Source organism: Bradyrhizobium sp. SZCCT0148 (assembly GCF_018129985.1).
Taxonomy (GTDB): Bacteria; Pseudomonadota; Alphaproteobacteria; order Rhizobiales; family Xanthobacteraceae; genus Bradyrhizobium; species Bradyrhizobium japonicum_H.
Window position 1 is genome coordinate 338,776 of the sequence record NZ_JAFCKT010000002.1, and the last position, 56,589, is coordinate 395,364.

50 protein-coding genes and 1 tRNA gene (1 of these 51 only partly in view) are annotated in these 56,589 nt (G+C 65.3%); 22 read left to right on the forward strand and 29 right to left on the reverse strand.

Annotated elements, in window-relative coordinates; genetic code table 11:
- Positions 1-73: 73 nt before the first annotated feature.
- Entirely contained in the window at positions 74-1,291 is a 1,218-nt protein-coding gene (locus JQ580_RS10065) for a CaiB/BaiF CoA transferase family protein (RefSeq protein ID WP_212279785.1), read from the reverse strand.
- Between the two features lie 172 nt (positions 1,292-1,463).
- A complete protein-coding gene (locus tag JQ580_RS10070; protein ID WP_018323436.1) occupies positions 1,464-1,889 on the reverse strand; it encodes an organic hydroperoxide resistance protein in 426 nt (141 codons plus the stop codon).
- A gap of 154 nt (positions 1,890-2,043) precedes the next feature.
- On the opposite strand from JQ580_RS10070, the gene JQ580_RS10075 reads away from it, so the two are divergent.
- Positions 2,044-2,505 carry a MarR family winged helix-turn-helix transcriptional regulator gene (locus JQ580_RS10075; protein ID WP_212279787.1) on the forward strand — a complete coding sequence of 154 codons (462 nt, stop codon included), beginning with the start codon at positions 2,044-2,046 and terminating at the stop codon, positions 2,503-2,505.
- A gap of 6 nt (positions 2,506-2,511) precedes the next feature.
- Here the strand turns inward: JQ580_RS10075 and JQ580_RS10080 are convergent, their stop codons facing one another.
- The 3 genes from JQ580_RS10080 to JQ580_RS10090 all read right to left on the reverse strand — a co-directional run bounded on the left by JQ580_RS10080 (position 2,512) and on the right by JQ580_RS10090 (position 3,463).
- Entirely contained in the window at positions 2,512-2,754 is a 243-nt protein-coding gene (locus JQ580_RS10080) for a GIY-YIG nuclease family protein (RefSeq protein WP_212279789.1), read from the reverse strand.
- 134 nt (positions 2,755-2,888) lie between these two features.
- Positions 2,889-2,964, reverse strand: a tRNA-Ala gene (locus JQ580_RS10085).
- Between the two features lie 91 nt (positions 2,965-3,055).
- The gene (locus JQ580_RS10090) at positions 3,056-3,463 is read right to left on the reverse strand and encodes a TIGR02300 family protein (protein ID WP_094976064.1); all 408 of its coding nucleotides are present in this window, start codon (positions 3,461-3,463) and stop codon (positions 3,056-3,058) included.
- Positions 3,464-3,624: 161 nt separating this feature from the next.
- Between JQ580_RS10090 and aroA the strand changes: the two genes are divergently transcribed.
- The 12 genes from aroA (at position 3,625) to JQ580_RS10150 (ending at position 15,857) form a co-directional block, all read left to right on the forward strand.
- Positions 3,625-4,962 carry a 3-phosphoshikimate 1-carboxyvinyltransferase gene (gene aroA, locus JQ580_RS10095; RefSeq protein WP_212279791.1) on the forward strand — a complete coding sequence of 446 codons (1,338 nt, stop codon included), beginning with the start codon at positions 3,625-3,627 and terminating at the stop codon, positions 4,960-4,962.
- On the forward strand, positions 4,959-5,597 hold the full coding sequence (gene cmk, locus JQ580_RS10100) for a (d)CMP kinase (RefSeq protein ID WP_212279793.1): 639 nt from the start codon (positions 4,959-4,961) through the stop codon (positions 5,595-5,597). Before aroA ends, cmk begins: the two co-directional genes overlap by 4 nt.
- Positions 5,598-5,863: 266 nt before the next feature.
- A complete protein-coding gene (gene rpsA, locus JQ580_RS10105; RefSeq protein ID WP_199580596.1) occupies positions 5,864-7,570 on the forward strand; it encodes a 30S ribosomal protein S1 in 1,707 nt (568 codons plus the stop codon).
- A gap of 284 nt (positions 7,571-7,854) precedes the next feature.
- Entirely contained in the window at positions 7,855-8,835 is a 981-nt protein-coding gene (sppA, locus tag JQ580_RS10110; protein WP_212279795.1) for a signal peptide peptidase SppA, read from the forward strand.
- 171 nt (positions 8,836-9,006) lie between these two features.
- Complete coding sequence (locus JQ580_RS10115) at positions 9,007-9,312, forward strand: integration host factor subunit beta (protein ID WP_007598410.1); 306 nt, start codon at positions 9,007-9,009, stop codon at positions 9,310-9,312.
- 73 nt (positions 9,313-9,385) lie between these two features.
- Positions 9,386-9,778: a DUF1049 domain-containing protein gene (locus JQ580_RS10120; RefSeq protein WP_212279796.1), complete on the forward strand. Its 393-nt coding sequence runs from the start codon at positions 9,386-9,388 to the stop codon at positions 9,776-9,778.
- A gap of 64 nt (positions 9,779-9,842) precedes the next feature.
- Positions 9,843-10,502, forward strand: coding sequence for a phosphoribosylanthranilate isomerase (locus JQ580_RS10125; protein WP_212279798.1), 660 nt, complete (start codon positions 9,843-9,845; stop codon positions 10,500-10,502).
- A complete protein-coding gene (gene trpB / locus JQ580_RS10130; RefSeq protein ID WP_212279800.1) occupies positions 10,499-11,716 on the forward strand; it encodes a tryptophan synthase subunit beta in 1,218 nt (405 codons plus the stop codon). The genes JQ580_RS10125 and trpB overlap by 4 nt, the downstream gene beginning before the upstream one ends.
- On the forward strand, positions 11,713-12,549 hold the full coding sequence (trpA, locus tag JQ580_RS10135; protein ID WP_212279802.1) for a tryptophan synthase subunit alpha: 837 nt from the start codon (positions 11,713-11,715) through the stop codon (positions 12,547-12,549). The genes trpB and trpA overlap by 4 nt, the downstream gene beginning before the upstream one ends.
- Positions 12,550-12,723: 174 nt before the next feature.
- The gene (gene accD, locus JQ580_RS10140; RefSeq protein WP_212279804.1) at positions 12,724-13,665 is read left to right on the forward strand and encodes an acetyl-CoA carboxylase, carboxyltransferase subunit beta; all 942 of its coding nucleotides are present in this window, start codon (positions 12,724-12,726) and stop codon (positions 13,663-13,665) included.
- A complete protein-coding gene (locus JQ580_RS10145) occupies positions 13,662-15,005 on the forward strand; it encodes a bifunctional folylpolyglutamate synthase/dihydrofolate synthase (RefSeq protein WP_212279806.1) in 1,344 nt (447 codons plus the stop codon). Before accD ends, JQ580_RS10145 begins: the two co-directional genes overlap by 4 nt.
- A 111-nt stretch (positions 15,006-15,116) precedes the next feature.
- Positions 15,117-15,857 (forward strand): metallophosphoesterase family protein, encoded by a 741-nt coding sequence (locus JQ580_RS10150; protein WP_212279808.1) that lies wholly within the window; start codon positions 15,117-15,119, stop codon positions 15,855-15,857.
- A 69-nt stretch (positions 15,858-15,926) separates the two neighbouring features.
- Here the strand turns inward: JQ580_RS10150 and JQ580_RS10155 are convergent, their stop codons facing one another.
- The 12 genes from JQ580_RS10155 to ubiE all read right to left on the reverse strand — a co-directional run bounded on the left by JQ580_RS10155 (position 15,927) and on the right by ubiE (position 34,241).
- Entirely contained in the window at positions 15,927-16,934 is a 1,008-nt protein-coding gene (locus JQ580_RS10155) for an ATP-dependent DNA ligase (RefSeq protein WP_212280229.1), read from the reverse strand.
- Between the two features lie 144 nt (positions 16,935-17,078).
- On the reverse strand, positions 17,079-17,399 hold the full coding sequence (trxA, locus tag JQ580_RS10160) for a thioredoxin (RefSeq protein WP_007598398.1): 321 nt from the start codon (positions 17,397-17,399) through the stop codon (positions 17,079-17,081).
- Between the two features lie 70 nt (positions 17,400-17,469).
- On the reverse strand, positions 17,470-20,979 hold the full coding sequence (gene addA, locus JQ580_RS10165) for a double-strand break repair helicase AddA (protein ID WP_212279810.1): 3,510 nt from the start codon (positions 20,977-20,979) through the stop codon (positions 17,470-17,472).
- The gene (addB, locus tag JQ580_RS10170; RefSeq protein WP_212279813.1) at positions 20,973-24,119 is read right to left on the reverse strand and encodes a double-strand break repair protein AddB; all 3,147 of its coding nucleotides are present in this window, start codon (positions 24,117-24,119) and stop codon (positions 20,973-20,975) included. Before addB ends, addA begins: the two co-directional genes overlap by 7 nt.
- A 351-nt stretch (positions 24,120-24,470) precedes the next feature.
- Complete coding sequence (locus JQ580_RS10175; protein WP_212279815.1) at positions 24,471-25,193, reverse strand: nucleotidyltransferase family protein; 723 nt, start codon at positions 25,191-25,193, stop codon at positions 24,471-24,473.
- Between the two features lie 117 nt (positions 25,194-25,310).
- Positions 25,311-25,628, reverse strand: a complete 318-nt coding sequence (locus JQ580_RS10180; protein WP_212279823.1) for a PilZ domain-containing protein — start codon at positions 25,626-25,628, stop codon at positions 25,311-25,313.
- An 87-nt stretch (positions 25,629-25,715) separates the two neighbouring features.
- Positions 25,716-27,248: a tRNA (adenosine(37)-N6)-threonylcarbamoyltransferase complex ATPase subunit type 1 TsaE gene (gene tsaE / locus JQ580_RS10185; protein ID WP_212279832.1), complete on the reverse strand. Its 1,533-nt coding sequence runs from the start codon at positions 27,246-27,248 to the stop codon at positions 25,716-25,718.
- A complete protein-coding gene (locus tag JQ580_RS10190; protein ID WP_212279834.1) occupies positions 27,245-29,749 on the reverse strand; it encodes a sensor histidine kinase in 2,505 nt (834 codons plus the stop codon). Before JQ580_RS10190 ends, tsaE begins: the two co-directional genes overlap by 4 nt.
- A gap of 189 nt (positions 29,750-29,938) precedes the next feature.
- Positions 29,939-30,397 carry a dUTP diphosphatase gene (gene dut, locus JQ580_RS10195; protein WP_212279836.1) on the reverse strand — a complete coding sequence of 153 codons (459 nt, stop codon included), beginning with the start codon at positions 30,395-30,397 and terminating at the stop codon, positions 29,939-29,941.
- The gene (gene coaBC, locus JQ580_RS10200) at positions 30,387-31,841 is read right to left on the reverse strand and encodes a bifunctional phosphopantothenoylcysteine decarboxylase/phosphopantothenate--cysteine ligase CoaBC (RefSeq protein ID WP_212279839.1); all 1,455 of its coding nucleotides are present in this window, start codon (positions 31,839-31,841) and stop codon (positions 30,387-30,389) included. Before coaBC ends, dut begins: the two co-directional genes overlap by 11 nt.
- A 67-nt stretch (positions 31,842-31,908) precedes the next feature.
- Positions 31,909-33,483 carry a 2-polyprenylphenol 6-hydroxylase gene (gene ubiB, locus JQ580_RS10205; RefSeq protein ID WP_212279841.1) on the reverse strand — a complete coding sequence of 525 codons (1,575 nt, stop codon included), beginning with the start codon at positions 33,481-33,483 and terminating at the stop codon, positions 31,909-31,911.
- Entirely contained in the window at positions 33,480-34,241 is a 762-nt protein-coding gene (gene ubiE, locus JQ580_RS10210; protein ID WP_212279843.1) for a bifunctional demethylmenaquinone methyltransferase/2-methoxy-6-polyprenyl-1,4-benzoquinol methylase UbiE, read from the reverse strand. Before ubiE ends, ubiB begins: the two co-directional genes overlap by 4 nt.
- A gap of 81 nt (positions 34,242-34,322) precedes the next feature.
- On the opposite strand from ubiE, the gene mutM reads away from it, so the two are divergent.
- Entirely contained in the window at positions 34,323-35,222 is a 900-nt protein-coding gene (gene mutM / locus JQ580_RS10215; RefSeq protein WP_212279845.1) for a bifunctional DNA-formamidopyrimidine glycosylase/DNA-(apurinic or apyrimidinic site) lyase, read from the forward strand.
- Positions 35,223-35,612: 390 nt separating this feature from the next.
- Here mutM and JQ580_RS10220 read toward each other — a convergent pair whose 3' ends face one another.
- A complete protein-coding gene (locus tag JQ580_RS10220; protein ID WP_212279847.1) occupies positions 35,613-36,353 on the reverse strand; it encodes a ParA family protein in 741 nt (246 codons plus the stop codon).
- Between the two features lie 240 nt (positions 36,354-36,593).
- Between JQ580_RS10220 and ggt the strand changes: the two genes are divergently transcribed.
- Positions 36,594-38,273: a gamma-glutamyltransferase gene (gene ggt / locus JQ580_RS10225; protein WP_212279856.1), complete on the forward strand. Its 1,680-nt coding sequence runs from the start codon at positions 36,594-36,596 to the stop codon at positions 38,271-38,273.
- Positions 38,274-38,279: 6 nt separating this feature from the next.
- On the opposite strand, the gene JQ580_RS10230 is transcribed toward ggt, so the two are convergent.
- Together JQ580_RS10230 and JQ580_RS10235 are read right to left on the reverse strand one after the other, a co-directional pair.
- On the reverse strand, positions 38,280-38,789 hold the full coding sequence (locus JQ580_RS10230) for a hypothetical protein (protein ID WP_212279858.1): 510 nt from the start codon (positions 38,787-38,789) through the stop codon (positions 38,280-38,282).
- A gap of 1 nt (position 38,790) precedes the next feature.
- Positions 38,791-40,152, reverse strand: a complete 1,362-nt coding sequence (locus JQ580_RS10235) for a peptidoglycan-binding protein (protein WP_212279860.1) — start codon at positions 40,150-40,152, stop codon at positions 38,791-38,793.
- A gap of 234 nt (positions 40,153-40,386) precedes the next feature.
- On the opposite strand from JQ580_RS10235, the gene JQ580_RS10240 reads away from it, so the two are divergent.
- Entirely contained in the window at positions 40,387-41,190 is an 804-nt protein-coding gene (locus tag JQ580_RS10240; protein WP_212279862.1) for a HesA/MoeB/ThiF family protein, read from the forward strand.
- A 9-nt stretch (positions 41,191-41,199) separates the two neighbouring features.
- Here the strand turns inward: JQ580_RS10240 and JQ580_RS10245 are convergent, their stop codons facing one another.
- Entirely contained in the window at positions 41,200-42,219 is a 1,020-nt protein-coding gene (locus tag JQ580_RS10245) for an aldo/keto reductase (protein ID WP_212279864.1), read from the reverse strand.
- A gap of 119 nt (positions 42,220-42,338) precedes the next feature.
- Here JQ580_RS10245 and JQ580_RS10250 point away from each other — a divergent pair, with 119 nt between their 5' ends.
- Complete coding sequence (locus tag JQ580_RS10250) at positions 42,339-43,250, forward strand: LysR family transcriptional regulator (RefSeq protein WP_212279866.1); 912 nt, start codon at positions 42,339-42,341, stop codon at positions 43,248-43,250.
- 3 nt (positions 43,251-43,253) lie between these two features.
- On the opposite strand, the gene JQ580_RS10255 is transcribed toward JQ580_RS10250, so the two are convergent.
- Complete coding sequence (locus JQ580_RS10255) at positions 43,254-44,255, reverse strand: 2-hydroxyacid dehydrogenase (RefSeq protein WP_212279868.1); 1,002 nt, start codon at positions 44,253-44,255, stop codon at positions 43,254-43,256.
- A gap of 340 nt (positions 44,256-44,595) precedes the next feature.
- On the opposite strand from JQ580_RS10255, the gene JQ580_RS10260 reads away from it, so the two are divergent.
- The gene (locus tag JQ580_RS10260; protein WP_212279870.1) at positions 44,596-45,126 is read left to right on the forward strand and encodes an SH3 domain-containing protein; all 531 of its coding nucleotides are present in this window, start codon (positions 44,596-44,598) and stop codon (positions 45,124-45,126) included.
- Positions 45,127-45,190: 64 nt separating this feature from the next.
- Here the strand turns inward: JQ580_RS10260 and irrA are convergent, their stop codons facing one another.
- A complete protein-coding gene (gene irrA, locus JQ580_RS10265) occupies positions 45,191-45,682 on the reverse strand; it encodes an iron response transcriptional regulator IrrA (RefSeq protein ID WP_094894280.1) in 492 nt (163 codons plus the stop codon).
- A 353-nt stretch (positions 45,683-46,035) separates the two neighbouring features.
- Between irrA and fabA the strand changes: the two genes are divergently transcribed.
- The 3 genes from fabA (at position 46,036) to fabI (ending at position 48,759) form a co-directional block, all read left to right on the forward strand.
- Positions 46,036-46,557, forward strand: coding sequence for a 3-hydroxyacyl-[acyl-carrier-protein] dehydratase FabA (gene fabA / locus JQ580_RS10270; RefSeq protein WP_212280230.1), 522 nt, complete (start codon positions 46,036-46,038; stop codon positions 46,555-46,557).
- Positions 46,558-46,596: 39 nt separating this feature from the next.
- Complete coding sequence (fabB, locus tag JQ580_RS10275; RefSeq protein WP_212279872.1) at positions 46,597-47,820, forward strand: beta-ketoacyl-ACP synthase I; 1,224 nt, start codon at positions 46,597-46,599, stop codon at positions 47,818-47,820.
- A gap of 138 nt (positions 47,821-47,958) precedes the next feature.
- The gene (fabI, locus tag JQ580_RS10280) at positions 47,959-48,759 is read left to right on the forward strand and encodes an enoyl-ACP reductase FabI (protein WP_212279874.1); all 801 of its coding nucleotides are present in this window, start codon (positions 47,959-47,961) and stop codon (positions 48,757-48,759) included.
- 104 nt (positions 48,760-48,863) lie between these two features.
- Here fabI and JQ580_RS10285 read toward each other — a convergent pair whose 3' ends face one another.
- From JQ580_RS10285 to JQ580_RS10300, 4 genes are all read right to left on the reverse strand, one after another.
- Complete coding sequence (locus JQ580_RS10285; RefSeq protein ID WP_212280231.1) at positions 48,864-49,460, reverse strand: glutathione S-transferase family protein; 597 nt, start codon at positions 49,458-49,460, stop codon at positions 48,864-48,866.
- 136 nt (positions 49,461-49,596) lie between these two features.
- Positions 49,597-50,550 carry a hypothetical protein gene (locus tag JQ580_RS10290; RefSeq protein WP_311982443.1) on the reverse strand — a complete coding sequence of 318 codons (954 nt, stop codon included), beginning with the start codon at positions 50,548-50,550 and terminating at the stop codon, positions 49,597-49,599.
- Positions 50,508-50,987, reverse strand: a complete 480-nt coding sequence (locus JQ580_RS10295; RefSeq protein WP_212279876.1) for a GNAT family N-acetyltransferase — start codon at positions 50,985-50,987, stop codon at positions 50,508-50,510. The genes JQ580_RS10290 and JQ580_RS10295 overlap by 43 nt, the downstream gene beginning before the upstream one ends.
- A 7-nt stretch (positions 50,988-50,994) precedes the next feature.
- Positions 50,995-51,921, reverse strand: a complete 927-nt coding sequence (locus JQ580_RS10300; protein WP_212279878.1) for a hydrogen peroxide-inducible genes activator — start codon at positions 51,919-51,921, stop codon at positions 50,995-50,997.
- A 114-nt stretch (positions 51,922-52,035) separates the two neighbouring features.
- Between JQ580_RS10300 and katG the strand changes: the two genes are divergently transcribed.
- Entirely contained in the window at positions 52,036-54,204 is a 2,169-nt protein-coding gene (katG, locus tag JQ580_RS10305) for a catalase/peroxidase HPI (protein ID WP_212279880.1), read from the forward strand.
- Positions 54,205-54,317: 113 nt separating this feature from the next.
- Here the strand turns inward: katG and JQ580_RS10310 are convergent, their stop codons facing one another.
- The gene (locus tag JQ580_RS10310; RefSeq protein WP_249134079.1) at positions 54,318-55,049 is read right to left on the reverse strand and encodes a superoxide dismutase; all 732 of its coding nucleotides are present in this window, start codon (positions 55,047-55,049) and stop codon (positions 54,318-54,320) included.
- A 199-nt stretch (positions 55,050-55,248) separates the two neighbouring features.
- Positions 55,249-56,589, reverse strand: partial view of a polyribonucleotide nucleotidyltransferase gene (pnp, locus tag JQ580_RS10315; RefSeq protein WP_212279882.1) — the 3' portion only. 816 nt of this gene lie beyond the right edge of the window; the window shows 1,341 of its 2,157 coding nt (coding positions 817-2,157); its start codon lies off the right edge, out of view; it ends in the stop codon at positions 55,249-55,251.

Consider the following 56,589-nt stretch of genomic DNA (forward strand, 5'->3'; position numbering starts at 1 on the left):
CGCCTGCGTTCGCGGTGCACTATCGTGCCCGCGCCGCAGTGCGGCATCATTCGCTGGACGGAGGTGTTGGCCTCTAGCGCTTGCGCTCGGGGCCGCAGACGGTGCCCTTCTCGACCATGGCGTCGATCTCGGCCTTGGAGTAGCCGAACTCGCTCAGCACTTCCGCCGAGTGCTGGCTGAATTTCGGCGGCAGGCGGCGCAGGCTCGGCTTGCTGCGGTCGAGCCGGATCGGCGATGCCACGCCCTTGTACCAGTCCTTCTCGAGAATATCGCCGCGCGCGATGGTGTGCGGGTTCTGCAAGGCCTGGTCGATCTTCTGCACGGGCCCTGCAGGCAGGCCTGCGGCAAGCAGGCGATTGCACAGCGGCTCGGCCTCGTGCTGGCTGAACACGGCGGCAAGCTCGGCGCGCAGCGCCTCGCGGTTGGCGATGCGGTCCTTGTTGCGGGCGAAACGTGGATCGGTGCCGAGCTCGGGCTTGCCGATCTCCTTGGCCAGCTTGCGGAAGGTGCCGTCATTGCCGACGCCGATGAAGATGTTGTCGGTCTTGGTCGGGAAGATCGCATACGGCACGAGGTTGGGATGCTCGTTGCCGGTGAGCGACGGCGGCTTGCCGTGCATGAAGTAATTCGCGGTGTGGGGATGCATGATGGCGAGGCCGGTCTCGTACAGCGTCGTCTCCAGGAACTGGCCCTTGCCGGAGCGCTGCCGCTCCGACAGCGCCATCAGGATGCCGATCGCCGCGTAGAGGCCGGTGCCGATGTCGACCAGGGGCACGCCGATCCGCATCGGTCCGCTCTCGGGCGAGCCGGTCGCGGCGATCATGCCGGTCATGGCCTGGATGATGGCGTCATAGCCGGGATTGCCGCCGCGCGGGCCGTCGGCGCCGAAGCCGCAGATCCGGCAATGCACGAGGCGCGGGAATTTCTTGCTGAGGACGTCGTTGCCGATCCCCCATTTCTCCAGCGTGCCCGGCTTGAAATTCTCGATCAGGACGTCGGCCGTCTCCAGCATCTTGAGCAGCACGATGCGGCCGCCCTCGGAGGCGAGGTCGAGGCCGATCGAACGCTTGTTGCGGTTGATGCCGATGAAATAGGCCGCGTCCTCGTCGTGGAACGGAGGACCCCAGTCGCGCACCTCGTCGCCCGCGGGCGGCTCGACCTTGATCACGTCGGCGCCGTGGTCGGCGAGAATCTGGGTGCAGTAGGGACCGCCGAGCACGCGCGTGAGATCGATGACGCGCAATCCGCTCATTGCGCCCGATGCGGCTTCAGAACTGGCGGCTTCAGTCATGCCTTCGCTTTCCCTGTGTCGGTCATTTGATCACAGGCCTAGCGAGGTTTCCCGATGCCAGCAATGGCGCCGAGCGTAGGGGGTCATGCAGGCCCATACCGCATGCCGCGACATGGCAAATGGCAGCGGCCGGCCCGAGGGGGATCCCAGGCCAGCCAATCCGCCTCTTCGATCAGACGACCGTCAGGCGAACGTCGACATTGCCGCGCGTGGCATTGGAGTACGGGCACACCTGGTGCGCCTTCTCGACCAGCGCCTCGGCCTCCGCGCGGGCGAGGCCCGGCAGCGAGACGGCGAGATCGATATCGAGGCCGAAGCCGCCCTCGGAACGCGGGCCGATGCCGACGGTCGAGGTCACGGAGGCATCAGCAGGCACCTTCGGCCCGCCCTGCGACGATACGAACTTCATCGCGCCGATGAAGCAGGCGGCATAGCCGGCCGCGAACAGCTGCTCGGGATTGTTGCCGGCGCCACCGCCGCCGCCGAGCTCCTTCGGCGTGGTGAGCTTGACGTCGAGCGCGCCGTCGAGGGTCGCGGCATGGCCGTCGCGGCCGCCGGTGGCCTTGGCGCTGGTCTTGTAGAGGACATTCACGGACATTGTCGTCTCCTCGGTCGTCCGGTTGGGGTGCAATCTCTATCGCAGACAATTAGATTGCGCGCAATCGAAATTGGAGTGTCTCACATTTAATTGTTCGCAATTGAATGTGCCGCCCGCCGGGCCCAAAATGAGAGGACATCCCGCGAGATTCGCCATGCCTCGAAAACATTCGGCAGCGGACGCCCCGCTGCGGCTCGACAACCAGATCTGCTTCGCGGTCTATTCGGCCGCGCACGCCTTCAACCGCGTCTACAAGCCGCTGTTGGACCGGCTCGGCCTGACCTATCCGCAATATCTGGTCATGCTGGTGCTGTGGGAGCGCGACGACGTGCCGGTCAAGGACATCGGCGAGAAGCTGTTCCTGGATTCGGGCACGCTGACGCCCCTGCTCAAGCGCCTGGAGGCCGCGCATCTCGTGAGGCGCACGCGCAGCAGCGAGGACGAACGCCAGGTCCTGATCGCGCTGACCCCGCAAGGGCATGCGCTGAAGGACAAGGCGCGCGCCGTGCCGCAATCGATCCTGGCAGCGTCGGATTGCTCGGTGTCGGAGCTGGTGGCGATGAAGGACGAGATCGTCGCGCTGCGGGATCGGCTGAATGCGGTGATCGGGGAGTAGGGGGGCTTAGGCCAACCGCTTTTTCGTGAAGGCGCGGCCTGAGTGTGACTTCAGGTACGCCTCGAACGCGAGCGCTTTATGCTTGTCTGGGAAGGCGCAGTACCAGATCAGCTTCCACGGCTTGTATTTGGCGGTGTGACTGGATTTGCCGGCATTATGTTCCGGAATGCGCCGCTTCAAATTCTCGGTGGCGCCGACGTATTCCTGATCGGGAAATTCGATGCTGCGAAGGATGTAGGCGTACCACATTGATGGTGTCGCCCGGGTCGTCGTTAGGCGGGATACTCACCAGTCCGTCTTCGCCCTTCGGGCTTCGCCGGACACCACGCTTCACCCTTCAGGCTCCGCGCAGCTGCGCCACGCGTAGCCCGAAGGGCGAAGCGTGGTGGAGCCAGGCGGGATCGAACCGCCGACCTCTTGCATGCCATGCAAGCGCTCTCCCAGCTGAGCTATGGCCCCTTAGTCCTTGTGGGGATCCTGGTGGATCACCCGCACCGGCGAGCCCTGGTGACTCGCGCGGTGCACCCTTTTTCACAGATCAGGGCCGATCTCAAGTCTCTTCATCACCTCCGACATCACCAATGATGTCGGTCACGTCCTCATCGCCCTCTTCTTCGTCGGCAATGAAGGTCGAATCATCGTCATCGTCGTCATCGAGGGTCTCGTCGACCTCGATATCGTCCTCGGATTCGGGCACCACGGCCTTGACCTTGCCGCTGTTCTCCTCGGCGTCGGCCTCCTCGAGCGAGACCTCTTCGACCTCTGCCGGCTCCGGCGTGGCGTCCGCCGTTGCCGCGTGCCGGGCTTCGGCGCCGCGAGGCACGCGTGCGGGCGCGACGGGGGCGATCGGCACGACTTCGCCGGTATAGGGCGAGATCACCGGATTCTTGTTGAGGTCGTAGAACTTCTTGCCCGTGGTCGGGCAAATACGTTTGGTTCCGAGTTCTGACTTGGCCACGGCAGGAATCCTGGGAATGTCTGAAAAAGCGGTGTTTCACTTGGCTAGTTGGCGGGCCGCTGTCAATAGCGCATTACGGGAGAACGACATGCCCGTGACGAGGTGCTGACCATGTGGTACCTGCGCCGGGCCCCCTCGAGGGCACATCCAAGGACACGATCGTGACCCATTCCGACCAAACGAGGCCGCTCCAGGCTCGCGCCAGCGGGTCCCTGACCGGGAAAGTACGGGTGCCCGGGGACAAGTCGATCTCCCATCGCGCCCTCATCCTGGGCGCGCTCGCGGTGGGCGAGACCAGGATTTCGGGCCTGCTGGAGGGCGAGGACGTCCTCAACACCGCCAAATCGATGCAGGCGCTGGGCGCCACCGTGGAGCGAAACGGCGATTTTGCCTGGAAGGTGCAGGGCGTGGGCGTCGCGGGCTTCGCCCAGCCCAAGGCTCCCTTGGATTTCGGGAACTCCGGGACCGGCTGCCGGCTGGTGATGGGCGCCGTCGCCGGCTGCCCGATCTCTGCGGTGTTCGACGGCGACGCCTCGCTGCGCAGCCGCCCGATGCGCCGGATTCTCGATCCCCTGGAAAAGATGGGCGCCAGGGTCATCGCCGGTGGCGAGGGCGGCCGTTTGCCCCTGACACTTCAAGGCGCGCGCGATCCGCTGCCGATCACCTACCAGACCCCCGTCGCCTCGGCCCAGATCAAATCGGCGGTGCTGCTGGCGGGTCTCGCCGCGCCCGGCACCACGACCGTGATCGAGAGCGAGGCCAGCCGCGACCACACCGAGCTGATGCTCAAGCATTTCGGCGCGGATATCACCTCCACGCGCGAGGGCACGCATGGCCGCAAGATCACACTGGTCGGCCAGCCCGAGCTGCATGGCGCCACCGTCGTTGTGCCCGCCGATCCCTCCTCCGCGGCGTTCCCGATCGTCGCCGCGTTGATCGTCGAGGGCTCCGATATCGTGCTGACCGACGTCATGACCAATCCGCTGCGCACCGGCCTGTTTACAACGCTGCGCGAAATGGGCGGCTTCATCGAGGAGAGCGAGGTTCGCGGCGATGCCGGCGAGCCGATGGCGCGTTTGCGTGTACGCGCCTCGAAGCTGCGCGGCGTCGACGTACCGCCGGAGCGCGCGCCTTCGATGATCGATGAATATCTGGTGCTGGCGGTGGCAGCCGCTTTCGCCGAGGGCACGACGATCATGCGCGGCCTGCAGGAGCTGCGCGTCAAGGAATCGGATCGCCTTGAGGCCACCGCCGCCATGCTGCGCGTCAACGGCGTGAAGGTCGAGGTCTCCGGCGACGACCTGATCGTCGAAGGCCGCGGTCACGTCCCCGGCGGCGGCACTGTCGCCACCCATATGGACCATCGCATCGCGATGTCCGCCCTGGTGATGGGCTGCGCCTCCGATCAGCCGGTGACCGTCGATGACACCGCCTTCATCGCCACCAGTTTCCCGGACTTCATTCCGATGATGCGTTCGCTAGGGGCCGAGTTTTCATGATCATCGCCATCGACGGGCCCGCGGCCTCAGGCAAGGGGACGCTCGGCAAGCGTCTCGCGCACCATTACGGCTATCGTCATCTCGATACCGGCGTGATCTACCGCGCGGTGGCTTATGCCCTGATGCAGTCCGGCCGCGATCTCCGGGACGAGGAGGCCGCGGTCGCGGCGGCGCTGGAACTCGATCCCGAGAAATTCGGCAATCCGGCCCTGAAGACCCAGAAGGCCGGCGAGGGCGCCTCGATCGTCTCGGCGTTCCCACGGGTCCGCGAGGCCCTGGTGAATTTTCAACGGCAATTCGCCGCCGATCCGCCCGGCGCCGTGCTGGACGGCCGCGACATTGGAACGGTGATCTGCCCGCATGCCGACGTGAAGATCTTCGTCGTTGCCGATCCCAAGGTCCGTGCCCGCCGCCGGACCATGGAAGCACTGGCACGGGGCGAGGAGGCGGACGAAGCGGCCGTGCTCGCCGACATCATGCAGCGCGACGAGCGTGACCAGAACCGGCCGATTGCCCCCCTGAAGCCGGCCGCGGATGCTTACTTGCTAGATAACTCCCAACTGGATATAGAAGGCGGCGTCCGGGCCGCCATCGACATTATCGAGGCCGTCCGAGCGGGCCGGTCGCGGGGTTAAGCCGCCGCCGTCATTGGAGGAAGTGCCCGCTCCCGCTCTTTGAGGTCGATACCTCGGTCCCCTGTTCGGGCCCGACGCGATCCAGGCTCCGGACATAAGATTTCCACGTATCGAACGCGCGGGCCCAGCCGGCCCGCTTCCGCTGTTTCGCCTCTCAGGCCGGAGCAGCGAGCGGTCGCTCGAAGGTTTTGCGGACCTTCCGACACTGCGTGTGCGATGCGCCCATGAACCCAACGGCCGGCACGACATCCGCAAATGGAGAACAAATGGCTTCGACTTCTGCTGATACCTATAGCCCGTCGCGCGACGATTTCGCCGCGATGCTCGACGAGTCTTTCGCAGGCGGCAACCTGCAGGAAAGCTCCGTCATCAAGGGCAAGGTGGTTGCAATTGAAAAGGACATGGCCGTCATCGACGTCGGCCTGAAGACCGAGGGCCGCGTCGCCCTGCGTGAATTTTCCGGCCCCGGCCGTGAGTCCGACCTGAAGGTCGGCGACGAGGTCGAAGTGTTCCTCGATCGGATCGAGAACGCGCTCGGCGAAGCCGTGCTGTCGCGCGACAAGGCGCGCCGCGAAGAGAGCTGGGGCAAGCTCGAGAAGGCCTTCCAGAACAACGAGAAGGTCAACGGCGTCATCTTCAACCAGGTCAAGGGCGGCTTCACCGTCGACCTCGACGGTGCCGTGGCCTTCCTGCCGCGCTCGCAGGTCGACATCCGTCCGATCCGCGACGTTGCGCCGCTGATGAACAACTCGCAGCCGTTCCAGATCCTCAAGATGGACCGCCGCCGCGGCAACATCGTGGTGTCCCGCCGCACGGTTCTCGAAGAGACCCGCGCCGAGCAGCGTCAGGAGCTGGTGCAGAACCTCGAAGAGGGTCAGGTCATCGACGGCGTGGTCAAGAACATCACCGATTACGGTGCGTTCGTTGATCTCGGCGGCATCGACGGCCTGCTGCACGTCACCGACATCGCGTGGCGCCGCGTCAACCACCCGACCGAGGTGCTCTCGATCGGCCAGACCGTGAAGGTCAAGATCATCAAGATCAACCACGAGACGCACCGCATCTCGCTGGGCATGAAGCAGCTGCTGGACGATCCGTGGCAGGGCATCGAAGCCAAGTACCCGCTGGGTGCCCGCTTCACCGGTCGCGTCACCAACATCACCGACTACGGTGCGTTCGTCGAGCTCGAGCCGGGCATCGAAGGCCTGATCCACGTCTCCGAGATGTCGTGGACCAAGAAGAACATGCACCCCGGCAAGATCGTTTCGACCTCGCAGGAAGTCGAAGTGCAGGTGCTGGAAGTCGATTCCGTCAAGCGCCGCATTTCGCTCGGCCTCAAGCAGACCATGCGCAACCCTTGGGAGGTCTTCGTCGAAGGTCACCCGACCGGTTCGACGGTCGAGGGCGAGGTCAAGAACAAGACCGAGTTCGGTCTGTTCCTGGGTCTCGAAGGCGACGTCGACGGCATGGTCCATCTCTCCGACCTCGACTGGAAGCTTCCGGGCGAGCAGGTGATCGACAACTACAAGAAGGGCGACATGGTGAAGGCCGTGGTGCTCGATGTGGACGTCGAGAAGGAGCGCATCTCGCTCGGCATCAAGCAGCTCGAAGGCGACCCCTTCGCCGAGCCGGGCGATGTCAAGAAGGGCGCAGTCGTGACCTGCGAAGTGCTCGAAGTGAAGGAGAGCGGTATCGAGGTGAAGATCGCCGGTACCGACTTCACCACCTTCGTCAAGCGCTCGGAGCTCGCCCGTGACCGCAACGACCAGCGCGCCGAACGCTTTGCCGTCGGTGAGAAGGTCGATGCCCGCGTGATCCAGTTCGACAAGAAGGCCCGCAAGGTCCAGGTGTCGATCAAGGCGCTCGAAGTTGCCGAAGAGAAGGAAGCCATCGCGCAGTACGGCTCCTCCGATTCGGGAGCAACGCTCGGCGACATCCTGGGCACCGCGCTCAAGAACCGCGACAGCAAGTAAGCGAAACGCATTTCGCTGCATCGAAGCCCCGGCGCGAGCCGGGGCTTTTTTGTTGTGCCATGCTCCGCTGTCGTCCCGAAGCGCGAGCCCGGGACCCATAGACACAGGATCGAGATTGGCGAGCCTGCGTGGTTGCCAACGCGCGCGGGATTTGGCGACGTACTTGGCCGAGTGGCCGCAGGCCTTGTTTTCTTCAAATTACGCCGCAATTGATGTATCCAGATAAGCCGTTGGTCACGCTGTGAGGGCACAACGCGTCCGGCCTTTCATTTGGAGATATCTCGATGTCGCTCGATTCGGACATCATCGTCGATCGCCGCAGGATCCGCCGCAAGCTGACGTTCTGGCGCGTGATGGCTGCGCTGATCGCGATCGCGGCGATTGCGAGCTTTGCGCTGATCGCGACACCCGGCGCGCGCGGCACCTTCGCCTCCGCCGGCTCGATCGCGCGGGTCCAGATCGAGGGCCTGATCCGCAGCGATTCCGATCGTACGCAGGCGCTGGAGCGGCTGGAGAATTCGCAGGCCGCGGCCGTCATCGTTCACATCAACTCGCCGGGTGGCACCACCGCCGGCTCCGAGCAGCTCTACGATTCGCTCGTCCGGCTCAAGGCGAAGAAGCCGCTGGTCGTGGTGGTCGAGGGCCTGGCTGCCTCGGGGGGCTACATCACGGCGATTGCCAGCGACCACATCATCGCCCAGCAGAGCTCGCTGGTCGGGTCAATCGGCGTGCTGTTCCAATATCCCAACGTCAGCGAGCTGCTGAAGACCATCGGCGTCAAGGTCGAGGAGGTGAAATCGTCGCCGCTGAAGGCCGCGCCCAACGGTTTCGAGCCGACCAGCCCCGAAGCGCGGGCTGCCCTCGATGCGCTGGTGAAGGATTCCTACGCCTGGTTCAAGGGGCTGGTGAAGGAACGGCGTGGCATGGATGACACGCAGCTCGAGAAAGTGGCTGATGGCCGCGTCTTCACCGGACGCCAGGCGATCGATCTCAAGCTGATCGATCAGATCGGCGACGAGAAGACGGCGGTGACCTGGCTGGTCGAGCAGAAGAGCGTCAAGAAGGGTCTTTCGGTGCGCGACTACAAGCTCCAGCCGCGCTTTGGCGATCTGCCGTTCCTCAAGACGGCGGCTGCCGTTACGCTGGAAGCGCTTGGTTTGGGCTCGATTGCGCATCAAATCGGCCAAACCGGCGTCGCGCAGGCGGTCGATCGGTTCGGAATGGATGGAATGCTCGCCCTGTGGCAACCGGCCGCCTCGAATTGACGGGGCTGGGCGAGCGCCTGATGGTTTTCCCGTCTGACGGGCATCGGGTCAGCCCGCTTTTTCGGCATTTGTCACGCATTTTCACGATACTCAATCTTGATTTAGCGTCTTGACAGATCAAGGTATTTTCACGGAAATGGTCATCCGCACGCTCCCGGGTCCTATCTCTCGATGATCAAATCCGAACTTGTTCAGCGTATCGCCGAGCACAACCCGCATCTGTACCAGCGGGATGTCGAGAACATTGTGAATGCGATTCTCGAAGAGATCGTAGCGGCGCTCGCGCGCGGTGACCGCGTCGAGCTGCGCGGCTTCGGTGCTTTCTCGGTCAAGCATCGCCCTGCACGTGCCGGGCGCAATCCACGCACCGGCGCTCATGTGCCTGTCGATCAGAAGAGCGTTCCGTTCTTCAAGACCGGCAAGGAAATGCGCGAGCGGCTGAACCGCGACCATCCGGATCCCGGCGCGCCCGACTGAGGATGTCGACGTCGGAGTTTAACCGATAGCCGCATGATGCGGCCGCAAGCTTGATTCAAGACGAGCGATCGCGATGAGAAAGTTCCTGACCGCGCTGATCGTGATTCCGCTGGGCCTGATCCTGGTGGCCTTCGCCGTTGCCAACCGCCACTTCGTCACGGTTTCGTTCGATCCCTTCATCGCGAACGATCCGTCCATGTCGGCGACGCTGCCGCTGTTCATGCTCCTGATCCTGGTCGCCGCCCTCGGCGTCTTCGCCGGCGGCTGTGCCGTCTGGCTCGGGCAGCGGCACTGGCGCCGCGCTGCGCGCCGCCACGAGGCGGATTCACGGGCTGCCAGGGTCGAACTGGCCGATTTGCGGGCCCAGGCGGCCGCAGCAAAGCCGGCTTCGCAGCGGCTTCCCGTTCCCTTTGGGGGCGGGCTTTACGGGCCCATCGGGCGAGACAAGCAGCGCGCGACGTTGTAGAAGCGGCCCGACCGAAAACCCCGTTTTCCGGCCGCACCTTGCGGCCTCCCTTTGCTTTGAGCCCATGTCCCTGCTCGTCAAAATCTGCGGTCTGACCACGCGCGAGACGCTTCAAACGGCGCTCGAGGCGGGTGCGGATATGGTGGGGTTCGTGTTCTTTCCGCCTTCGCCGCGGCATGTGTCGCTGGAGCTCGGCCGGGAGCTCGGACGCCAGGCGAAGGGGCGCGCGCTCAAGGTGGCGCTCACCGTCGATGCCGACGACGCGTCACTCGACAACATCATGGACGCGCTGTCGCCGGACATTTTCCAGCTGCACGGCAAGGAGAGCGTGGCGCGGCTGCGCGACATCAAGCAGCGCTTTGGCCGCCCGGTGATGAAGGCGGTCCCGGTCGAGGTCGCTGCGGATCTTGCCGTGCTGCCCGGCTACACGGCGGTCGCCGACCGCATCCTGTTCGACGCGCGACCACCGAAAGACGCGACGCGGCCCGGCGGCCTCGGTACGCCCTTTGATTGGCGCCTGCTCGGAAACCTCGAGCTCAAGCTACCGTATATGGTTTCAGGCGGCCTTCATGCGCAGAACGTCGCCGAGGCTCTTCGCGTCACCGGCGCGGGTGGCGTCGACGTGTCCTCCGGTGTCGAGAGCGCCCCCGGCGTGAAGGATCCCGAGATGATCAAGGCCTTCATTCGCGCCGCGCGCGCCAGCCAAGAGTTGAGTGTTCGATGAACATCGCCAAACCCAATTCCTATCGCAGCGGCCCCGACGATCGCGGCCATTTCGGCATCTTCGGCGGCCGCTTCGTCGCCGAAACCCTGATGCCGCTGATCCTCGATCTGGAGAAGGCCTACACCGAGGCCAAGGCCGATCCGGCGTTCCAGGCCGAGATGAACGGCTATCTCAAGAACTATGTCGGCCGGCCCTCGCCGCTGTATTTCGCCGAGCGCCTGACCGAGCATCTCGGCGGCGCCAGGATCTATCTGAAGCGCGAAGAGCTCAACCACACCGGCTCGCACAAGGTGAACAACGTGCTCGGCCAGATCATGCTGGCGCGGCGCATGGGCAAGAAGCGCATCATCGCCGAAACCGGTGCCGGCCAGCACGGTGTCGCCACCGCGACGCTGTGCGCGCGCTTCGGGCTCGAATGCATCGTCTACATGGGCGCCGTCGACGTCGAGCGTCAGCAGCCCAACGTGATCCGCATGGAGATGCTGGGCGCCACGGTGATGCCGGTGCAGTCGGGCACGCGCACGCTGAAGGACGCCATGAACGAGGCGCTGCGCGACTGGGTCACCAACGTGCACAACACCTTCTACTGCATCGGCACGGTCGCAGGCCCGCATCCCTATCCGACACTGGTGCGCGACTTCCAGTCGATCATCGGCAACGAGACCAAGGCGCAGATGCAGGAGATCGAGGGCCGCCTGCCGGATTCGCTGGTCGCCTGCATCGGCGGCGGCTCGAATGCGATGGGCCTGTTCCACCCGTTCCTCGACGATCCCTCAGTCGAGATCTTCGGCGTCGAAGCCGCGGGTCATGGACTGACGCAACTCCACGCGGCCTCGATCGCGGGCGGCCGTCCCGGCGTGCTGCACGGCAACCGCACCTATCTGCTGATGGATGCCGACGGCCAGATCCAGGACGCGCATTCGATCTCCGCCGGCCTCGACTATCCCGGCATCGGCCCCGAGCATTCCTGGCTGCACGAGGTCGGCCGCGTGAACTATCTTTCCGCGACCGATGATGAAGCGCTCGCCGCGTTCCAGCTGCTGTCGAAGCTGGAAGGCATCATCCCCGCGCTCGAACCCGCGCACGCCATCGCCAAGGTGTTGGAGCTCGCGCCGAAGCGGCCGAGAGATCACCTGATGGTCGTCAACCTCTCCGGCCGCGGCGACAAGGACGTCCCGCAGGTCGGCGACATCCTGAGGGGCAAGAGCAAGTGACCACGCGTATCGACACCCGTTTTGCCGAGCTCGCGAAACAAGGCCGCTCGGCCTTCGTCACCTTCCTGATGGCCGGCGATCCCGATCCCGCGACCTCGCTCGAGATCATCAAGGCGCTGCCGAAATCGGGCGCCGACGTGATCGAGATCGGCATGCCCTTCACCGATCCGATGGCCGATGGTCCCTCGATCCAGGCTGCGGGCCTGCGCGCGCTCAAGGCCGGCATGACGCTGAAGAAGACGCTGGAGCTGGTGCGCGGCTTCCGCAAGGACGACAATGCGACGCCGATCGTGCTGATGGGCTATTACAATCCGATCTACATCTACGGCGTCGACAAATTCCTGGTCGATGCCAAGAGCGCGGGCGTCGACGGCCTCATCATCGTCGACCTGCCGCCCGAGGAAGACAACGAGCTCTGCCTGCCCGCGATGAAGGCCGGCCTCAACTTCATCCGCCTGGCCACGCCCACGACCGACGACAAGCGCCTGCCGGCCGTGCTCGCCAACACCTCTGGCTTCGTCTACTACGTCTCCATCACCGGCATCACCGGCGCTGCGACCGCGGATTCCTCGGCCGTGAGCGAGGCGGTTGCCCGCATCAAGCGGCACACCAAGCTGCCGGTGTGCGTCGGCTTCGGCATCCGCACGCCGGAGACCGCGCGCGACATCGCCTCCCATGCCAACGGCGCCGTGGTCGGCACCGCGCTGGTCGATGCGCTCAGGAACAGCCTCGACGCCGAGGGACGGGCGACCGGCAAAACTGTCAACGCCGTGGCCGAGCTGACGGCGGCCCTGGCCCAAGGCGTCAGGGGCGCGCAACAGGCGGCGGAATAGGCCATAATTCCGCTCTGGCCCTTTAGTTTGAGCATGATCTTGTCGGAAAACCGCGTCACACTTTTCCGGATCATGCTCTAAGGCGGGCGACACGGCGGCTTGCCGGGCAGCGGCCCGGTCGCCATATATCCCTTCAGGCGATCCGCGAGGCGGGTTCGCACATCGGAGCAAACCATGAACTGGCTTACCAACGTGGTCCGGCCGAAGATCCGCAACATGCTGCGGCGGGAGACGCCGGAGAACCTGTGGATCAAGTGCCCGGATTCCGGACAGCTCGTGTTCTACAAGGACGTCGAGGCCAACCAGTTCGTCATCCCCGGCTCGAACTACCACATGCGCATGGGCGCGGTGGCGCGTCTGAAGTCGATCTTCGACAACGAGACCTGGTACGACGTCGCGCTGCCCGAGGTTACGCCCGATCCGCTCAAGTTCCGTGATGAGAAGAAATACGTCGACCGCATCAAGGATGCGCGCGCCCGAACCAACCTGAACGACGCGGTCAAGGTCGGCTACGGCAAGCTCGAAGGCTCCGCCGTCGTCGTCGCCGTGCAGGATTTCGACTTCATGGGCGGCTCGCTCGGCATGGCCGCGGGCGAAGCCCTCGTGCGCGGGCTCGAGCTCGCGGTCGAGAAGAAGTCGCCGTTCATCGTGTTTGCGGCGTCAGGTGGCGCGCGCATGCAGGAAGGCATCCTGTCGCTGATGCAGATGCCGCGCACGACCGTTGCGGTGCAGATGCTGCGCGAAGCCAAGCTGCCCTATATCGTCGTGCTGACCAATCCGACCACCGGCGGCGTCACCGCCTCCTACGCGATGCTCGGAGACGTGCAGATCGCCGAGCCCGGCGCGCTGATCGGTTTTGCCGGCGCGCGCGTGATCGAGCAGACCATTCGCGAGAAGCTTCCGGAGGGCTTCCAGCGCGCCGAGTATCTCAAGGATCACGGCATGGTCGACATGGTCGTGCATCGCCACGAGCTGCGCCCGACCTTGGCGCGGCTCTGTCGCCTGCTGACCAGGGCTCCGGCGCAGGAGGGCGCGTCGAAGCCGATACAGGCCGTCACGAGCCCGGCTCAGATCGTATCGGCGGCTGAAACGGCGCCGGCTGCGCCGCACGCGTGAACGCGTCCCCCGACAGCACGCAGACGCCGCTCGGTGAATTGATCGGGCGGCTGTCGGTCCTGCATCAGAAGCGTATCGACCTCGGGCTGGAGCGGATGCACCGCCTGCTCGAGCGGCTCGGCCATCCCGAACGCAAGCTGCCGCCGGTAATCCACATCGCCGGCACCAACGGCAAGGGATCGACGCTGGCCTACCTGCGCGCGACGCTGGAGGCCGCGGGCCTGCGTGTCCACGCCTATACTTCGCCCTATCTCGTCCGTATCAATGAATGTTTCCGGCTCGGCCGCGCCGGCGGCGGCGTGCTGGTCGGTGACGACGAGTTGCGCGCCGCGCTGGAAGAGGTCGAGCGCGTCAATGCCGGTGAAGCCGCGACATTGTTCGAGCTGAAGACCGCCGCGGCGTTTCATCTGTTCGCGCAGAACCCGGCCGATGTCGTGCTGCTCGAAGTCGGCCTCGGCGGCCGGCTCGATTCGACCAACGTGGTCGACGCCCCTGCGGCCTGCGTGATCACGCCTGTCAGCATGGATCACATGGATTTTCTCGGGGACACCCTGACGTCGATCGCCGGCGAGAAGGCCGCGATCATCAAGCGCGGCGTGCCCGTGATCTGCGCCGAGCAGGCGGGCGAGGCCATGGCGGTCATCGAGGCAGAGGCCAAGCGCATGCGCGCGCCATTGTTTGCGGCGAACGAGAGTTGGCACGTCAATGTCGAGCACGGTCGGCTGGTCTATTCCGACGACCGCGGCCTGATGGATCTCACGGCGCCGCGGCTGTTCGGCCGCCACCAGTTCGACAATGCCGGACTTGCCATCGCAACGCTGCGCGTGCTTCCGAACTTCAAGGTCAACCACGCCGCATTCGAAGCCGGCATCGTCGGTGCCGAATGGCCGGCGCGGATGCAGCGCATCGCCTCGGGCGAGCTGCAGTCCTGGGGGCCGCAGGGCTCGGAGATCTGGCTCGACGGGGGACATAATGCCGAAGGCGGCCGCGTCGCAGCAGCCGCGCTCGGCGACCTCGAAGAGCGGGTGTCGCGGCCACTGGTCGTCATCGCCGGCATGATGGCCAACAAGGATGCGCCGGGCTTTCTCGCCAATTTTGCCGGACTCACCCGTCACATCATCGCGGTGCCGATCCCCGACGTCGAGAACGCAATGCCGGTCGATCGCCTCGCGGATGCCGCGCGTAGCCTCGGCATGCGCGTCGAGACTGTTGCAGGCGTCGAGGCCGCGCTGCGGGCGCTGTCGAAACTCGCCTATGAAGTCCCGCCGCGCATTTTGATTACCGGATCGCTCTATCTCGCCGGTCACGTGCTCGCCATCAACGGCACGCCGCCTGCATGAGCTTGCGTGTCCCGGACGCGCGAAGCGCGAGCCGGGACCCGGAATGCCGCAACATGGGCCTCGGCTCTGCAGCGCATCACTGCGTCGGGCACGAGAGGAGAGACAACAACAATGCGCTTTGCTGCCATTGCCGACGTCCACGGAAATTACCTTGCGCTGGAAGCTGTCCTCGCCGACATCCGCGCGCTTGACATCGCCGACATCGTCAATCTCGGCGATATGCTGAGCGGGCCGCTCGACGCACGCCGCACCATCGAGATCCTGATGCGGCTCGACGCCGCGCACGTGCTCGGCAACCACGACCGCTATCTGCTCGACCGCCCGCCGGAAAAGATGGGCTCGTGGGACCGTCCCGCCTATGATGCGCTGGACGCCGCCCAGCTCGACTGGCTGCGCGCACATCCGAAGGCGCGTGTCTTCCGCGAGCAGGTCTTTCTTTGCCACGCGACGCCCGACAATGACGAGGTTTACTGGCTCGACACCGTGAATCCCGACGGCGTGGTGGCGCTGTCGCCGCTCGATCGTATCGAGCGGCTCGCAGGAGACATCACGCAGTCGTTGATCCTTTGCGCTCATACCCATCTCGCGCGCGCCGTGCGCCTGCGTGATGGCCGGCTGATCGTCAATCCCGGCAGCGTCGGCAGTCCCGGCTTTCGTGACAAGCATCCCTATCCGCATGTCGTCGAAGCCGGCACGCCGCATGCGCGCTATGCGATCCTCGAGCGCACAAATGATGCTTGGCAGGTGACGTTCCGCCACGTCGCGTATGATCACGAGGCGATGGCCGCGCTGGCCCGTCGCAACAATCAGCAGGAACTGGCGAACGCGCTGGCGACGGGGTGGATCAAGTAGATCTCTCGTGTCGCGGACAAGGCGCATCGCCGAAGAAGCGATGCGGTGCGTCCGGAGCACGAGCGCGGATTACTTCAAGAGCTTCATCGGATCCGCCACCTTCTGCTTCAGCTGATCGAAGCTGCATTGCCGCGGCGCCTTGTCGGGGCGCCAGCGCAGGATCGAGGTGCCGTGGCGAAACCGCTCGCCGCTGAAATGATCGTAGCAGACCTCGATCACCAGCTTCGGCCTGAGCGGGCACCATTTGGCCGAACGCTCGGTCGACCACCGGCTCGGTCCGCCCGGCGCGTTGCCGGTGAAGCCGGGCTCGCCGATCAGCGGCTCCAGCCGATCGGTCAGCGCCGGCTTCTCGTTCGCCTTGATCGCCGAGGTGAATCCGACATGGTGCAGCAGTCCAGCATCGTCGTAGAGCCCAAGCAGCAGGGAGCCGACCACGTTGCGGCCGGCGATCTTGTTGGAGGCATAACGGAAGCCGCCGATCACGCAGTCGGCGCTGCGAAATTTCTTGATCTTCTGCATGCCGTCGCGATTTCCGGCCTGGTAGGGCAGGTCGATTTGCTTGGCGATGACGCCGTCCGAGCCGCCGCCGGACTGAGCCAGCCATTTCTTCGCGGTGGCGTAGCTCGTCGTTGCCGGCGAGAGATGGAAGCAGCTCCCCTTCAGATAGGCTTTTGCAAAAGTCTCCAGCGCCGGCCGCCGTTCGCCGATCGGCTTCTCGGCAAGCTGCTTCTGTTTTGCCGTCGCGAGCAGATCGAAGACGAGATAGAGCGCCGGCGTTTCCTGCGAGAGCTTCTTCACCCGGCTCGCAGCCGGATGAATCCGTTGCAGCAACGCGTCGAAGGAAAAGCTCTTGGCGAGCGGCACGACGATCTCGCCGTCGAGCGTGAAGCGATCGGTTTTTAGCGTCAGCGCGGCCGCGACGATCTCGGGGAAATAGCGCGTGAGGTCCTCGCCGGATTTGGAGCGCAGATCGATGCGGCTGCCGTCGCGCGTCAGCAGGCAGCGAAAGCCATCCCATTTCGGCTCGTACTGCCATTCCTTGCCGCGCGGGATCTCGTCGACCGACCGCGCCTCCATCGCAGCGAGAGATGTCGATTTGCGCGCGCGCTTTGCGGGAGGGGCAGGCAATGGCTGGGACTCGTCATACGCTGGACACGTCCCAACAACGCAGAACGGCCGGCTTTCGCCGGCCGTTCTCGAAAATAAACTCGCGTGAGGCGATCAGACCGCGGAGGTGATCCACTGCTGCAGCTTCGCCTTCGGCGCCGCGCCGACCTGGCGCGAGGCCATCTCGCCGCCCTTGAAGATCATCAGGGTGGGGATCGACATCACGCCGTACTTCGAGGCGGTCTTCGGGCTCTCGTCGACGTTGAGCTTCACGATCTTGACCTTGTCGCCCATCGCGCCGGCGATCTCGTCGAGGGCGGGCGCGATCATGCGGCAGGGACCGCACCACTCGGCCCAGAAATCGACGACGACGGGACCGTTCGCCTTGAGCACTTCGGCTTCGAAATCGGTGTCAGAAACCTTGCCAACGGCCATGGGATTTACCTCGTTCGGTTGAAAGAGAATCGGCGCGACCTGGAATCGCGCCGGGGATCATGGCGTCAACCTATGAACGGCCTGTTGCCGGGTCAAGGATGCTCACGCCGACATGAAGGGATGCCAGCGCCGCGTCCAGCGCGGGGGCTGAAATCTCCATGTATTCAAGGGCCTCGGTCCAGAGCAGGACCGCCCTGACAGGCTTTTGGGGATAAAGCCGCGCCAGCACGGCCCGGTACAGCGCAAGCTGCCGGACGTAGGCGATGGGTGCCTCGGCCGCGCTTTTGGCCGGCGCCTGGTTGGTCTTGAAATCGATGATCAGCACCTCATCCGGACGAACGACCAGCCGGTCGATCTGCCCCGACACCAGGGCCGGTGGCCGGCCCGGCCGCTCCAGCCGGCCGGCGATGGCGACTTCGGCGCGGCTGCCGGCGGCAAAGACCGGCGCAAAGCGCGGTTCGGTGATCAAGGCCAGGACCTTGTCGGCCAAAGCGGCGCGATCGGCGTCCGGCCAGTCCGCGGCGTTGCGCGCCATGAAGCCGAGCGCGGCCTCGCGGCGGCGTTCCGCGGCGATATCGGGCAGGGATTGCAGCAGACGATGCACCAGCGTGCCGCGTTGCAACGCGAGAGCGCGTGTCTGCACGGATTCGCCTGTCCGCACGCTGCGGCCATCCTCGGCCGACTGGCCGGACGGGCGCACCAGATCGTCGTCCACGGTCTCGTTCGGCGCCGGCGTTCGCAGCCATGCCGGCAGCGCGATCGTCTGGTCCACGGCCGCCGCCGGGATCCCCAGCGCGGTGACATCCTCAGGCCGGGCGAATCGGGTCACCTTGCCGAGCGGCGTCTCGATCACCTGCTTGTCCAGGCCCGAGCCTTTGAGCCCGGTGTCGACCAGATCATACCAGCTCAGTTTGCGGACCGTCTTCATGTTGCCGGGCATGCAGCCGCCGACGATCAGGCGGTCGGCCGCACGCGTCATCGCGACATAGAGCAGGCGGCGATATTCGTCCTCGGTTTCCTCGAGCATGGCCTTGCGCGCGTCGGCGACGGGCTTGGGGTCGTCGGCCTTGCGGCCCGCCCAGACCACGACCTCGCCGCCATTGCCACGCGGCACGTGGATCAGCCGGACCCGCTGCGAGTCCGCGGGCGACGAGGTGGTGTCGACCATGAACACGACCGAAGCTTCCAGCCCCTTGGCGCCGTGCACGGTCATCACCCGCACCTCGTCGCGGGAGATTTCCATGTCGCGCTTCACCTCGGTGTCGGCGGAGCGCAGCCAGGCCATGAAGCCCTGCAACGAGGCCGGCGCCTTGCGCTCACAGCTGAGCGCGAGCTCCAGGAATTCGTCGAGCGCGTCATTGGCCTCATGGCCAAGCCGGCGCAGGATGCGCGCACGGCCGCCGTCGCCTCCCAACAGCCAGGCGTAGAACGCGAACGGCGTCTCCTCGCGCGCACGGGCCTCGCAGGCCTCCAGACGCCGCAGCACGGCCGCGAACTTCTCGCTTCCGGCCGCATGCTCGCCGAGTGCGCGGCGCAGCGAGCCCTTGCGCTCATGGGCCAACTGAAACAGGTCGTCGTCATCGAGGCCGAACAGCGGGCTCTTCAGCGCCACCGCCAGCGCGAGATCGTCCTGCGGCAGCAGCAGCGCGTCCGCGAGGTTCATCAGGTCGATGATCGCGATATGCTCGGTCAGCTTGAGCCGGTCGGCGCCGGCGACGGGAACGCCAGCATGCTTCAGCGCCTGGATCACCGCGTCGAACGCATTGCCGCGCCGTCGCACCAGGATCAGCATGTCGCCGTAGCGCAGCGGCCGGCGCTCGCCCTCATGCCCGGTCAGCGTGCCGCTCTCGACCAGTTGCTTGATCTCGGCCTGGATCCTGCGCGCCAGTTTGACTTCGGGGCTGGTGACCGCAACACCGTCGAACGGCGCGCGCCAGCCCTCGATGTCCTGCCGATCGTCGGCTTCCGCGAGATCCCAGAGCTCGACGACGCTTGGTCCAGCATCGCTGAGCGAGTTGTGCAAGGGATGGCCGACGTCGATCGAATGGATGCTCTTGTAGATCGTGGGGTCGCGGAAGACGTGGTCGACCGAATGCAGGATCGCAGCACCCGAACGGAACGAGTAGGTGAAGGCGACGGGGTCGAACTTCAGCCCGGCAGCCCTGAATCTGCGATCCAGCTCTCGCTTGCGTTTGTCGAATTCGTGCGGGTCGGCACCCTGGAACGAGAAGATCGACTGTTTCTCGTCGCCGACCGCGAAGACCGTGCGGTTCAGCCCGTCGCGCGCGCCTTCGCCGGCCGTGAATTCGGAGATGATGTGGGCGACGATATCCCATTGCCGCGGACTGGTGTCCTGGGCTTCGTCGATCAGGACATGATCGACGCCGCGGTCGAGCTTGTAATGCACCCAGCCCGAAGACACGCGGTTCAGCATCGCCAGCGTCTTGTCGATGAGGTCGTCATAGTCGAGCAGGCCACGCTCCTGCTTCTCGCGGCGATAGTTCGCGGCGGCGGCGGTTGCGATGTGCAGCAGCGCCGCGGTGCGGTCGCGCATGGTCACGGCGCGGCGCTTCTCGATCAATCCGGCGAGGCGCTGCGCCTCGTTCTCGAACAGGCGGGCGACGGACGGGTTGTGTTCGCCGAACTTCTTGGTCAAAACCGCCTTGCGCGGCAGCTTTTCGTCGGTGAGGAAGACGCAGAGATAGGCATCGACCTGCGCACTGCCGGAAAAGACCTTGGCCTCGCGAAGACGGGAGGCTTGGTCATTGTCCGACTTGCTGCCGTCCTCCAGCGCAAAGGCGATATCCTCCCAGCGCGAACGCGGCAGGTAGGGGCCATCGAGAATGTCCGTCTCGACGTCCTCGATGCGATCGCTCGCATCGACACCCAAAGCTGCTGCCAGCTGGGCCGCCGCCGCTTCGGCACTGCCGGCCTCATCCGTCCAGGCCATGAAATGATCGCGGCTGAGACACGCTTCGCGCACGACCTCCTTGAAGGTGACGTCGGCGGCGCTCGCCATCGCGGTCAGCAAGGCGCGGCCGGTAACGCTGTCGGGGGCGCGCGCGGCCTCCAGCAGCACCTTCAGATTGGCGCGCTCCATCATGTCGGTCTGGTCGCGCTCGTCGATCACGGCAAAGCGCGCAGGCACGTTGGCCTCGAACGGAAACTGCTGGAGCAGGCGCGTGCACAGTGCGTGGATGGTCTGCACCTTCAGCCCGCCCGGTGTCTCCAGCGCGCAGGCGAACAGTTTTCGCGCGTCGCGGCGAATTTTTGCGCTGGGATGCGGGATGCCGACCGCGCGGATCGCTGCGTCGAGCCCGGTATCGTCCAGCGTCACCCAATGCCCTAACGTGGTGAACACGCGCTCGGCCATGTTGGCGGCGGCCGCCTTGGTAAAGGTGATGCAGAGGATCTTTTCCGGCGGCACGCCCGACAGCAGCAGGCGGATCACCCGCTGCACCAGCACATGAGTCTTGCCCGAGCCGGCATTGGCCGACACGAAAGCCGATGCAGTCGGATCTGACGCGCGCGCCTGCCGCGCGCGCACCTCGTCAGGAATGGGGCGGGGCAGCTTCACCATTCCTCGATCCCCAGGCCGCCGGCCGCGGACCATTCCTTGATCCGGGCGAGATCGTCATAGGTGCCGTAGCGGTTGGTCCACATCGGCAGGTTCAGCGAGGTGTAGGGCTGGTTCTCGTCGTCGAAGGCACGGATCAGTGCCTCCAGCTTGGCCCGCGCCTCGGCGGCCGCGGTGTCCGGCGGCTGCGGCTCGTCACCCTGCTTGTACTTGAGCTCGAGGATACGCTCCTCGCCCGGCGGATTGTTGCCGCTCAGGCGGACATAAACCAGCTGGCTCACGGACGCTCCGGCGTCGATGCCGGGAAAGCCGCCCTCGCGCAGGATCGCGGCCTCCAGCGTGAGCTGCGGCGAAAGTCCCATGCGAACCTGCTTGCCGGTCGGCGGCTGGCCGGTCTTGTAGTCGAGGATGGCGTAGCCGCCGCCCTGGCGCCGCTCGATGCGGTCGGCGCGCGCGGACAGGCGGAAGCTGCGCTCGTGATCGAGCCTGATCGAGATCTCGCCGCGGGTCTCTGCGAGGACGGCCTCGATCGCGTCGCGCCGCGCGGTCTCCCATTCGCCGAACCAGCGCGCGATGCGCTGGAAGCGCGGCCACCACAGCGCCCGCGCCTCGGGCCGCTCCATCAGCGGCGCGAAATGCTTTTCCCCGATCGTGCGCAGCACGCGGGCGGGATCGGCCGGCAGATGCGCGGCATAGGTTTCCGTGAACTCGCCGATCGCATCGTGGATTGCCGAACCGCGGTCGGCGGCCGACAGCGGCATGTCGACGGGATCGAGCGCATCGAGCCGCAGGATGTGTTTTGCGTAGATCGTGTAGGGGTCGCGCAGCCAGTCCTCGATTGCTGTGACCGACATCCTGAGCGGCCGGGTCGCCCGCGGCGGCCGCGGCTCGGGCTGCTTGATCGGCTCGACCTTGTCCGGCTGGTCCAGTGCGCTCGCGAACTGCACATATTTCTCGCCGGCGCGAACGGCCGCCTTCCAATGACCGTCGCCCGCAACCGCCTCGAGCCGGTGCAGGAAGCGCGATGCCACCGCCGGCGCGCCGCCGGCCTTGGCGGAATGGGTGAGGATCACCTCGCCGCCGCCAAGCAGCTGGGCGAAGTCGTGTGCGGAGAGGCCGATGCGGCGCTCCGGAAGATCGAGACCAAGCTCGTGCCGCATCGGCCGGCTCAGCCAGGGATCGATCCGCGGCGCCGGCGGCCAGACGCCTTCGATCAGCCCGCCGACGATGATTCGGTCGGCCTGCATCAGGCGTGATTCCAGCGGACCGTAGATCTGTAGCCGCGCACCCGGCTTGTCGCGCCGTCGCACGGCGCGGTCGCTGAACGCGGTCTGGAAGACGTCGGGATAGTCGGGCAGCGTCACCATCAAGCCGCAGGTCCTGCCGCCGCGCAGCAGATCGTCGAAGGCGCTGGCAAGTGCGAGGCCTTCGCGTTCCTCGAAGGCCAGCGGGATGCCCTGCTCGTCGCGCGACAGCTCGATCATGATCTCGCGATGCCGGTGCGCGAGCTCGGCGAAGTCGAATGGCTTGGACGATGCGAGGCTCTCGATCGGCGCCAGCGCCTTCTGCAGGACATCGATCAGCGCCTGGATGCGGTCGATAGCATCGGCCTTGAGACGCGCACGGGGCTCGGCCTTGTGGAGCGCGGAAACCTCGCTGCGCCACAGCTTGGCCAACTCCTCACGAAAACGGTTGAACTCGCGCAACAGGCCTGCCGTGCCGGCAGGCGGGCGCGTGCCGCGCAGGATTGCAAGCTCGAGGTCTTCGATCGCCGCCTTCCATGCGCCAGGCAACCGGCCAAGCCGGCACAGCGGATGCTTCAGCATCGCCAGCAGCGTCGGCGGCTCCAACCCCTTGGTGGCGGCTTCCGCTACGAGGCGCGCAAAGACGCCCGCAGAGGTCTCCATCAGCACGTCGCCGCCGGAATCGTCGAACGCCAGATCCCAGCGCGTGAGTGCGGCCATCACGCGACGCGCCAGCGCGCGGTCGGGCGTCACCAGCGCCGCGGATTTGTCGAGATGCCGTGCCTCGCGCATCGCGATGGCAATGGCGAGCGCTTCCATCTCGGGGTTGGCAGCTTCGACGACGGCGAGGTTCGTCATGCCGCCCGCGATCTTTGCGGCGACATCCGGCTGCTTCAGACGGTCGTGCCAGACTTCCGTCTTGGCGGAGGGCCGCATCGACTCGGATGCGAGCAGATCGCGGCCGCCCTCTGCCGGCGGCTGGAGGATCTCGACGTCGCTGCGCTTGATGCCGAAACGATCCAGCAGCGCGTGCAGGGCGTATTGCGGATGGTTCGAGGCCGGATGCTCCACGAACTTGCCGAGTGAATCACGCACACCGCCGATGCTGCGCCAGGCGTCGTCGTCGAGATCGGTGTCGAGGCCCGGCAGCACCACGGCGCCATGCGGCAGCGAGGCGACTGCGTGCAGGAATTTCGCGGTCGCCGGCATCGAGCCGGTCGAACCCGCCGCGATCACGGGGCCATGCGGATGCGCGGTCAGCCGTTTGGCCTCCGCCGCGATCAGGAGATCGCGCCGCGCCGCCGGCTCGATCCGGTTGATCTCGGCGAGATGACCGGGCCAGGCGACGCGGGCGATGCGCAGGAATTCGAGCGAGTGCTGCCAGTAGCGATCGAGGTTGTCCGGTACGAGACCGTCGAGCGCGCTCCAGTCGACGCCGCGCGTCACCATGTCGTCGATCAGCCGCGCGAGGTCGCCTGCGAGCGCCAGCGTCGACGCGGGTCCGCCGACCACCAGCGGCGACAGCACCGGCCCCTTGGCCCAGGCGCCGACCAGTTGCGCCAGCGTCAGCCGCCGTTCGAGCTCGCCAAGCCGCGGCGGAATGTCGAGCGGCGTTGCTCCGGAGAACTGCTCGCCTTCATCGGCGAAAGCGAGCTCATCTTCGTCGATGTCGCCGAGCGCGACGATGCGCGGCAGCACCACCGCGTCCGCCCCCATCTCGTCGAGGAAGATCTCGCGAACCACGCGCATCGCGCGCCTCGTCGGCAGATACAGCGTGGCATCCGCCAGCCGCGCCGGTTCCTTGCGCGCCTCGAATCCCTCGACCAGCCGTCCCTCCAGCAGAGCGGAGACAATCGTGCGCAGGAACGGAACTGAGAGGGGAACGCTGAAGACGCGCATGGCTGCCTGATTCGGAGGATCAGGCGCCAATATAGGGAGGCAGATTCAAATGGATACGGGTGAGCGGAGATCGTCCCCGTTGTTTCCCGTCCCACCGCTCTCGTGCCGCGGCTCAGCGGCGCAGCATGCAGTGATTCGCCGCTGAGCCGGGGCCTATGTCCCTTGGTCGAGTTTGCGAGTTTTCTGGGTCCCGGTTCTGCGGAGCGGCACTTCGGCCGCACCGCGTCCGGGACACGAAAGTCTCGTAGGGTGGAAAAGCGAAGCGTGCCCACGCGTCTTTGTGATCGAGAGGTGGTGGGCATGGCGCAAGGGCGCCTCTGCCGACCCTACGGCACCGTCTTCGAGTCGAATTTATGCCACGCTCTCCAGGAACGCTTCTTCCGCGGCGTGCACGGCGTCGGGCGTGCCGACATGCATCCAGACGCCGTCGAGGCGGAGGCCGAACAGCCGCTCCTGCTCGCCCGCGCGGTCGAACATCTTCGTCAGCGAGAACTCGCCCTGCGGCGCGCCTTCGAAGATCGACGGCGACAGGATCGCAGCGCCGGCATAGACGAACGGAACGACTTCCTTTTCCTTGCGCTTGCGCAGGACGCCGTCGGGCAGCATGCCGTAGTCGCCGCGGCCGCTATAGCCGATGCTGGTCGCGGTCGGCGCCATCAGCAGCAGGATGTCCATGCGCGCGGGGTCGAAGTTTTCAGCGAGCCGCGTCAGATTGGAGCGCACGCCGTCGATCCACAGCGTGTCGGAATTGACGTGGAAGAACGGTGCATCGCCAAGCAGCGGCAACGCCTTGACCACGCCGCCGCCGGTGCCGAGCACCTGGTCGCGCTCGTCGGAAATCGTCACGCGCGGAAGCTGGCGCGTTGCGACATGATCGATGATCTGATCCGGCAGGTAATGGACGTTGACCACGGCCTCGGTCACGCCGGCCTGGCCGAGCTTGTCGAGCACGTGGTCGAGCAGCGGCTGGCCGGCCACCGGGACCATCGGCTTCGGCATCTTGTCCGTCAACGGACGCATGCGCAGGCCGAACCCTGCGGCGAGCACCATGGCTTTGGTCGGTTTGACGGACATCCTTCGCTTTCCAGACCTTTCACGTTCGCAGCGATCCTAACACGAGGTTCGATCAGCCGCACCGCATCTCAATCGCCTTAACTGCCCGCCGTGACGGTTGTACGACGGGTGCTGCCGTCATGCCCCGACGGCTGCGGCACGCGCCTTTTTCTTCTTGTCGCCGACTTTCAGGAAATTGACGCCGATCTGGTCGCCATTGACCCAGGCCAGTTCGCAGCGCCGGTACGCGAGGCCGGTGGACGACAGCAGCAAAAAGAACTCTTTCAGATGGAGGCCCTCCACCGAGCCGTCGATGGTCAGCTTGGCGCCGGTCTCGGAGACGTCCTCCATGGTACAGTCGCGCCGCCAGGTGCCGTCGATCCCCATCATCTGGGCCGAGATCCCGCGCTCGAAAATAACCCGGTTATTGCCGCGCTGGTCCGCCTTTACCGCCATCTGTCCGCTCCAGCCCCGTATTCATCCGGCTGCCTCGCCGCAGAATACCGGCGCCTTGGCTAACAGCCGGTAAATCGGAACCCGGAATCAGGCCTTTGGCGGACTTTGGGGCGGTGGGACGTTCGCGAGATACCAGTCGCGCAGGGAGCTCAGCGCGGGATGCGCCAGCGAGCGCTGGAGATAGGTCCAGATCCGCGGCTGGTGACGCAGGTAGTGCGGCTTGCCGTCGCGGCGGTTGAGGCGGGCGAAGGTGCCGAGCAGCCGCGTGTTCCGCTGTGCCGACATGATGGCATAGAGCTCGGCGAAGCCGGCCGGATCGAAGCCGGCATCGGCAGCGCGCCGCGCCTTGATGTAGCGCGACAGCAGCGTCAGCTCGACGCTCTCGGGCACGTCGATGCGGGCGTCCTGGAGCAGCGACACCACGTCGTAGGATTGCGGCCCCAGCACGGTGTCCTGAAAATCGATCACGCCGACGCGCGCGATGCCGGTGCGATCCGCAAGCCAGATCAGGTTGGGCGAGTGATAGTCGCGGATGATCCACGTCTTCGGCGCGGACTGCGGTTTCTGCAGCAGCTCGCGCCACATCGCGAAGAATTCGGAGCGCGCCGCCGCGCTCAGCGGCGCGTTGCGATCGGGCAGGTACCATTCCGGCATCAGGCCGATCTCGATCAGCAGCGCCTCGGTATCGAAGACAGGTATGGCGTAGGTCTGATCCGCCAGCGGCAGCGTGTCCGGCAGCGTCTTGCCGTGGAGCGCGGCCAGCACATCTGTCGCGGCCTCGTAGCGCTCGGCGATCGGGCGTGGCGGGTCGCCTTCGACCACGCCTTCGCTGCCGAAATCCTCGGTGATCAGGAAGCCATGGTCGAGGTCGGCATGGTGGATGATCGGCGCCGAGATGCCCTGCGCACGCAGGCCTTCGTCGATCGCGACGAACGGTCTGACGTTCTCGGCGAGATGCACCGCGGCGCTGTAGGATTTCCCGTTGTAGGTCGCGGCACCATCCGGACGCTGCGGAAAGTTCATGAGGATGACGATCTCGTCGTCGCGCAGGAGTCGCGCATAGGATCGGGTCGAGGCATCGCCGGCCATGCGTCGACGCGTCGATTCGAGATAGCCTGACGCATCGAGGAATTCGCGCAGCGCCTGCAGCCGCGCGACGGTGGCGGCGCTCTTGCCGTAACCGGTGATGTCGGCAGCGCGCGCGTTCGAGCCCAGTGCCGGGCGATGCGTCAGCGAAATGTCGATGCGGTCCTGCGGCATCGCCGACGGCGCACGCTCCGGCCATTCGATCAGGACCAGCGTGGCATCGGGCAGCGGCGACATCCCGATCTCCTCGAGCTCGCTCTCGTCCTCGACGCGGTAGAGATCGGCGTGCACCACCGGAAACGGCGGCAGCTCGTAGCCCTGCAGCAGCGTGAAGGTCGGGCTCGGCACTTCCAGCGTCTCGTCGCCGGCGAGGTAGCGGATCAGCGCGCGGGCGGCCGCGGTCTTGCCGGCGCCGAGGTCGCCGGTGAGCGTGATGACGTCGCCGGGGCCGACCAGCAGCGCGAGGTCGGCCATCAATTGCGCGGTGGCCGTCTCGTTGTGAAGCGCGACGGAGAATGTGGCGGGCGCGCTCATTCGGCGGCGTCGCGATGCGCCGCCTGGTCGGTCGGGAAGTCGCAGATCACGACCGTGCCCCGGCCGACGATCGAATCCACCCGCACGCTGCCGCCATGCAGCTCGACGAACGAGCGCACCAGCGACAGGCCGAGCCCGGCGCCGCGGTGACGCGAGCCCTGCGAGCGGCTTTCGAACCAGTTGAACACCTTGTCCTTCATGTCGGCAGGTATTCCAGGCCCGGAATCTGTCACGGTGAAGACCACGCTGCGCTCGGTGCGCCGCGCGCTGATGCCGACGGTGGAATCCTGTGGAGAAAACCCGACGGCGTTGGCGAGGAGGTTATAGAGCACCTGCACCACGCGCTTCTCGTCGCCGGAGAAGCTACCGATGTCGGGCGCGATGTCGACCTTGAGACGGATGCGGTCGGTGGCGAGCCGGTCCTGGATGCCCTCGGCGGCGAGCTCGATGGCCTTGCTGACGTCGACCGGGCCGAGTTCCAGCTTCATGGCGCCGGCGTCGATGGTCGCGAGATCCAGGATGTTGTTGGTCAGCGCCAGCAGCGCGTTGGTCGATTTGGTGACGTAGTCGAGATATTCGGCCTGCTTCGGCGTCAGCGGCCCGGTCGAGGGATCGCTGAGGAAATGCGCGAAGCCGATGATGGTGGTGAGCGGCGAGCGCAGCTCGTAGGAGACGTGGTGGACGAAATCCACCTTCATCTGGTCGGCGGCCTCGAGCGCCTCGTTGCGCTCGCGCAGCGCGCGCTCGACGTTCTCGGTGTCGGTGATGTCCTGGAACGTCAGCATGGTGGCGCCGTCATGCAGCGGGCGGATCATGCCGTCGAGCACGCTGCCGTCCTTGCGCTCCAGCTTCAGCGGCACGTCGGCGCGGCTCTCGATCGAGGTGACGGCCTCGCGGATCTGGCGCCAGACCGCGGGGTCGTCGAACAGCTGATGGCACCAGCCTTCCACCGTCTGGATGTGCGGCTCGTCGCGCATGGCATCGCTCGACAGCTTCCACATCCGGACGAAGGCCGGATTGAACAATTGCGCCTTGCCGTTGCTGCCGAACACCGCGACGCCCTCGGCGAGGCTGTCCAGCGTCTCGCGCTGGACCCGGATCATGCCGTCGAAGCGGCGGGCGAGCTCGAGGCTCTCGGTGACGTCGTCGAACAGATAGGTGACGCCGCCTTCCGGGTTCGGCGTGGTGACGACCGAGAGCGCGCGGCCGTCGGGCAGGTACCAGGTGTCCTTGGTTGTCTCGACCGCGCGATAGGCCTCGTGCAGCTTGGATTTCCAGGCGCGGAAGTCGGGCTGCTCCGGTAGTTTTCGCGCCGCGCGGAGCTTGTCCAGCACGCTGGAATCGTCGGGATTGGCGTCGAGGAAGGCGCGGTCGAGGTCCCACAGCCGGCGGTAGGAATCGTTGTAGAAGGCGAGCCGGCGCTGGCCGTCGAACACGGCAACGCCGGAGGAGAGCTGGTCGAGCGTGCGGCGATGCGCCTCCGCCATCCGCACCAGCGCCGAGCTGAGCGCATCCGCCTCGCTGGCGTCGATGGCGACGCCGACGCTGCCGCGGCCGACATTGACCGCGCGCACGTCGTAGATTCGCCGCTCGCCGCTGACCACGATCGGCAGGCGCGCATTGAAATTGGCGGTGTCCTTCAGTCCCCGCTCCATGGCGGTGCGGTCGGCGCTGTCGAGCAGCTCCAGCTTGCGCTCCTGCGCATCGGTGACGTTGTTCGCCTCGGTGGCGCGGACATAGGCCGGGTTGGCGTAGGTCAGCGCGCCGTTCTCGCCCTTGGCCCAGATCGGCCAGGGTGCGTTGGCGGCGAAGCCGCGCAGCATCTCGGTCTCGTCGGAGAGCGCGTTGTAGCGCAGATTGGTCTCGGCCAGATCGCGGCGCAGCCCCGACAGTTCGCGAATCCGGACAATGGCCTGGCCGCCGATGGCGCGGCCGATGGCCTCGAGCGTGTGGCCATGCGCGGTCGTGAGGGTCAGCTGGAACCCGTCGCCGCGGTCACGCAGCGCATCGACGGCATGATCCATCTGAAGCGCGGGTTCCGGCGGCAGCCAGGTTCCGAAGGCGAGCACGCGTTGCGGCGAGGAGTCGCGCGGCAGCACCATCGAGACGTCGCCGAAGATCTGCGCGCGATTGTCGCCGGCGGGCCACGAGATCAGGATCTGCGGCTCGGCGAACAGCAGCGCGCCGAAGCGGTCGGCCTGCAGCTGGAGTTCCCCGATTCGAGCACGCAGCCGCGCCTCGTTCTTCGCCGTGCGCACGCGCGTGCGCATCAACAGGATCGCGGCCATCACCGAGAAGCCGAGCAAGGCCAGCGCGGTGGCGAGCACCGCGAGTTCCTGCCGGTTGAAATCCAGCATGATGGAGAGGGTGTCGATGAGGTCGGCGGCCTCGGCCGGCGCAGCCGGCAGCAGCGCTGCAAGAGCGCCTCCCAACAGGCCGTTGCGCACGAGAGATGTGCACGACAGCAGCGTCCGACGCATCGACACGATCACGCCTGACATAGTTGCCCCAAGACCGCACGAATTTGCACGCGGCGACCCCCGTCGCGCGCGAATCAAATGACAATACCCCCACCGTGACTCCGCCGGTAAGAGTCCAGATCGTGAACGCAAAGGCGGCCCCAAAAAAATGCGGGGCGCGGGTTCCCGGTCACATGGTTCTGCGGCTGATTCGCTTGAAATTGCCTTGCGTCAGCGGCCGGTCGAGCCGAATCCGCCGGCGCCGCGATCGGTCGCGGACAATGTCGCGACGGGAACCAGCGCGGCCTGCACGACGGGCGCAATCACCATCTGGGCGATGCGCTCGCCGCGCTTGATCACGAACGGCGCCGCGCCATGGTTGATCAGGATCACCTTGATCTCGCCGCGATAATCCGCGTCGATGGTACCCGGCGAGTTCAGCACGGTGACGCCGTGCTTGGCGGCCAGCCCCGAGCGCGGCCGCACCTGCGCCTCGTGCCCGGGCGGCAATGCGATCGCAAGGCCGGTCGGCACCAGCGCATATTGACCGGATGCGAGCGTCATCGGCTCGCCCTCGGGCACCGCGGCCATCAGATCGAGCCCTGCGGCGTCAGCCGTTTGATAGGCCGGCAGCGCCAGGCCTTCGGCGTGTGCCAGTTGCTGCAGTTCGACGGTGACCTCAGTGCTCAAGATGCGGACTCCCGGATTTGCCGGTCACGCTCTCGGCGATATGCGCGACCAGTTCGACGGCGACCTGTTCCTTGGTCATCACCGGCCAGGAATCAACGGTGATCTCGCCGTTCTTCTCAGCATTCTTGCTGATGAGATGGACGGTGTTGCGGTCGCCGCCCATCACGCCGGTGGCTGGCGAGACGTCATTGGCGACGATCCAGTCGCAGCCCTTGCGGGCGAGCTTTGACTTGGCGTTGTCGATCAGGTGCTCGGTCTCGGCGGCAAAGCCGATCACCAGCGGCGGACGCTGGTCGGTCAGCTTCGAGATGGTGGCGAGGATGTCGGGGTTCTCGACCAGCTGAAGCGGCGGCATGCCGGCCGAGGTCTTCTTCAGCTTCTGCTCGCCTTCGCTCGCAACGCGCCAGTCGGCGACGGCGGCGGCGAAGATCGCGATGTCGGCCGGAAGCGAGGCCTGCACCTGCTCAAGCATCTGGCGCGCCGATTCGACGTGCTTGACCGTGACGCCCTGGGGATCGTCGAGATCGACCGGGCCGCTCACCAGAATCACCTCGGCACCGGCGGCCTGCGCCGCGGCAGCAATGGCAAACCCCTGCTTGCCCGAGGAGCGGTTGGCGATGTAGCGCACCGGATCGATCGGCTCGTGGGTGGGACCTGCGGTGATCAGCACGCGCTTGCCGGCGAGCGGCTTCGGCACCGGCGGCCGCAGCAGCCGCTCGGCGGCAGTGGCGATCTCGATCGCTTCCGACATGCGGCCGATTCCGGCTTCGCCCGCTTCAGCCATCTCGCCGGAATTCGGCCCGATCAGCACGACGCCGTCGCGCTGCAGCTGCGTCACGTTGCGTCGGGTCGCCGCGTTATTCCACATCAGCGGATTCATCGCCGGCGCCAACAGCACCTTGCGGTTGGTCGCGAGCAGGATGGCGCTGGCGAGATCGTCGGCATGGCCGTTCGCCATCTTCGCCATCAGGTCGGCGGTGGCCGGCGCCACCACGATCAGGTCGCAGTCGCGCGCGAGCCTGATATGGCCGGCGTCGAACTCGCTCTGGGGATCGAACAGGTCGGTATAGACGCGCTCATGCGACAGCGCGCTCGCCGCCAGCGGCGTGACGAATTGCTGGGCCGCCTTGGTCAGGACGCAGCGGACCTCGATGCGGCGCTCCTTCAGCCTGCGGATCAGGTCGAGCGATTTATAGGCCGCGATGCCGCCGCCGATGATCAGGGTGACGCTGGCCTCGGGAAGGGCGCTGGTGCGCTGGAGCGTGGGGGCGGCGGATGCCGCAGGCGGCGCCGAAAACGGCGTCAGAGGCTCCTCGCGGCCCCCGATCAGCTCCCGCAGGATGACCCGGACCTCTTCCTCGACGGACCTGCGATTCTTGGCCGAGCGCAGCCGAAGATAGGTTTTGACGTGTTCGTCGAGCTTGCGGATGGTCAGGCTTGCCACGGCGCCACTCCAGCATGAATGATGGCGATGCTATCATTCATGTGATTGCAATGCAATCAATGGCCCGTCAAAGATTCCTGACGGCGATCAGGATGCCGATGAAGGTCGCGGCGATGATCCAGAGCGCGACGGTGCGCCAGCGGTTCTTGCGGCCCTCGCTGCGGCCCATCGCGGCGATGCTCTCGGGCGACAGCCGGATGCCCTCGCGCGTCATGGTCTCGAGCTGTTCCAGCACCTTCACCGACCGTTCGGCGATCTCGGGCAGGCGCATCAGCACGCGCGCGATGTCTCCGGTCCCGGCGAGCGCGCCCTGCACCCGGCCGATCGGCCCGAGATTGCGCTCGATCCATTCACGCACCACGGGGTCGGCGATCTTCCAGATGTCGAGCTTGGGATCGAAGCCGCGCGCCACGCCCTCCACCACCACCATGGTCTTCTGCAGCAGGATCAGTTCGGGCCGCGTGGTCATGTCGAACAGGCCGGTGACCTCGAGCAGCAGCGTCAACAGCCGCGCCATCGAGATCTCTTCCGCCGTGCGGTTGTGGATCGGCTCGCCGATGGCGCGGATGGCTTGCGCGAAATTCTCGACCGAATGATGCGCGGGCACGTAGCCCGCCTCGAAATGCACCTCCGCCACGCGGCGATAGTCGCGGGTGATGAAGCCAAGCAGGATCTCCGCGAGGAACCTCCGCTCCTTCATGCCGAGCCGGCCCATGATGCCGAAATCGACCGCAACGAGTCGTCCCGCGTCATCCAGGAACAGGTTGCCTGGATGCATGTCGGCGTGGAAGAAACCGTCGCGCAGCGCGTGGCGCAGGAAACTCTGGATCACCTTGCGGCCGAGATCGGGCAGGTCGACCTGCGCCTCTGCAAGCCGCTTGTGATCGTTCAGCGCGATGCCGTCGATCCACTCCATCGTCAGCACGTTGTGCGTGGTGCGGTCCCAGTCGACTTCAGGCACGCGAAAATCGGGATCGTCGCGCGTGTTCTCGGCCATCTCCGACAGCGCCGCAGCTTCCAGCCGCAGGTCCATCTCCATCGCGACCGAGCGCGACATGGTGTTGATGACCTCGATCAGGCGCAGCCGCCGCGCCTCGGACGAATAGGCTTCGGCCTTGTGGGCGACGAAGAAGAAATCGGAGAGGTCGCGGCGGAACCGCGCGGCCACGTTCGGCCGCAGCACCTTCACGGCGACCGCCTTGCGAACGCCGTTGCGCAGGACCTCGCCGCGATGCACCTGCGCGATCGACGCGGCCGCGACCGGCGGGCCGAGGCTCGCAAAGACGTCCGTCAGCGGTCGTTCCAGCGAGGTCGCGATCGCAGCTTCCGCTTCGGCCTGCGCGAACGGCGGCAGCCGGTCCTGGAGACTTTCCAGGTCGCGCGCCATGGCAACGCCGACGACGTCGGGACGCGTCGCCAGAAATTGCCCGAGCTTGAGATAGGCCGGGCCCATCCGCGTCAGGGCGCGGGACATCCTTGGCCCGTCCTTGGGGCCGCGTCGCTCGACCAGGCGTGCCAGCTTCAGCGCAAGCTGTCCCGGCGGCGGCACCAGGCTCGGATCGACCGAACCGAACACGCCCTCGCGCGCAAACACGAACGCGGCGCGGATCAGGCGCGAAATGTGGGTGAAGGCAGAGATCACAAACGCCAGCCCGAATGCAGTGCGACGATTCCGCCCGACAATGTCTGCCAGCTGACGCGGGCGAAGCCGGCGTCGCGGATCATGTCGGCGAAGGCGTTGGGTTTCGGAAACCTGCGGATGGACTCGACGAGATATTGGTAGGACTCGGCATCGCCCGTGATCATGCGGCCGAGCGGCGGGATCACCTTGAACGAGAACAGATCGTAGATCCTGTCGAGCCCGGGCATCTCGACGGTGGAGAATTCCAGGCACAGGAAGCGGCTGCCGGGCTTGAGCACGCGATGGGCCTCGCGCAGCGCAAGATCGATCCGGGGCACGTTGCGAATGCCGAAAGCGATCGTATATGCGTCGAAGCTGCGATCGGCGAAGGCGAGCGCTTCGGCGTTGCCCTCGACGAAATCGACCCGGGTTTCGAGATGGCGCTTCGCGGCGCGCTCGCGGCCCACGGCCAGCATGTCGGTGTTGATGTCGCAGACGGTGGCATGGAAGCCCGTACCCGCGGCCTTGGCGGCGCGGAACGAAATGTCGCCGGTGCCGCCGGCCACGTCGAGCAGCGCGAACGGCCGGTCGCCCCTCGGCGGGTCGAGCGCCGTGATCATGATGTCCTTCCAGACCCGGTGCAGGCCACCGGACATCAGATCGTTCATCAGATCATAGCGCGACGCCACGCTGTGAAACACATCGTTCACCAGCGTCTGCTTGTCCCCCAGGGGAACGTCCTTGAAGCCAAAATGCGTGGTTTCGCCCGGCCGATCCATTACTCTACTCCACTGGGCGAACCATAGCGCGCCCGCCGCAATGGCGCTATCACACCGCCCTCATAAGGTGAATGCCTGACCATGCCTGAATTGCCCGAAGTCGAGACCGTCCGCCGCGGCCTTCAGCCGGTGATGGAGGGCGCGAAAATCCTGGTCGCGGAGGCCCGCCGGCCGGATCTGCGCTTTCCGTTCCAGCCGGATTTCGTGGCGCGGCTGCAGGGGCAGGTCGTCACGGGGCTCGGCCGCCGTGCAAAATATCTCATGGCCGATCTCGCCTCCGGCGACGTGCTCTTGATGCATCTGGGCATGTCGGGCTCGTTCCGCGTCATCAAGCCGGACAACGAGGCGGCGCCCGGCGAGTTTCACTATCCGAGGGGGAAGGATTCCACGCACGACCACGTGCTGTTTCGGATGTCCTCCGGCGCGGACATCGTCTTCAACGACCCGCGGCGCTTCGGTTACATGAAAGTGATCGCACGTCACGCGCTCGAAGATGAGCCGCTGCTGCGCGACCTCGGCCCCGAGCCGCTCGGCAACGAATTCGACGCCGCGATGCTGGCGCGGTCCTGCGAAGGCAAAATGACCAGCCTGAAGGCCGCGCTGCTCGACCAGCGCGTGGTCGCGGGGCTCGGCAACATCTATGTCTGCGAAGCCCTGCATCGCTCGCATCTGTCGCCGCGCCGCATCGCGGCGACGCTCGCGACCAAGGGTCGCAAGGGTGTCGGCGGCGGCGAGCCCACCGATCATGCGAAGCGTCTGGTGAGTGCGATCCACACCGTGCTGAACGACGCCATCAAGGCCGGCGGCTCGTCCTTGCGCGACCATCGCCAGACTTCGGGCGAGCTCGGCTATTTCCAGCACTCCTTCAAGGTCTACGACCGCGAAGGCGAGACCTGCAAGACGCCGGGGTGCGGCGGCACGGTCAAGCGGTTCACGCAGAATGGCCGATCGACGTTCTGGTGTCCGAAATGTCAGAAATGAGAGTGATCGCAGCCTGAGGGCTGTGAGCTGTAAGACGATGATCCCACCGCGCCGTCATTGCGAGCGCAGCAAAGCAATCCGGAATTCCCTCCGCAGCAGGACTCTGGAGTGCTTCGCTGTGCTCGCAATGACCGGTGATGGAGCACCGTAACCCGCGAGCGGCTGTTTTGCCCGGCAAGTCAAACGTCTGCGCGCCGCCGCCGAGGTGCCTCGGCCGGGGGCGGTTCTGCTGTGCATGGGGTTGTTTTCGAGATTCGTGTTCGAGAGCGTGTTGCTCTCGCCAGAACAACGCGAAGCGAAGCAATCCAGCCGGGCTGGTGGCCGGATTGCTTCGTCGCTGAGGCCCTTCCGGATGGTGAAGGGCCGACTGCCGTCCGAGCGATGCCCCGCTCAGGACGCCAGTGTCGTGGTCTCGTCCGCCGCCTGCTCGGCGATGAGCAGCATGCTGTCTGCGGCCGAGATGACCTGGTCGATCAGCACATTGGTGGTGGCTTCGAGCTCGAGCCGGGTTTCGATCCAGCGCCAGAGGCCGCGAATCTCGTCCGCCGACTTGCCGTTCGGCGCGAATTCGCTGACGGCAAGGCCGTTCGCGAGCGAATCCTGGTGGTCGTTACGCATCACGATCAGCGGGCGCGCGAGCACGTCCGAAAGATCGAGCGCGGCTTCCTCGGCGAGGGTGTTGGCGGCGTTGTCGATGCGCTGGCCCCGGATCGGCGTCTGGTTGAGCACGAAGCTGTAGGGCCGCTTCCAGGCGCGTGCGACGCTGAGCGTCGAGACGGTCGCCTCGATGTCGGCGACGCTGGGGCGGGCCGGGATCAGGCAGAGATCGGAATGGCGGATCGCAGCGGTGGTCGCGGCGCTGAGGCCGGCGGCGGTATCGACGATCGCGATCTGCAGGCCGCTGTCAGCCAGCATCTTCAGGCGCGGCTCGATGACCGCGGCGTGGTAGATCGGCTCGACGACGAGATCATCGGCATTGCGGCGGCGCTGCCAGTTCGACAGCGTGCCCTGCGGGTCGGTCTCGATCAGGCGGACGGTGAAGCCGGCCTGCTTGGCCGCGAGCGCGAGGCCGATGGCGAGCGTGCTCTTGCCGCTGCCACCCTTTTGAGTGGCCAGTACGATCGTGTGCATTTGAAGATCAATCCTTTGGAGTGGTGGGTCTCGGGATAACGCCACGCGAACGTGCATCGCTCTCGATGCTGAGCTCTTCTCGCTCAGGACGTGCCCTGCCCGATCCAAAGGGGACCGCGGTTGTCCGAATCAACGCTGACAATGATGGCAGAATCGGGAATGCCAGCTAATCCGTACCATTACTGGACCCGTAATCATGCGTGTGGTGTGCTCGCCGCCGTGCATAGAGGGATGAGCGGCATGAGCGGAAACTGGCGCGACCGGACGGCGACGACTTTCGACTGCCAGAAGATGCCGGCGGTCTCGAGCCGCGGCATGGTGGTCAGCAACCACCCGCTGGCCTCCAGCGCCGGCGCCGAGATGCTGGCCGCCGGCGGCAACGCCATCGATGCCGCGATCGCCACCCTGTTCACGTTGACCGTGGTCGAGCCGATGATGGTGGGCATCATCGGCGGCGGCATGGCGCATATCCGGCTCGCCGACGGCAGCCATCGCATCATCGACGGCCAGAGCACCGTGCCCTCCGCCGTCCGCGACACCACCTACACCTCGAAGCCCGGCTCGGCGCATGACGTGTTCGATACGGTCGGCAACGAGAATCTCAACGGTCCGAAGGCGGTCGCCACGCCGGGCTCGCTCAAGGCCTGGTGCGAGACGCTGCAGAGGTTCGGCACCATGTCGCTTGCCGACGTCATGCAGCCCGCCATCAAGCATGCCGCCCGCGGCTATGCGACGACGCCCTATCTGCACGAATGCATCAGCGAAAGCGCCGACGAGATGCGCAAGGACAAGCCGATCGCGGCGATCTTTCTGCCCGGCGGTGAGCCGCTCAGGATCGGCGAGCGCGTCGTGCAATCAGAATATGCCGAGACGCTGCGCCATATCGCCGATCACGGCGAGAAGGCCCTCTATGAGGGGCCGCTCGGCGGCATTCTGGTCGACACCATGGAAAAAACCGGCGGCTTCATCCGCCGCAATGATCTCGCAACCTACAAGACGGTGGAACGGCAGCCGATCCGCGCCGACTATCGCGGCTGGACCATCCTCGGCCCGCCGCCACCTGCGGCCTCCGGCGTGCACATCGCTCAAATGCTCAACATTCTCGAGGGGTACGACATCGGCCGCCTCGGCTTCGGCACATCAGAGACGATCCACTATCTCGCCGAGGTGCTGAAGATTGCCTTCGCCGATCGCGCCGCGGCCAGCGGCGATCCCGATTATGTCGGGGTACCCGTGGAGAAGCTGACCTCGAAAGCCTATGCCGAAGAGCGCCGCCGCGCCATCGATCCGGCGCGGGCGCAGATTTGGGGCGCCGGCGTGTCGCAGCTCGAAGGCGCACACACCACGCACATGACGGCGGCGGATAGCTTCGGCAACGTGGTCGCGACCACGCAGACCATCAACAATCTGTTTGGCGCAAAGATCATGATTCCGGGCCTCGGGGCCATCGCCAACAACTACATGAATCTGTTCGATCCACGACCGGGCCACGCGCTGTCGCTGGCGCCGGGCAAGCGAGTCACCACTTCGATGTCGCCGATGATGGCGCTCGACGACGGCAAGCTCCGCTATGCACTCGGCCTGCCCGGCGGCAAGCGCATCTTCCCGAGCGCGATGCAGGCACTCGTCAATCTGATCGACCATGGCATGAGCCTGCAGGAGGCGGTGGAAGCGCCCAGGGTCTGGACCGAAGGCAACGCGCTGGAGGTCGAGCAAACGGTGCCGGAGAGCGTGCGTGCGGAACTCGCCGTGCGCGGTCACAAGGTGCAGCCCGTCGCTACCGTCGCCGGCGGCATGAACGGGATCGCCTTCCACGACGACGGCACCATGACCGGCGCCGCCTGCTGGCGTGCCGACGGCACGCCCATCGGCATTTCGGGCGGCCTCGCGAAGAGCGGGATCAGGTTCAGGCTCGCCTGACGGTTCTCATTTCGATGCGCCGCTGCCGCCGAGGTCCGCGGCCGCGCGCGCAACCAGGTCGGTTGCGCTCGCATTGGTCTGGAGCGATCGGACCTTGACGTCGATCGTGATCAATTTCCATTCGCCTTCCGACATGGCGTAATCCAGCGCGTAGCTCAGCCGCGATGGTGTCGTGTCGAAATGGCCACGCAGCAACAGCGCGCCGTTGTCGTCGATCCTGGGCTCTTCCGTGGTCACGATCGGCATGCCGGCGATGGCGTCGATGTGATGTCCGGCAAACGTCGCAAAGGCCTGCTTCAGCGTGGCGGCTGAAAAGCGCTCGCGGAACGGTCTCGCCATTTTCGCGTGGAGCACATCGTAGTTGCCGGTGAGGTTGGCGTCGTTCAGCGTCAGCAGCGCCACCTTCACCATCACCTCCTCCACCTTTCCGGTCGGCAGTGGTGATTGTGCCCAGGCCGAACAGCCCAGCAGCGCGGTCGCCGCCGCCGCTGAAAGCATGGTCGGATACCGCAACATCCTACTTCCTCACGCAGATCACGCGCACGACGCCGGCCTTGGCATCCGTCGACATGCCGTTCGCCGTGATCTTGTGGGCCTTCAGGAAATCGCGCACGGCGTCCGCAGACACCATCACCGCCTGCGAGGCCGGCATTGACGTCGCCGGCCCTGCGACCATCGCCGGCTTCAACAGCGCGATGCCCGCGAACTTGCCGTCGCCATCGATGGCCGGACCACCGGAGAACCCGACCGCCGGCGGCGGGGTCAGCGCTGAATCGCTGCTCGGGACCGGCGCCAGTGCGGCCTTGACGACCGATACGCCGGCCGCGCCGCCCTGGCTTTGTGGATCGGCGATGCCGATGACGTCCACGTTGGTCTTGGCCGCGCCGCCAGCAAGGCTGAACGGCTTCAGGCCGCGCGCGCCGTAGATATGCAGCAGTGCAAGACCGTGCTCCTTATCCTCGGCGAGGCGATCGGCGCTGCCATAGCCGGCAATCGTGATGGCGAGACAGCTGTCGGTGACGAGCCGGTCGGTGACGATCGCGCCGTCGTCACTGACGACGAGGCCGGTGCCGTACTCGACGGTCTTGCGCGGCGGCGGCCCGGCTTGCGGTCCGGACGGAAACGCGTTGAACGCGCTCGACATCGCGATCACGACCGGCTCGACCGTGTTCTCGGTCGCCTGGTCGTAGAGGATCGTCATGATTCGGACCTCGTCGCCCTTGAAGGTGCCGCGGACGTAGAATTTTTTCAGGCCCTGTAATCCCGACAGCACGAAGAAGTCGGGCTTCACCACGGTGTAGTCGACCTTGCGCCCGGCCGGCTCCTTCTTCTCGAGCTCGGCGAGCTTGGCGGTGGTGGGGTTTGCCTCCTTGCGGCGACTGAGCAGCACCTGCACGGTTCCTGTCGGCGAGGTCCACTTCGAGCCGTTGGCATCGGTGGCCTGCTGCGGCACCAGTTTTAAGGGAATGCCGAGCCGCGCGCCGCTGGTCATCTCGGTCACGAGTTTCCAGCCGACGCCCTCCTGCTTCCGCCGCGCGGTCTCGGCGAGCGCGGCACGCTCCTGCGGATTGAGCACGCCGGTCGGCTTGCCGCCCTTGAGCTTCTGGTATTCCTTGATTGCCTCGACCATGCGCGCGCTGACGTCGCCGGTGATGGCGCCGTTATACTGGCCGACCCAGGCGAGGTCGGACTGTAGCGACAGCCGTTCCGCCTGCGTCATGCCGTCTGCCGTCTGCGACGGCGTCTGCAGGGCAGGCGGCTTGATCGGGACGGTCTGGACCACCTTTGGCTTTGTGCCGGGGACCTGCGGCGTCGTCATCTGGGCGCTCGCACCCGTGGCGGACGCAAACATCAGTGTTGCCGCAAGCATCGATCTCATGACAAATCCAGCCAGCCCATTGAACGCCATGTCATTCAAGCACATCTCGTTGGTCGCGAACAATGTTGCGCTGGTTCAGGTGGCGATGGACGCCACGCGTTCAGGTCCTCTTCCTGAGGAGCGGCCTTCAGGCCGCGTCTCGAAGGATGGCACAGGGCGAGATCGGGGCCTTCATGGTTCGAGACGCGCGTGCCGCGCTCCTCACCATGAGGGTGAGAGGAACGAAGGACGACGATGCTGAGCCCGGACGAACTCGAACGCTATGCCCGCCATATCGTGCTGCGCGATGTCGGTGGTCCCGGCCAGGCTGCGCTGAAGCGGGCCTCCGCGCTGGTGATCGGCGCCGGCGGGCTCGGCGCGCCGGCGCTGATGTATCTGGCCGCCGCCGGTATCGGCACGCTCGGCGTGGTCGATGACGACGTGGTGTCGCTGTCCAATTTGCAGCGCCAGGTCATCCACACCACGCCCGATATCGGCCGCCACAAGGTCGAGAGCGCGGCAGAGCGGATCTCCGCGCTCAATCCGCACGTCCGTTTCGTCGGCCACGCCACCTGGCTGAATGCCGACAACGCGCTCGACCTGATCGGCGATTACGACCTCGTGCTCGACGGCTCCGATAATTTCTCGACGCGCTATCTGGTCTCGGACGCCTGCTTCTTCGCGAAGAAGCCGCTGATCACGGCGGCGCTCGGCACGTTCGACGGCTCGCTCACCACCATCCGCGCACACGAGACCAACGAGCGGGGCGAGTTCAATCCGACCTATCGTTGCCTGTTTCCGGAGGCGCCGCCGCCCGGTACGGTGCCGGCCTGCGCGGAGGCCGGCGTCATGGGCGCGCTGGCGGGCGTGATGGGCTCGATGATGGCGCTGGAGGCGATCCGCGAGATCGTCGGCTTCGGCGACGGCCTCGTCGGCCGCCTCCTGATGATCGATGCGCGCGCGATGCGCTTCGAAACGCTGCGCTATGGGCGCGATCCGGCCAACCCGCTCAATGGCGACGGGCCCGTGGTCACCGACCTCAGCGCCCATCGCACCTGATCTGCTGCGTTACGCCGCGGCCGGCTTCTCGCTGTCGAGATGGGCCATCTGCTCGGCGGTATAACGCGTGCCCGAAGCGACATCCGGCGGAAACGCCTTGGCCAGCGCCGCAAGATGTGCCGGTGTCAGCGTGACCCTGGTCGCGCCAAGCGCTTCGACGAGACGGGTGCGGGTCTTGGCGCCGACCAGCGGCACGATCGCTTGACCGCGCTCCCGGCCCTGCGCCGCCACCCAGGCAATCGCGACTTGCGCCGGCGTTGCGCCGATTTCCCCGGCGATGGCACGCAGCGATTCCACCAGCGCGAGATTGGCGTCGAGATTTTCGCCTTGGAAGCGCGGTGTCATGAGCCGGTAGTCCTTGCCGGCCTTGCCTGAATCCTTCGACCAATGGCCGCTGATCAGGCCGCGCGCCAGCACGCCGTAGGCGGTGATGCCGATGCCGAGCTCGCGGCAGGTCTTGAGGATGTCGCGTTCGATGCCGCGCTCGATCAGCGAATATTCGATCTGGAGATCGGCGATCGGATGCACGGCATGCGCGCGGCGGATGGTGTCGGATCCGACCTCGGACAGGCCGATATGCCTGACGTAGCCGGCCTTCACGAGATCGGCGAGGCCGCCGATGGTCTCTTCGATGGCAACGTTGGGGTCGAGCCGCGCCGGGCGATAGATGTCGACATAGTCGGTGCCGAGCCGCTGCAGCGAATACGCGAGGAAATTCCGGAGCGCGGTCGGGCGGCAATCCATGCCGGTGAATTCACCGGCGGGGCCGCGCAGCGCGCCGAACTTGACGCTGATCTGCACCCTGTCGCGCGCCACATCCCGCAGCGCGTCGCGGATCAGCATTTCATTGTGGCCCATCCCGTAGAAATCGCCGGTGTCGATCAGTGTGATGCCGGCATCGAGCGCGGCGTGGACCGTGGCGATGCTCTCGCCGCGATGGGCCGGGCCGTAGGCATCCGACATGGCCATGCAGCCGAGACCCAGGGCCGAGACGGTGGGGCCGGTTGAACCGAGTGTGTGCTGTTCCATGATGGCTCTCCTCGAAAGGCGGCAGTCTGATCGCGCCGCGTGACGAGGAGGGATATGCGCCGGCTCAATTGCGCCGATAAGCTGGACAATGCCGAATGGCTTGTTCATCATATCGAACAATGACCGAACCCGATCTGCGCGACCTCGACCTCTTCGCAGCCGTCGCCCGCACCCGCAATTTCCGGCGCGCGGCGGTCGAAATCCGCGTGTCGGTGTCGAGCCTTAGCCAGCGCTTACGCGACCTCGAGGAGCGCCTCGGTGTCCGCCTGATGAACCGCACCACCCGCAGCGTCGCCCTGACCGAGGCAGGCGAGTTGCTGCTGTCTCGGGTGGCACCTGCGCTGCGCGATGTCGGCGATGCCTTGGCGGAGGTGCGGGGCCTGCGCGAGGTGGCTTCGGGCCGTCTGCGCATCAACGCGCCGCCGCCGGCCGTCGATCTCGTGCTGGCGCCGATGGTCGGGCCGTTTCTCGCCGCCCATCCGCAGGTCGATCTCGACGTCGTGTCCGAGAGCGGCTTCGTCGACATCGTGAGCGGGGGCTATGATGCCGGCGTGCGATATGGCGAGCATCTGGCGCAGGACATGGTGGCGATCCCGCTCAGCGGTCCGCAGCACTATGTCGTCGTCGCCTCGCCTGATTATGTCGCGCGCCGCGGCGAGCCGAAGCATCCGAAGGATCTGCTCGATCATGATTGCATCCGCGCCCGCTACTCAAGCGGCGTGATGCATGACTGGGAGTTCGAGAAGGCCGGCCAAATCATGAAGGTCGATCCGCCGGCCAAGCTGATCTCGACCAACATGAACCTTGCGATGCAGGCCGCGCTCGCCGGCGCGGGCATATGGGCGACGATCGACGGTTATGTCGGCGAAGCCCTGAAGTCCGGCGCGCTGGTCAGCCTGATGGAAGATTGGTGCGAGCCGTTTCCCGGTCCGTTCCTATACTATCCGAGCCGGCGCCAGACGCCGCCCGCGCTGCGCGCCTTCATCGATTTCGTCGCAGGCTGGCGCAAGCGCGAGACGCGTGGAAAATAGACCTCAGAGCATGCTTGGCAGCACGCGATCCGGCGGCTTGTGGGCGTCGAGAAAGGTGCGGATGTTGATGATCACCTTCTCGCCCATCTCGACGCGGCCTTCGATCGTGGCCGAGCCCATATGCGGCATCAGCGTCACCTTGCCGGCCCTGGCGAGCCGCACCAGCTTCGGGTTGACCGCGGGCTCGTGCTCGTAAACGTCGAGGCCGGCGCCGGCGATCTCGCCGCCTTCGATCAGCTTGATCAGCGTGTCCTCGTCGGTCACCTCGCCGCGCGCGGTGTTGACGATGTAGGCGTCTTTCCGGATCAGCTTCAGCCGCCGCGCCGAGAGCAGATGATAGGTCGCCGGCGTGTGCGGACAGTTCACCGAGATGATGTCCATCCGCGCCAGCATCTGGTCGAGGCTTTCCCAATAGGTCGCGCCAAGCTCTTCGGCGATGACGGGCGCCACGGGACGGCGGTTGTGGTAGTGGATCTGCAGGCCGAAGGCGCGGGCACGGCGCGCCACTGCCTGACCGATGCGGCCCATGCCGATGATGCCGAGCCGCTTGCCGCCGATGCGGTGGCCGAGCATCCACGTCGGCGACCAGCCGGCCCACGGCTTTCCTTCGGTCAGGATCGAGGCGCCTTCGATCATTCGCCTCGGCACGGCAAGGATCAGCGCCATGGTCATGTCGGCGGTGTCCTCGGTCAGGACTTTCGGCGTGTTGGTGACGGTGATGCCGCGGGCATGCGCGGCCGCCACGTCGATATTGTCGACGCCGTTGCCGAAATTGGCGATCAGCCGCAGCTTGCAGTCGGGCTGGTTCACGATGTCAGCGCTGATATGGTCGGTGACCGTGGGAACCAGCACGTCGGCGGTGCGTGCGGCTTCAGCGATCTGGTCCGCGGACATCGGCGTGTCCTCAAGATTGATCCGCGCGTCGAACAATTCGCGCATCCGGGTCTCGATCGAATCCGGCAGCTTGCGCGTCACCACGACGAGGGGCTTTTTCTTCACCGACATGTCCTGCTCTCATGAGGCGTCGCAAGCCGCCTCTGTCGCCAAAGGCCGGTCGTTGAGGTCTCATTAACCCGGTTGTTCGACACTGCCCTTGCCGTGTCCGTCCCCGGCGTTTCCTTCAAGCTCTCCCGATAATTCCGGCCGGAAAATCGGGGCAAACTGGTTGTTCAGATGCCCGTCCTCTCTAGCAGAAGGCCGGGCCAAGACAAGAACCACGGGTTAAGGCTTGAAGGAGCCGGCTTGGGGAACACCCGCGCGGGGCGGGTCAGGGGGTGGCGCGGCAGGTTTTGGAATTTGGGGTGAGGACCGGGCTCGGGCCGGGTCTTCGACAGGAGACGGGTTGATGGCGTTGGGGCGTTTTTGTACGGTGATGGCGCTCGTATGTACCTGGTTGAGCGCTACGGTCTCTCCCTCGCATTCGGCGAAGGACACCACGCCCCAGACCGCGAGCGGCCTGCCGGTGCCGCGCTATGTCAGCCTCAAATCGGATCATGTGAACGTCCGTGCCGGCCCGACCAAGGACAATGACGTGGCCTGGGTCTACACCCGTTCGGGGCTGCCGGTGGAAATCACTGCCGAATTCGAGAATTGGCGCCGGGTGCGCGATTCCGAAGGCGCCGAGGGCTGGGTCTATCACTCGCTGCTGTCGGGCCGCCGCACCGCGGTCGTCACCATGAAGCACAAGGACGAGCTCGCCCCGATCTACGATCGCGCCGATCCCGACAGCGCCGTTGCCGCAAAACTCCAGGCCGGCGTCGTCACGCAGGTGAAGAAGTGCGCTGCAAACTGGTGCCGCGTCACCGGCAATGGCTTCGACGGCTGGATCCAGCAGGAACGCCTCTGGGGCGTGTATTCGGACGAGCAGGTCAACTGACGCTGCAAACGAAAATGGCCGGGACGAGCCCGGCCATTTGGCCTCGGATTGATTTCGGTAGATCTCAGCGTTTCTTGCGCAGGCGCACCACCATGTCGATGCGGGCGATCTCATAACCCTCCGGCACCTCCGGCATCTTGGACAGCGCCAGATGCGGATCCTCGATGTCGACCAGCTCATGGCTGTTCTCGAGGTAATAGTGGTGGTGGGTGGTAACGTTGGTGTCGAAATAGGTCTTGGTGCCGTCGACACTGACCTGCCGGAGCAGGCCGGCATCGGTGAGCTGGTTCAGCGTGTTGTAGACGGTCGCCAGCGAGACCGGGACCTTGGCCAGCGTCGCTTCCTCGTACAGCATTTCAGCCGTGAGGTGGCGGGCACCCTTGCCGAACAACAGCCAGCCGAGCGCCATGCGTTGGCGCGTCGGACGAAGCCCCGCGGACTGGAGCATTTCGTTGACGTCGTGCCAGGGGCAGCCGGTCAAAGCCGGCTGGCGGCCAGACAAGAGGGCCGCGGCATGGACGTCGTCGTCGTGATGGGGCGCGGTATTCTCGTTCATTTCCAGACTTCGGCACGCGTGAACAATATGTATCTGCAATATAAGAACAGAAAGATGCAGATGCAAGTTTCTCGCAACTAGAGAGGTTCTAATCAGGCTTGGAACCGGCCGGGGATCGCGTCATTTTACCTTCATGTATCAGCTTTGCCACCTGAAATGGCCTGTGTTAGAGAGCGCGCGGTTCCGCTTAGCCGATTTCTGGCGTCGCCGGGCATCGAGGCTCGGTTCGCAGTCCATCCGGGGCAAGCGGGCGCAGCGCCTGACAGTGGCAATTGGCGTTGCTCTCCGACCGAGACGGGGCCCATTTTCGCCAAGAAGCGCCGCTCAATCGGATATCAAACAGAGGCTCGTGCATGCTGAACAGGCGCAACGGTTACGAATACGAAGATCTGCTGGCCTGTGGCCGCGGCGAGATGTTCGGCCCCGGCAATGCTCAGCTGCCGTTGCCGCCGATGCTGATGTTCGACCGCATCACTGAGATCAACGACAATGGCGGCGAGTTCGGCAAGGGACTGGTGCGCGCCGAGCTCGACGTGAAGCCGGACCTCTGGTTCTTCGGCTGCCACTTCAAGAACGATCCGGTGATGCCCGGCTGTCTCGGCCTCGACGCGCTGTGGCAAATGGTCGGCTTTTTTCTGGGCTGGACCGGCGGCGAAGGTCGCGGCCGCGCGCTTGGCTTGAACGAATTAAAGTTCAGCGGTCAGGTGCTGCCCGAGGCCAGCAAGGTTGTGTACAACGTCGATATCAAGCGCGTGATGCGTTCAAAGCTCGTCCTTGGCATCGCCGATGGATGGCTTTCGGTCGATGACCAGATTATCTATCGCGCCAAGGACTTGAAGGTCGGCCTGTTCAAGCAGGGCACGGACCTGGGCTGAGCGCATCACCAAGACAACAATGATTGAGGCGAGGCTGTCATGAGGCGGGTTGTGGTCACCGGGATGGGCATTGTCTCGTCGATCGGAAACAACACCCAGGAAGTGCTTGCGAGCCTTCACGAGGCGAAGTCAGGCATTTCTCGGGCTGAGAAATATGCCGAACTCGGCTTCCGTTCGCAGGTGCAGGGCGCGCCGACGCTCGATCCTGCAACGGTGGTCGACCGCCGCGCGATGCGTTTCCTCGGTCAGGGCGCGGCGTGGAATCACGTCGCGATGGAGCAGGCGATCCAGGACTCCGGCCTGTCGCCCGAGGAAGTCTCCAACATTCGCACCGGCATCATCATGGGCTCCGGCGGCCCGTCCGCCCGCACCATCGTCGAATCCGCCGACATCACCCGCACCAAGGGACCGAAGCGCGTCGGACCGTTTGCAGTGCCGAAGGCGATGTCGTCCACGGCTTCCGCGACGCTTGCGACCTGGTTCAAGATCAAGGGCGTGAACTATTCGATCTCTTCGGCCTGTGCGACGTCGAACCATTGCGTCGGCAACGCCTATGAGACGATCCAGATCGGCAAGCAGGACGTCATCTTCGCCGGCGGCTGCGAGGAACTGGACTGGTCGCTCTCCGTGCTGTTCGACGCCATGGGCGCGATGTCCTCGAAGTACAACGACACGCCGGCCACCGCGTCGCGTCCCTACGACGTCAACCGCGATGGCTTCGTCATTGCCGGCGGCGCCGGCGTGCTGGTGCTGGAAGAGCTCGAGCATGCCAAGGCGCGCGGCGCGCGCATCTACGGCGAGATCGTCGGCTACGGCGCGACTTCGGACGGCTACGACATGGTGGCACCCTCGGGCGAAGGCGCCGAGCGCTGCATGCGCATGGCGATGTCGACGGTGAAGACCAAGGTCGACTACATCAATCCGCATGCGACCTCGACGCCGGCCGGCGATCCTCCGGAGATCGACGCGCTCCGCCGCGTATTCGGAAGTGGGGAGAAGTGCCCGCCGATCTCGGCGACCAAGGCGCTGACCGGCCACTCGCTGGGCGCCACCGGCGTGCAGGAGGCGATCTACTCGCTGCTGATGATGAACAACGGCTTCATCTGCGAGAGCGCGCACATCCAGGAGCTCGATCCCGTGTTCGCCGACATGCCGATCGTGCGTAAGCGCATCGACAACGTCAAAATCGGCACCGTGCTGTCGAACTCGTTCGGCTTCGGCGGGACCAACGCCACGCTGGTAATCAGCCGGCTGGACGTGTGACGCCCTTGCTGGCGCAGCGTTGAATTTCTCGTCATGGCCGGGCCCGTCCCGGCCATCCACGTCTTGGCTTCAGGCTGCAAAGGGCGTGGATGCCCGGGACAAGCCAGGGCATGACGAAGAGCGGAAGGTGATCTTGACATGGAAGGTCTGATGAAGGGCAAGCGCGGTCTGATCATGGGCATCGCCAATGATCATTCGATCGCCTGGGGCATGGCGAAGACGCTGCATGCGCACGGCGCCGAGCTCGCCTTCACCTTTCAGGGCGAGGCGCTGGGCAAACGCGTCAAGCCGCTGGCCGAATCTCTCGGCGTGGAATTGGTGCTGCCGTGCGACGTCGAGGACATCGCCAGTGTCGATGCGACCTTCGACGTGCTCCGCGAAAAATGGGGCAAGCTCGACTTCGTCATCCACGCCATTGGCTTTGCCGACAAGAACGAGCTGAAGGGTCGCTACGCCGACACCAGCCGCGAGAACTTTTCGCGCACCATGGTGATCTCCTGCTTCTCGTTCACGGAGGTGGCGAAGCGCGCCGCCGAGCTGATGACCGAGGGCGGCAGCATGATCACGCTGACCTTCGGCGCCTCCGAGCGCGCGATGCCGAACTACAACGTGATGGGCGTGGCCAAGGCGGCGCTGGAAGCCTCGGTGCGCTATCTCGCCTCCGATTTCGGACCGCGCGGCATCCGCGTCAACGCGATCTCCGCGGGCCCCATCCGCACGCTTGCGGGCTCCGGCATCGGCGAGGCGCGCGCGATGTTTGCCTTCATGCAGAAGCATTCGCCGCTCCGTCGCGGCGTCACGCTGGATGACCTCGGCGGCTCGGCGCTGTATCTGTTGTCGGATCTCTCGGGCGGCGTTACCGGCGAGATCCACTATGTCGATTCCGGCTACAACACCATCCTGATGCCGCGGCCGGACGATTTGAAGACCTCGGAGTAGGACTTGTAGGGGGCAAGGAGCGCAAGCGACGTGCCCACCGTCTCTCAATAATTGCAGATCGTGGGCACGGCCAAAGCGCCGTTGCCCACTGTACGAGAGCAGCTTCAACCCGCTGCGATCTTCTCCGCACGCTGGAACGCCGGCCGCGCGATGCAGCGCGCGAGATAGGCATCGAAGGCGGGGCGCGACGGCACCATCTTGAACTGCCGCACCGCAAAGTTCAGGCCGGAGCCGATCGTGACGTCGGCCGCGGAAAATTTCTCGCCGAGTATCCACGGCCCCTTGGCAAGCGCGGCCTCGAGCACGTCGAACACCTGCGTCGCGCTGCCCCAGGCCGCGGTCGATGTCGGGATCTCGATCTTGGTAAAGATCTGGATGATGGCGGGCTCGATGCAGCCAGGCGAGAAGAACAACCATTGCAAATAGCGCCCGCGCTGGGGATCGACTATGTCGGGGGCGAGCTTGGTCTCGGGATACCGGTCAGCGATGTAAGCGCAAATCGCGGCGGCCTCGCCGAGTGCGACATCGCCGTCAGACAGTGCCGGCACCTTGCCCATCGGATTGACTTTGAGGAAGTCCGGCGTTTTTTGCGCGCCGGTGGAGATATCGGTCAGCACGCGCTCATAAGGCAGGCCGCTCTCCTCCATCAGCCAAAGCGTCGTAAACGAGCGCGAGCGGGGCGACCAATAGAGCTTGATCATGACGGGGAACCTTCCATCGGCGTGATGCGGGCCAAGCTTATTCATCGCGTGTCTGCTTTGAAATCGCAACGTGCTATGCTTGGTTCAATGTCGCGTTCGGCTGTCAACAATCTCGGTTGACGCGAAAGAGTGCGTCTCAGTCCTGCTTCAGATAGCCCGGAAGCCCCCGATCGAGCCTGTCGGTCACGAGTGCCCGCGTTCTCTCGCGCAGCGCCACGTTTGCCGAAGCTGTCTCGGGCGGATCCGGGAAGAGCGAATTGTCGAGTTTCGTGATCGGGTCTTCAAACAGACGCATGCTTGTGGCGAGGTTCGCGCCGATATCCGTCAGGGGGCGCTTGATCTGTTCGTAGCTGCGGCCGTCAATCAGCGTAATCGCAACATTGGCGAAAAGGTGGGAGTGCCGAATCAAGCTGCCGAGCCCCTGGTTGTAGGTGCCGATGCCGTTCAGCGTCATGTTCGAGTTCGGCAGCTTCGTCTTGAAAGTGGTTGCGACGAGATAGCGATCGCAATTCGCATTCGCGGTGAACCCCTTCACGATCACCGGTAGAGTCTCTTTGGGGTCCGGGATGAAGATCGCCTTCGCATGATAGAAGGGATCGAAGGCGCCCTTGGGATAAGCGATCCTGCGTATCGAGGAATCGTTGTTCGTTGCCGCGCGCACGCGTGCGAAAACGAGATCATCGAGACCCCAGTCGATCGGGACCTCCTTTGCTTCCGCCTCGAAGATTGTCACGCCGAACTTCTGTACGGAGTAATGCTCGCCGATTGCCGAGATTACGCCGAGACGGCACGGACCGCTGTTCATCTGCTCGGCTGGTTTGACCGCCGCAGCTTTCGGCTTCGTCGCCGCTTTCTTGACGGTCGGCTTCGACGGAGCCGTGGGTGGCGAGGTGGCTGCAGGAGGAGTTTGGGCTGCTGCCAGAGCTAAAGACGACAGCAAAAAGATCGCGGAAGCAGCAGATCGAATCATGGATTCAAGGGCATCAGCAGCGGGAGAATTTCGATCATGCCACCCTAGATTAGGACGGCGACAACCGCAAGCTGCAGTCAGGAGGCCGTCGCCTGTCCGACCGGTCGCAACCGCTTCCACCGATAGTACTTCATCATGAACCCGTTCGACGGCTCGATCTCTTGCTTCTCGAACACAAAACCTTCGCGTTCGTACCAGCGCCAGGCTTTCTCGTTCTCGCGGACGCAGCGCAGGTGCATCTCCTCCGGCATCTGCGTGCGGGTGAAGGCGAGTAATCTCCGGCCGAGCGATTGGCCCTGATAGGCCGGCGCGACGAACAGCATGTCGAGATAGAGTTTTGGCACATGCAGCGCCAGCATGGCGGCGATCGTGCCGCGATCGTCGGCAACGAACAGGCTCCAGCCGTCCGCGATCTCGCGCCGGATGCGTGCGCGCAGGTTTGCCAGCAGGAAGTCGCTGGCCTCGTCGAGGCCGGTCGAGACCCAGCTCTCCATCCAGACCCGGCCGACCTCATCGTATTCGTCTGTGCGCGCGGGGCGGATGACGGGATGCGGCATCGACAAGCTAAGCCCTTTGGTTGCGCACGGATTGTCGTGCACGCACCTTGCCGGCCGACAGGCACACCACCTCGGAAATCTGCAGCAGCTGCCGCGCCAACGGGCTGGTCTTGCGCCAGACCATGCCGATCGTGCGGGACGGCTCGGGGGCGCGGAAGCGCGCGAGCGATACCGAGGCCGATCGCGTCTCCACCGGCACGGCCATCTCCGGGATCAGCGTCACGCCGATGCCGGCGCTGACCATCTGGACCAGCGTCGACAGCGAATTCGCATCCAGCATCTCGCGCGGCGGCGCAGATTGCATGTTGCAGAACGACAGCGCCTGATCCCGGAAGCAGTGTCCTTCTTCAAGCAGCAACAGCCGCATCTCCCGCATCATCTCGCGCGAGGGCACCGGTGTGCCTTCATCTGAGGCCGGCCGGACCAGCAGGAATTTCTCGTCGAACAGTGCGACCTCGGTGAGCGAAGGCTCGGACACCGGCAGCGCGACGATGGCGGTGTCGAGCCGGCCGTCCACCAATTCCTGGATCAGCCGGGGTGTCATCGTTTCGCGGACGCGAATATCGAGTTCCGGATGCATACGGGTGAGATTCTTGGTGATCTTGGGTAGCAGATAGGGCGCGATCGTCGGGATCATCCCGATGCGCAACCGTCCGGCGAACCGGTCCTGCGAGGCTCGGGCGAAATCGCCGAGCTCGTCGACCGAGCGCAGGATGTCGCGGACCCGTGGCGCGAGCTCTTCGCCGAACCGGGTCAGCGCCACCTGCCGCGCGCTTCGCTCCAGCAGCAGGCCGCCAAGCGCGTCCTCCAGTTCCTTGATCTGCATCGACAAGGCCGGTTGCGAGATCGAGCTGGCCTCCGCCGCCCGGCCGAAATGGCCGTGACGCGCCAGCGCATCGAAATACCGGAGCTGGCGCATCGTCACGTTGGCCATCAGAAAATCCTATCGCAGCGATCACTAAAGTCAACTTCCCCTGATGGACTGCGGGGCTTAGAGTGTTTCTACCTGGTCAAAGGCGCGAGTTCGACGCCACCAGAGGAGGTATTCATGGACGACACTTCGAAGTGCCCGTTTTCGGGTGGAAAACGCGTACCGGCGAACCGCGATTGGTGGCCGACCCAGCTCAGCATCGAGACGCTGCACAAGAATTCCGCCAAGTCAGACCCGATGGACAAGGACTTCGACTACGCGAAGGAGTTCAAGTCGCTCGATCTGAACGCGGTCATCAAGGACCTGACCGCTCTGATGACCGACTCGCAGGAATGGTGGCCCGCCGACTTCGGTCACTACGGTGGCCTCATGATCCGCATGGCCTGGCACAGCGCGGGCACCTACCGCACCACCGACGGCCGCGGTGGCGCGGGTGCCGGCCAGCAGCGTTTCGCACCACTCAACAGCTGGCCCGACAACGCCAATCTCGACAAGGCGCGCCGTCTGCTCTGGCCGATCAAGCAGAAATACGGCCGCAAGATTTCATGGGCTGACCTGATGGTGCTCGCCGGCAACGTCGCGCTGGAATCGATGGGCTTCAAAACGTTTGGCTTTGCCGGTGGCCGCGTCGACGTCTGGGAGCCGGAAGAGCTCTATTGGGGTCCGGAAGGCACTTGGCTGGGCGATGAGCGCTACAGCGGCGAACGCGAGCTCGCCGAGCCGCTCGGCGCGGTGCAGATGGGCCTGATCTACGTCAACCCGGAGGGTCCGAACGGCAAGCCGGATCCGGTCGCCGCGGCCAAGGACATCCGCGAGACCTTCGCGCGCATGGCGATGAACGACGAGGAAACCGTCGCGCTGATCGCGGGTGGCCACAGCTTCGGCAAGACCCATGGTGCAGGCGATCCCTCGCTGGTCGGGCCGGAGCCGGAGGCGGGCGCGCTCGAGGATCAGGGCCTCGGCTGGAAGAGCAAGCACGCGTCGGGCCATTCGGGCGACACCATCACCAGCGGTCTCGAGGTGACGTGGACGACCACGCCGACGAAGTGGAGCAACAACTTCTTCGAGAACCTGTTCAACTTCGAATGGGAGCTGACGAAGAGCCCGGGCGGTGCGAATCAGTGGACGGCCAAGGGTGCCGACGCCATCATTCCCGACGCTTTCGACAAGTCGAAGAAGCATCGGCCGACGATGCTGACCACCGACCTCTCGCTGCGCTTCGATCCGGCCTATGAGAAGATCTCGCGGCGCTTCCTCGAGAACCCCGACCAGTTCGCGGACGCCTTTGCCCGCGCCTGGTTCAAGCTCACCCATCGCGACATGGGTCCGATCCCGCGTTATCTCGGCCCGCTGGTGCCGAAGGAGACGCTGATCTGGCAGGATCCGATCCCGGCCTTGAATCACGAGCTGGCCAGCGATCAGGACATTGCCGCTCTGAAGACCAAGATCCTGGCCTCGGGCCTCTCGGTGTCCGAGCTGGTCTCGGCAGCGTGGGCGTCGGCCTCGACGTTCCGCGGTTCGGACAAGCGCGGCGGCGCCAACGGCGCGCGCATCCGTCTTGCCCCGCAGAAGGACTGGGAGGTGAACGAGCCCGCCCAGCTTGCGAAGGTCCTCGGCAAGCTCGAAGCGATTCAAAAGGACTTCAACGCGTCGTCAGGCGCGAAGAAGGTTTCGCTGGCCGACCTGATCGTGCTCGGAGGTACCGCGGCGGTCGAAAAGGCCGCCAAGGATGCTGGCGTCGACGTGAAGGTCGGTTTCACCCCGGGCCGCATGGATGCCTCGCAGGAGCAGACCGACGCTGCCTCCTTTGCTCCGCTGGAGCCGCGCGCCGATGGTTTCCGCAACTTCATCGGCAAGCGGCATCAGTTCATGCAGCAGGAGGAGGCCCTCGTCGATCGCGCGCAACTGCTCCGGCTCACCGGTCCGGAGATGACGGTGCTTCTTGGCGGCCTGCGCGTGCTCGGCGCCAATGCGAATGGTTCGAAGCACGGCGTCCTCACCTCGAAGGTGGGAACGCTGAGCAACGACTTCTTCGTCAACCTGCTCGACATGAGCACGCAGTGGTCCCAGGCGGCTGACGGCACCTATGAGGGCCGCGACCGCAAGACCAATGCGGTCAAGTGGACCGGCACGCGCGTCGACCTGATCTTCGGCGCACACTCGCAGCTCCGGGCCTACGCCGAGGTCTATGCCACTTCGGACGCCAAGGAGAAGTTCGTCAGGGATTTCGCCAAGGCCTGGACCAAGGTGATGAACCTCGATCGCTACGACATCGTGCGCCAGTAACGCCACCTCCTCCTCTCCCTTGCGGGAGAGGGGGAATGACGCCCTGAAGCATCTCTCATTCGAGGAAAGGGCGGCCCGAGAGGCCGCCCTTTTATCGTGGTCGCTGTGAGCGGTCACACGCCGAGTGTACCGGCCTTGGCCGCGGCGTAGCGTTCGCCGACGACTTTCCAGTTCACCGTGTTCCACCAGGCCTTGAGATAATCGGCGCGACGGTTCTGGTAGTTCAGGTAATAGGCGTGCTCCCAGACGTCGTTGCCGAGCAGCGCGCGCTTGCCGTCCATCATCGGGTTGTCCTGGTTGGGGCGGGTCTCGATCGCGAGCTTGCCATCCTTGCTGACTGTCACGAAGACCCAGCCGGAGCCGAATACGCGTCCGCCGGCAGCGTTGAAGTCGGTTTGGAATTTCTCCATGCCGCCGAGGTCGCTGTCGATCGCGGCGAGCACCGCACCTTCCGGCTTGCCGCCGTTCGGGCCCATGATTTGCCAGAACATCGTGTGGTTGGCGTGGCCGCCCATGCTGTTGCGAACGCCGGTGCGGATGGCCTCCGGCACGGCATTGAGATTGCCCAGCACTTCACCGACTGGTTTTTCCGCGATCTGCGGATTGTCCTTGGCGAAATTGTTCAGGTTGGTGATGAACGCCTGGTGATGGCGGTCGTGATGGATCTCCATCGTCTTGGCATCGATATGCGGTTCCAGCGCGTTCGCCGGATAGGCCAGAGGATCGAGCTTGAACGGACCCGCGGGCGCCACGGCGGCCTGCGCGAACACGAGGCGCGGAGCCGCTGCAGCGGCAACAAGGCCTGTTGCAGCGAACATGAGACGGCGCCGGGATATGGATGACATGTGGTTCTCCTGTCTGGGGACGATCTGCTGATCAAGCGTGAGAACAGCTACGCAGCACCGACCCCCGACGGTTTCGATCACAGTCATTGTGACGCAGCGGCGGAATCGCGCATTGCTATCTCGAGGATGCCCGCGGCAGACAGCCAACAAAAAGGGCGGCCTTTCGGCCGCCCTTCGTGTGTCTGATGGTGCTCGGCGATTACTCGCCGGCCGCTTCGCGCGGAGCCTTCTCGGCGTCGCCGACCTTGCCTTCGAGGTCTTCGCCGGTGGTCTGGTCGACGACCTTCATCGACAGGCGGGTCTTGCCGCGGTCGTCGAAGCCGAGCAGCTTGACCTTGACCTTGTCGCCTTCCTTGACGACGTCGGAGGTCTTCTGCACGCGGCTGGACGCGAGCTGGCTGATGTGGACGAGGCCGTCCTTGGAGCCGAAGAAGTTCACGAAGGCGCCGAACTCCATCACCTTGACGACGGTGCCGTCATAGATCTGGCCGACTTCCGGATCGGAGGCGATCGACTTGATCCACTTGATCGCGGCCTTCATCGCCTCGCCATCAGAGGAGGCGACCTTCACGGTGCCGTCGTCCTCGATGTTGACCTTGGCGCCGGTCTTCTCGACGATCTCGCGGATCACCTTGCCGCCGGTGCCGATCACTTCGCGGATCTTGTCGGTGGCGATCTTGAAGGTCTCGATGCGCGGCGCGTATTCGCCGAGCTCGGCGCGGGCGTTGGTCAGCGCCTTGGACATCTCGCCGAGGATGTGGATACGACCATCCTTGGCCTGGGCGAGCGCCACCTTCATGATTTCTTCGGTGATGCCCTCGATCTTGATGTCCATCTGGAGCGAGGTGATGCCTTGCTCCGTACCGGCGACCTTGAAGTCCATGTCGCCGAGATGGTCCTCGTCGCCGAGGATGTCCGAGAGAACCGCAAAGCGCTTGTCTTCGAGGATCAGGCCCATCGCGATGCCCGCGGTCGGCCGCTTCAACGGCACGCCGGCATCCATCAGCGCGAGCGAGGCGCCGCAGACCGAAGCCATCGAGGACGAGCCGTTCGACTCGGTGATCTCCGACACCACGCGCGTGGTGTAGGGGAATTCGTGATGCGGCGGCAGCACCGGGTGGATCGCGCGCCAGGCCAGCTTGCCGTGGCCGATCTCGCGGCGCTTGGTGCCACCGAGGCGACCGGTCTCACCGACCGAGTAGGGAGGGAAGTTGTAGTGCAGCAGGAACGTCTCTTTGTACGTTCCCGACAGCGCGTCGATGTACTGCTCGTCTTCGCCGGTGCCGAGCGTGGTCACGACCAGAGCCTGGGTCTCGCCGCGGGTGAACAGCGCCGAGCCGTGGGCGCGGGGCAGCACGCCGACTTCGGCGACGATGTTGCGGACGGTCTTGCTGTCACGGCCGTCGATGCGCTTGCCGGTGTCGAGAATGTTCCAGCGAACGATCTTCGCCTCGAGCTCCTTGAATACGCCGGAGATGCGCAGCTTGTCGTATTTCGGCTCCTGCCCTTCGGGGAAGTAGTGGGCAATCACCTTTTCCTT

What these genes read in the sequence shown, in the direction of transcription:
- ubiE (WP_212279843.1), bottom strand. Translation starts at nt 34,241, where the DNA reads ATGGATCGGCCGGGCGAAACCACGCATTTTGGCTTCAAGGACGTTCCC.
- JQ580_RS10260 (WP_212279870.1), top strand. Translation starts at nt 44,596, where the DNA reads ATGGCGTTGGGGCGTTTTTGTACGGTGATGGCGCTCGTATGTACCTGG.
- JQ580_RS10150 (WP_212279808.1), top strand. Translation starts at nt 15,117, where the DNA reads ATGCGCTTTGCTGCCATTGCCGACGTCCACGGAAATTACCTTGCGCTG.
- JQ580_RS10245 (WP_212279864.1), bottom strand. Translation starts at nt 42,219, where the DNA reads ATGGAACAGCACACACTCGGTTCAACCGGCCCCACCGTCTCGGCCCTG.
- fabA (WP_212280230.1), top strand. Translation starts at nt 46,036, where the DNA reads ATGCTGAACAGGCGCAACGGTTACGAATACGAAGATCTGCTGGCCTGT.
- JQ580_RS10250 (WP_212279866.1), top strand. Translation starts at nt 42,339, where the DNA reads ATGACCGAACCCGATCTGCGCGACCTCGACCTCTTCGCAGCCGTCGCC.
- trpB (WP_212279800.1), top strand. Translation starts at nt 10,499, where the DNA reads ATGAACATCGCCAAACCCAATTCCTATCGCAGCGGCCCCGACGATCGC.
- addA (WP_212279810.1), bottom strand. Translation starts at nt 20,979, where the DNA reads ATGGTGAAGCTGCCCCGCCCCATTCCTGACGAGGTGCGCGCGCGGCAG.
- fabB (WP_212279872.1), top strand. Translation starts at nt 46,597, where the DNA reads ATGAGGCGGGTTGTGGTCACCGGGATGGGCATTGTCTCGTCGATCGGA.
- JQ580_RS10295 (WP_212279876.1), bottom strand. Translation starts at nt 50,987, where the DNA reads ATGCCGCATCCCGTCATCCGCCCCGCGCGCACAGACGAATACGATGAG.
- JQ580_RS10115 (WP_007598410.1), top strand. Translation starts at nt 9,007, where the DNA reads ATGATCAAATCCGAACTTGTTCAGCGTATCGCCGAGCACAACCCGCAT.
- fabI (WP_212279874.1), top strand. Translation starts at nt 47,959, where the DNA reads ATGGAAGGTCTGATGAAGGGCAAGCGCGGTCTGATCATGGGCATCGCC.
- JQ580_RS10120 (WP_212279796.1), top strand. Translation starts at nt 9,386, where the DNA reads ATGAGAAAGTTCCTGACCGCGCTGATCGTGATTCCGCTGGGCCTGATC.
- JQ580_RS10180 (WP_212279823.1), bottom strand. Translation starts at nt 25,628, where the DNA reads ATGGCGGTAAAGGCGGACCAGCGCGGCAATAACCGGGTTATTTTCGAG.
- addB (WP_212279813.1), bottom strand. Translation starts at nt 24,119, where the DNA reads ATGCGCGTCTTCAGCGTTCCCCTCTCAGTTCCGTTCCTGCGCACGATT.
- JQ580_RS10070 (WP_018323436.1), bottom strand. Translation starts at nt 1,889, where the DNA reads ATGTCCGTGAATGTCCTCTACAAGACCAGCGCCAAGGCCACCGGCGGC.
- JQ580_RS10310 (WP_249134079.1), bottom strand. Translation starts at nt 55,049, where the DNA reads ATGTCATCCATATCCCGGCGCCGTCTCATGTTCGCTGCAACAGGCCTT.
- JQ580_RS10255 (WP_212279868.1), bottom strand. Translation starts at nt 44,255, where the DNA reads ATGTCGGTGAAGAAAAAGCCCCTCGTCGTGGTGACGCGCAAGCTGCCG.
- JQ580_RS10155 (WP_212280229.1), bottom strand. Translation starts at nt 16,934, where the DNA reads ATGGAGGCGCGGTCGGTCGACGAGATCCCGCGCGGCAAGGAATGGCAG.
- rpsA (WP_199580596.1), top strand. Translation starts at nt 5,864, where the DNA reads ATGGCTTCGACTTCTGCTGATACCTATAGCCCGTCGCGCGACGATTTC.
- JQ580_RS10220 (WP_212279847.1), bottom strand. Translation starts at nt 36,353, where the DNA reads ATGCACACGATCGTACTGGCCACTCAAAAGGGTGGCAGCGGCAAGAGC.
- JQ580_RS10190 (WP_212279834.1), bottom strand. Translation starts at nt 29,749, where the DNA reads ATGTCAGGCGTGATCGTGTCGATGCGTCGGACGCTGCTGTCGTGCACA.
- ggt (WP_212279856.1), top strand. Translation starts at nt 36,594, where the DNA reads ATGAGCGGAAACTGGCGCGACCGGACGGCGACGACTTTCGACTGCCAG.
- JQ580_RS10300 (WP_212279878.1), bottom strand. Translation starts at nt 51,921, where the DNA reads ATGGCCAACGTGACGATGCGCCAGCTCCGGTATTTCGATGCGCTGGCG.
- JQ580_RS10285 (WP_212280231.1), bottom strand. Translation starts at nt 49,460, where the DNA reads ATGATCAAGCTCTATTGGTCGCCCCGCTCGCGCTCGTTTACGACGCTT.
- sppA (WP_212279795.1), top strand. Translation starts at nt 7,855, where the DNA reads ATGTCGCTCGATTCGGACATCATCGTCGATCGCCGCAGGATCCGCCGC.
- tsaE (WP_212279832.1), bottom strand. Translation starts at nt 27,248, where the DNA reads ATGAGCGCGCCCGCCACATTCTCCGTCGCGCTTCACAACGAGACGGCC.
- accD (WP_212279804.1), top strand. Translation starts at nt 12,724, where the DNA reads ATGAACTGGCTTACCAACGTGGTCCGGCCGAAGATCCGCAACATGCTG.
- katG (WP_212279880.1), top strand. Translation starts at nt 52,036, where the DNA reads ATGGACGACACTTCGAAGTGCCCGTTTTCGGGTGGAAAACGCGTACCG.
- cmk (WP_212279793.1), top strand. Translation starts at nt 4,959, where the DNA reads ATGATCATCGCCATCGACGGGCCCGCGGCCTCAGGCAAGGGGACGCTC.
- JQ580_RS10240 (WP_212279862.1), top strand. Translation starts at nt 40,387, where the DNA reads ATGCTGAGCCCGGACGAACTCGAACGCTATGCCCGCCATATCGTGCTG.
- JQ580_RS10065 (WP_212279785.1), bottom strand. Translation starts at nt 1,291, where the DNA reads ATGACTGAAGCCGCCAGTTCTGAAGCCGCATCGGGCGCAATGAGCGGA.
- JQ580_RS10125 (WP_212279798.1), top strand. Translation starts at nt 9,843, where the DNA reads ATGTCCCTGCTCGTCAAAATCTGCGGTCTGACCACGCGCGAGACGCTT.
- JQ580_RS10075 (WP_212279787.1), top strand. Translation starts at nt 2,044, where the DNA reads ATGCCTCGAAAACATTCGGCAGCGGACGCCCCGCTGCGGCTCGACAAC.
- JQ580_RS10230 (WP_212279858.1), bottom strand. Translation starts at nt 38,789, where the DNA reads ATGTTGCGGTATCCGACCATGCTTTCAGCGGCGGCGGCGACCGCGCTG.
- JQ580_RS10080 (WP_212279789.1), bottom strand. Translation starts at nt 2,754, where the DNA reads ATGTGGTACGCCTACATCCTTCGCAGCATCGAATTTCCCGATCAGGAA.
- JQ580_RS10175 (WP_212279815.1), bottom strand. Translation starts at nt 25,193, where the DNA reads ATGTCCGTCAAACCGACCAAAGCCATGGTGCTCGCCGCAGGGTTCGGC.
- JQ580_RS10235 (WP_212279860.1), bottom strand. Translation starts at nt 40,152, where the DNA reads ATGAGATCGATGCTTGCGGCAACACTGATGTTTGCGTCCGCCACGGGT.
- mutM (WP_212279845.1), top strand. Translation starts at nt 34,323, where the DNA reads ATGCCTGAATTGCCCGAAGTCGAGACCGTCCGCCGCGGCCTTCAGCCG.
- irrA (WP_094894280.1), bottom strand. Translation starts at nt 45,682, where the DNA reads ATGAACGAGAATACCGCGCCCCATCACGACGACGACGTCCATGCCGCG.
- trxA (WP_007598398.1), bottom strand. Translation starts at nt 17,399, where the DNA reads ATGGCCGTTGGCAAGGTTTCTGACACCGATTTCGAAGCCGAAGTGCTC.